Source organism: Actibacterium atlanticum (genome assembly GCF_000671395.1).
In the GTDB taxonomy this organism is placed as follows: domain Bacteria; phylum Pseudomonadota; class Alphaproteobacteria; order Rhodobacterales; family Rhodobacteraceae; genus Actibacterium_D; species Actibacterium_D atlanticum.
In genome coordinates, this window is record NZ_AQQY01000012.1 from 1 (window position 1) to 55,718 (window position 55,718).

Below are 55,718 nucleotides of genomic sequence, written 5' to 3' on the forward strand. Positions count from 1 at the left end.
AAATTGAATCAGTGACTTCGGCCTCGATCAAGGGTGAGTTTTTCAACAGAATAAGCCCAAAGTGATCTACGCTGCGCCGTGCACCAATGTCCGCTCTTGGTGTCGACACCAAAAAAATAACAAAAAGAAGCCGTATTCGCGCATAGACATCCATCAAGAGAGAGCACTGTTGAGTAAGGCAGGGAAAACAAGTCGGATTTCACTCGCGTCCGAAGGACGGTGCGTTATTGTGTGACCCGAGCGCGTTTCTATAGGAGGGTTCTATTTGCGCAGTGTCTACTTTATCGTTTTCTCAGCTGCGGTTTTGCTTGCGGTGCTCTTTGCATTCTTATCGATCACTTTCTTCGAAAGCACAGAAAGAGAAGAAAACCTTCACTTGGCGGTCACGGTCTTTTGTGAAGATGGAGAACAACCCCGGATACAATTTGAGCCTTCGGTTCGGGAAGGTGATTTGATGATTGAAATATCAAATGAAGTTTGGGGAGAGCCCATAAAGTGCTATGAGATTGATCTTTCCGGACCTGAAGATACAGCACTTCCCGACACAAGTGGATACGCCATAGTTCTAAGAGAAGACTCCAATATTTCTGGAGGGGGCTGCTCACAGGTTGGTGTACCAAACGACCGCATACCGCTTCAAGTTGTGAACGATCACGACGTTGAATTAGATATCTCATTGCACGACGAAGCTATGGTTGTTTTCTGCTTGAGATTACTGATCCAAGATACCAGTGTTCGCACCTCCTTATCGCAGAGACGCCTCTCTCTCGAAACTTCACTTTTTCAGCATCCGAGCAATTCACGCGCAACCCTTCCAGTTGAGGTAGGGTTAGCTAGAGGCTTCAGCCCAGATGAGCTATTGCCGCTCCCCGATAATGTATACCTTAGTGAATACCGAAGGATATATGTTTGGGGAGAACGTGAGCAGATAAATCGCCAATTTATCGATATCTATTTTTCTGATGATCGGTTGCGATATATCCAAGATTTTCTTTTCTTGCTCTCTGCAAGTATTTTAGGGGCAATTTTCTCCATGGTTCTTACCAAGCTATACGATAAATCCAAACGACCTTAACCGTAAAACATGTACCCCAATCGACCTTCTTAATTTCGCTCCTTAGAGCAATCTCTGTAGCATAACAGAAATTGTTGCGCGTCACTGCCGCATATTATCAGTTGGTGTCGGGTATGGCCGCGGATATACAGCCGAGCTGCACAGACCATTTTCGCCTTCCGCAATCGAAAGCCGGCATTGGCGCACTCACGGTGAAAGAACACGTTGTCCGCACAGCGGTCGTTGAAACTGGCCTTGGGCATAGATCATGGCCTAGGCGTTGTGGGTTACACCCTGTTCGGTCACGATCATATCAAGGCGCATATCATAGGCATTTGTCGGCACTTCAGGCACCTCTTGGCCCGCGAAGGCCAGCCCAATGGTCACCGGCGCAAGTGCCGCAATGGTGCGGTCATAATACCCGCCGCCATAACCCAGCCTGAAACCGCGCCCGTCATAGGCCAGCATCGGCACGATCAGCACCGCAGGGGTGGCGGGCTGTGTGTCGGCAGGGATCATCGCGCCATAGGCACCTTCTTCCAGTGCCCCCCCCGGCGTCCAGATGCGAAAGACAAGCGGCATGCCCTTCCCCTCGACCACCGGCATCGCCACCACACTATGCGCGGCAAACTCTGTCAGGGCGGGTAAAGGAGACAGCTCTGAACGCATCGGCATATAGCCTGCGACAGTCTTGCCTTTATGCGGCGCCAGGGCACGTTCAAGATAGGAATTAGCCGCCCGCACAGCTGCATCTGTGCAAAGCGCGGCCCGGTTTTTGGCGGCATCCTTGCGCATTTGCGCCTTTTGTTGGGCAACATCGTTCACAGAAGAACAGCCGCTGCCAGCGCCAAAAATACAAAGAAACCAACGACATCTGTAATCGTGGTGACAAAGGCCCCCGACGCCAGCGCCGGGTCAACATTCAGTTTCTCAAGGATCAGCGGCACCAAGGTGCCCGCCAGCCCGGCAACCACCAGATTGACCACCATCGCCACGCCAATCACCACGCCCAGCATCGGTGTGCCAAACCAAACCACACCCACGATGCCCATGACCACCGCAAAGATCATCCCATTGACCAAGCCCACCAAAGCCTCACGTCGAACCACCCGCCACATGTTCGACGCCGTAAGGTCTTTGGTCGCGATCGAGCGCACCGCGACCGTCAGGCTCTGCGTGCCCGCGTTGCCGCCCATTGACGCAACAATCGGCATCAACACCGCCAAGGCCACGAATTGCGCAATGGTGGCTTCAAACTGTGCAATCACCAGTGACGCCAAAATCGCCGTGATCAGGTTCACGAACAACCACGGGAAACGGCGCTTGGTGGTCTCGATCACACGATCCGACAGGCTGCCCTCGCCCACCCCGGCCAGACGCAGGATGTCTTCCTCGTGTTCTTCGTCCAACACGGCCATGGCGTCATCAATGGTGATCACCCCAACCAACCGGCCATCCTCGTCGACCACAGGGGCCGAGATCAGGTGATACTGGTTGAACGCATAGGCAACCTCGGATTCGTCCTGCGTCACCGGGATGGGGCGGAAACTGTCCTCCAGCACCTCCGCCATCGGCACCTTGCGGCTGGTCGCCAGCATCTTGCCCAGCGTCACATAGCCCACCGGCCGCATCTTCGGGTCGACCAGAATGATATGGTAAAACTGTTCGGGCAGCTCTTTCTTGTGATTGCGCAGATAGTCGATGGTCTCGCCGACACTCCAATGTTCCGGCGCCACCACCACTTCGCGCTGCATCAAACGCCCGGCCGAGGTTTCCGGATAGCTCAGCGCCTGTTCCACCGCGACCCGGTCCGCGTCGGCCAAAGCATCCAGAATGGCGGCCTGTTGCGGCTCTTCCAGATCCTCGACCAGATCGACCACATCGTCGGTTTCCAGATCGCGGACCGCTTCTGAGATGTGTTCGTCCGGCAGAAACTCGATCACATCCTCGCGGATCGACTCGTCCAGCTCTGACAGCACATCACCGTCAATATGCCCGACACCCAGCAGCAGAATTTCACGCCGCTGGCCGCTGTCGACCTGCTCCAGAAGGTCAGCCACATCAGCCGCGTGCAGCGGGTCAAGAAGCTCTGCAAGCCGCGTCCGATCCCCCGCTGCCACCGCCAGCCGCACCGCCGCAACCAAGGTATCGGCCAGCGCGTAAGGATCGACTTCGATCTCCTGCGGTTCTGCGATGTGCTCGCTCATTGGCCTGCCCCTTGGTGCTTTGCCCAAACCTTAGCGAAGCAGGTCGCAAAGCAACAGATGCAAAACTCGCTTATTGCAGCGCAGCATCGTGCGGCTTAGCGTGGGGCCATGACAGACCTGATCCTTGGCCAGACCCTCAGCTTTTCCGCCAACCCTTTCGATGCAGGGCCAGAGGCTGCCCGCTATGACAGTCATGGCGGCGTCGTGGTGGAAAACGGCATCATCACCGATCTGGGCAGCGCCGATACCCTGCGCGCGCGCCACCCACAGGCCGCTGTCACCGACATGGGCGGGCACCTGATCACCGCCGGGTTTGTCGATGCCCACGCGCATTACCCGCAGACCCCCATCATCGCCAGTTGGGGCAAACGGCTGATTGATTGGCTCAACAGCTATACGTTCCCGCAGGAAATGCGCTTTGCTGATCGCGTCTATGCCGATGCGGTGGCTGGGGAGTATTTCGACCTGCTGCTGGCCAACGGCACTACAAGCGTCTGCTCTTACTGCACCATCCACCCCGAGTCGGTCGATGCCTACTTCACCGCAGCACAGGCACGCGGCATGCGCGCCCTGGGGGGGAAAACCTGCATGGACCGCGACACGGCGCCCGACGGCCTGCGCGACACCGCGCAGTCTGCCTATGACGACAGCAAGATGTTGCTGGAAAAATGGCACGGGCAGGATCGCCTGTCCTATGTCATCACCCCACGCTTTTCGCCCACGTCCACGCCGGATCAGTTGACCGCGCTTGGTGCGCTCTGGGCCGAACACCCCGATTGCCTGATGCAAACCCATCTGTCGGAACAGTTGGACGAAATCGAATGGGTCAAATCGCTCTATCCGGACGCGCGCGACTATCTGGACACCTATGAACAGTTCGGCCTGCTGGGCAAAGGCGGGCTGTACGGCCACGCGATTCATCTGGAAGACCGCGAAAAGGCCCGGTTGCTTGAGGTCGGCGCCAGCCTGATCCACTGCCCCACCTCCAACACTTTCATCGGCTCGGGCCTGTTTGACATGGCCGGACTGATGGCCGCCGGCCAGCGCGTCGGACTGGCCACGGACACCGGCGGTGGGTCGTCCTTTTCCATGCTGCGCACCATGGCCGCCGCGTACGAGATCGGACAACTGCGCGGCACGCCGCTACACCCCGCGCAGCTCTACTGGTTGGCCACAGCCGGGTCTGCGCAGTCACTCTTGTTGGGCGATAAAATCGGCAACCTTGAGATCGGGATGGAGGCCGACCTGATCGCGCTCAACCTGACCTCTACCCCCGGCATCGCCCAACGCGCCGCGCAGGCAAATGATGTCTGGGAGTCCCTCTTTCCCACCATCATGATGGGCGACGACCGCGCCATTGCGCAGGTCTGGGTGGGCGGCAAACCGCAAAATTGAACCCAGATCGCGTATGCATCGGATGTGCATCAGATGTGCATGGGTTGTGTACGCTGGTTTCAGCCCAATTCGGCAAGCCCCGCTAGACGCAGTCGCTGGCCAAGGTCAAAACCCAAAAGCCCCCTGCCTCGGCAAACCCATAAAAGCGGTAATCGCTGTTCAGCATATTCTTTCGATGACCTGCAGAGCCCATCCAGCCCGCCATCACTTCGCGTTCTGACATTTGGCCCCGCGCAATGTTTTCGGCCGTCGCCGCACGGCAATAACCGGCCATCGTGATGCGGTCAGCGTGGGAGCGCCCCTCTGGGCTTTGATGCGAAAAGTAGCCCCTAGAGGCCATGTCACGCGCATGACGATCCGCCGCGATCATCAGTGCCGGTGCCTCTTGCAGGTTGGGCAGGCCCCGGGCGCGACGTTCGGCATTCAGAACCGCGTCAAAGTCATCAATCAAAGCCCGGTCCGCGTTCTGGTTTTCAAAGATCAAAGGGGCTGTTGATGTCGCTACGGGCGGCGATTCATCGCACGCGGAAATTGCCGCAATACTGCTTATAATCAACACCTTACGCAGCATTTTCCTGCCTCCTCAGGACATAAGATTTGTCGCCAGCCGTTGCTGGTGCTGAACCACCGTATGAAGATCAATCGAGGTCAAATGCCCGTCGCGCACAATCTGTCGCCCCTCGACAAACAGGTCGCGCACAGTGGTCGGCCCCGCCAGCAGCAGCGCCGCCTTGTCCCAGCTGCCCGCGCTTTCCACGCCGCGCACATCCCAAATGGCGATGTCGGCGCGCTTGCCCACGGCGATCTGGCCGCAATCATCGCGCCCCAACACCTGCGCCCCGCCGCGCGTTGCGATCTCCAGCGCCTCACGTGCGCTCATCGCATCAGCGCCATTGGCCACCCGTTGCAGCAACATTGCCTGACGCGCCTCTGCGATCAGGTTGCCCGCATCATTGCTGGCTGATCCGTCCACCCCCAATGCCACGTTCACCCCCGCATCGCGCATTTTTCGCACCGGGGCGATGCCGGACCCGAGTCTACAATTCGAACACGGACAATGGGCCACACCGGTACCTGTTTGGCTGAAAAGTTCAATTTCCGAACCATCCAGCTTAACGCAATGGGCATGCCATACGTCGCTCCCGACCCAGCCCAATTCCTGCGCATATTGGCCCGGACGGCAGCCGAAATTCTCTAGGCTATAGGCGATGTCTTCCTCATTCTCGGCTAGATGGGTATGCAGCATCACCCCTTTGTCGCGCGCCAAAAGGGCGGCATCGCGCATCAACTCGCGGCTGACCGAAAACGGCGAACAAGGTGCCAGCCCGACCCGCACCATCGAGCCCTCAGACGGGTCATGGAAGGCATCGACCACACGGATACAGTCTTCCAGAATATCGGCCTCGGCTTCCACAACGCTGTCGGGCGGCAAGCCGCCATCGCTTTCGCCGATGCTCATCGCACCGCGTGTGGGTTGGAACCGCATCCCGATCTCTGTCGCGGCGTGGATCGTATCCTCAAGCTTTGACCCGTTGGGATAAAGATACAGATGGTCCGAGGTCAGTGTGCAACCCGAAAGCGCCAGTTCCGCCAGACCAACCAAGGCCGAGACCCGCATTTCTTCCGGCCCAAACCGCGCCCAGATCGGATAAAGCGTCTGCAGCCAACCAAACAGCAACGCGTCCTGGCCACCGGGCACCGCACGGGTCAGGGTTTGGTACAGATGGTGATGCGTGTTAATCAGGCCCGGGGTGACAACGCAGCCTTCGGCCAAAACTTGTGTGGCGCCGTTTAACGGTAAATCTGGCCCAATCTCAACCACTTGCCCATCGCGCAACCGGATATCTACCCCGGTCAGTTCACGCCGGTTGTCGTCCATTGTCAGGAGCGTCTCAGCGCGGCGGATCAGGGTGTGGGCCATGGATCAGTACCTTTTCAGAATGTCCAACGCAGCGGCGTGAATGTCGGCGTTTGCAGCACCCAGAACCCGCCCGCCTTCGTGGGCGGGGCCGCCTTGCCAATTGGTGACCATGCCGCCGGCTGCCTCGATCACCGCGATCGGGGCCTGAATGTCATAGGCCTGCAGGCCAGCCTCGACCACCAGATCAATCTGGCCCGCAGCAACGAGGGCATAGGCATAGCAATCTATCCCATAGCGGGTCAGCTGGCAGCGCGCGGCGACGTCTTGAAAGGCGCGCCCTTCGGTTTCCGAGCCAACCTCGGGGAAGGTGGTAAAGATAATCGCCTGATCCAACGGGCGCGGGGCACAGGTGCCCAATTCGCGCGTGCCCATCGGCCCAGTCACGCTGGACTGTCCTAATCCGCCAACGAACCGTTCACCGATGAAGGGCTGGTCAATCACCCCCAGAACAGGGCCTGATGCATCCGCAACGGATATCAGCACGCCCCAGGTTGGCGTGCCAGACAGGTAAGCGCGGGTGCCGTCGATGGGGTCCAACACCCAGGTCAGGCCGCTGGAGCCAGCCTGTGCGCCGTATTCTTCACCAAGGATGGCGTCATCAGGGCGGCGTTCGGCCAACACGGCCCGCATTGCGCGTTCTGCTGCGCGATCCGCCACCGTGACCGGATCAAACCCGCCATCCAGTTTGTTTTCGACCCCCAGCGCGCCGCCGCGGAAATGCACAAGCGTTTCGCGCCGGGCCACATCAGCCAGCGCGTTCGCGGTTTCTATCAACTCCGCGCGCAAGTCAGGGGTCATGGATGTCTCCCGGCAATGGGCCGGGCCGTTCCCGCGCCGCCATACCAGCGGTATCACCCGCAGTTGGGCGGCGCGTCAAGCGGGCTTAGGCTGCGTCGCTGAGCACACGGGCGAGTTCGAACAGACGGCGACGCTGATTTTCCGGAATTGCGTAATAAGACCGCACAAGTTCCAGCGCCTCTTTGTCCGACAGAATATCCGCAGGCAGGCCCTCGGCGCCGCCTTCGGCCTCGACCTTGCCGCTGAGCCCTTCAAAGAAGAAGCTGACCGGTACATCCAGCGCATCCGCGATGTCCCACAAGCGCGAAGCGCTGATGCGGTTCATTCCGGTTTCGTATTTCTGGATCTGCTGGAATTTGATTCCAACCTGCTCTGCCAACTGCTGTTGTGTCATGCCCACCATCCAACGGCGATGGCGAACGCGTTTACCGACATGAACGTCAACGGGATGTTTCATAGAAGTACTCCTGCTTTCATCATGTTATAAGCAATTTCTATGCCAACTTTTCACTTCTAGTGATATTTTTCCGAAAACTTCCACTAAGTGTTTACTATTATTTAACATTATATTTCCCCCATCAGTCTGCACGCTCCAGGCACCCGACCAGCCAGCAGGGTGCATTCCCCCCGACAGATTCCCCTATGGCGTGTTTTTCATTTTGCATTGCATTTTGCAAATCACTACGCAGCAATTTGCGCCTTTTGCACGAACGCCCAGGTTGGCATCTCGGAAGCGAACAGACTACAAACGCACTCGACAACCTACACGAGGTCGAAATGCGCGCTTATAAAGTCACTGAAACCGGGCAACCTCCCCGACTGGCACAGTGTGACACGCCAATCCCTGCAACCGGAGAGGTTTTGGTAAAAATCCATGCCTGTGGGCTGAATTTTGCCGACCTTTTGATGATAAAGGGCAAATATCAGGACACGCCCGCTGTGCCCTTCACCCTTGGCCTGGAACTTTCTGGCACGATCGAGGCCGTGGGGCCCGGAGCCGATTCGTCTTTGACGGGAAAAAATGTGGCTGTGTTCGCCGGACAGGGTGGATTGGCAGAGTATGGCTGCTTCCCGGTGGATCGCTGCGTTGTCATGCCCGAAAATATGAGCTTCGCCGAAGCAGCCGCTTTTCAGGTGGCTTATGGCACCAGCCATGTCGCGCTGGACTATAAAGCGCGATTGCAGGCTGGTGAGACGCTTCTGGTTCTGGGCGCGGCAGGGGGTGTTGGCCTTACGGCAGTAGAAATCGGCAAACGCATGGGCGCGCGCGTCATCGCCGTGGCGCGCGGCGCGGCCAAACTGGACGTCGCGCGCAAGGCGGGGGCCGATATCTGTATTGATGCCGAGGTCGATGACTTGCGTGAACAGATCAAAGCCCTGGGCGGTGCCGATGTGGTCTATGACGCTGTTGGCGGCGATCTGTTTCGCGCCGCGTTCCGCGCGACCAACCCCGACGGGCGCATTTTAGCCATCGGCCACGCCAGCGGAGACGTGCCGCAGATCCCGGCCAACCACTTGCTGGTCAAAAATATTTCGGTTCTTGGCCTGTATTGGGGCGGCTACATGAAGTTTAAACCGTCAGTTTTGACCGACAGCATGGCGCAACTGTTCAGCTGGTTTGCCGAGGGCGGTCTGACGCCCCACATCAGCCATGAACTTCCGCTGGAACGTGCGGACGAGGCGCTGGAGCTTCTTAAATCCCGCCGCTCCACCGGCAAGGTCGTGGTTACGATGCACTCGCCAGCCTAGGCGCACCTTGCTGCTGGATATAGGCTTGGCGCAACAATTGGGTCAGGGTCTCGACGATCTCGCCCTTGCCCACATCTGACCGATACAGGTTGATCTTCAGGCGCGGCAAGTCGGGCAATGCACCGTGATGCTGGATCCTTTCCAGATGTGGGGGCTCGGCGCCCTCAATCACTGTGTGGACGGCAAGATCGGCGGTCACCGTGGCCTCGATCGTGCGGCTTGAGGAGCTTTCCACCGCCATCTCCCAAGGGAGTCCCGCCGCATCCAGCGCCCGCTGCACCGGCACCCGGAAGCGACATTTGTATTCATAGGCCAGCTGCAGGGGCCGCGATTTCCACGCGTGCCCATTGGGCGCACCCACCCAAACCAAGGGCGCTTCGATCAAGGTTTCACCACCCGCATCAGGATCATCCTCGGTGGTCAGAATCACATCGACCTCGCCCTTGGCGAACTGCTCTTTCAGCTCGCTGGTGAAAGAGGACAACAAGTGCACCTTTACCCGCGGATACTCAGCCGCGAACATCCGAAGCACCTGTGGGATCGCCGGATAGACGATGTCATGGGGCACGCCCAGCACCACGTCGCCCTCAAACTCCTGCGCGGTCAGGCGGGCGTAGATCTCGTCATTCAGCTGCAACATCCGCCGGGCATAGCCCAATAGTTGCTCTCCGGCGGTGGTCAGTGTGATCTGGCGCGAGCTGCGATCAAAAAGCTGCGTATCCAGCATTTCTTCCAATCTCTTGATCTGCATCGACACTGCAGATTGCGTCAGATTCAAAAAGCCCGCTGCACGGGTCACCCCCCCCGAGTCTGCCACCGCCACAAAAGACCTAAGGGCCGTCATATCCAGATTTCGCGCCATATCAAGTTTCCTGATGCATCACATAAAAATCATTCGTTTGAGGAATGATACAGGTTCCACATATAAGATCAACAGAACTGATGAAACAAACCCAACCCATCACCAAAACGTAAAGGCTGAAACGATGACCCACTTTACCCAATATCTCGGCACGGCCCGGGCGCACGGGCGCCAGGGCTCATTCTTCACCTCGCTGCGTGCTGCTTTCATGCTGGGCAAACAACGCCACGAACTGGCACAGCTGAGCGATGCCCAACTGGACGATCTGGGCCTGACCCGCGATCAGGTTCTGGCCGAAGCAAAGCGCCCTGTTTGGGATGTTCCCAGCAACTGGCGCGGTTAAAACGTGCAATTCCGCCGCATCTTAACCAGATGCGACGCAGCACCACTTGAAAACCGGGCCGTGTTTGCCGATATTTCAGGGCAAGTGCGGCCCGAATTCCATCTGGCCGCCAGTTCGGGAAACTCTGGAGGCATTTGATGTCCGAATTCAACACGATCCGCGCGGGTCAGGCAGGTGTAAACACCGCCCAGATTGACGCAGGCCTGCGCGCGCATATGAACAAAGTCTACGGCACCATGTCCGTGGGCCTGCTGCTGACCGCGCTGGTTGCCTGGGCCGTTGGCACCAATGACGCAATGGTCGCCGCTGTCTTTGGCACACCGCTGAAGTGGCTGGTGATGTTCGCGCCGCTAATCATGGTCTTCGCCTTTGGCGCAATGATCAACCGCCTGTCCGCTTCGGGCGCGCAGCTGTTCTTCTATGCCTTCTCGGCACTGATGGGCCTGTCGATCAGCTATATCTTCGCCGTCTACACCGGCTTCTCGATCGCGCAAACCTTCCTGATCACCTCGATCGCCTTTGCCGGGCTGTCGCTGTGGGGCTACACCACCAAGAAAGACATCTCGGGCTGGGGCAGCTTCCTGATTATGGGCGTGATCGGCATCCTGATCGCCTCGATCGTCAACATCTTCCTGGGTTCGCCCGCGATCCAATTCGCGATCTCAATCCTGGGTGTGCTGATCTTTGCTGGCCTGACCGCCTATGACACACAGAAGATCAAAACCGACTATCTGGCACATGCACATGCGATGGATCAGGAATGGCTGGGCAAGTCCGCCATCATGGGCGCTCTCAGCCTGTACCTGGACTTCATCAACCTGTTCATGTTCCTGCTGCAGTTCCTTGGCAACCGCGAATAAGCACAAGACACATATCCAAACCGAAAAGGGCCGGCACATCGCTGGCCCTTTTTCGTTGCCCTGCCCACAGGCACCAACCCGAGGGGCCATCGGCCCCGAGACATCTGACGCGCGCGCAGCGCGCGCCTTTTGACAGCGCCAACGAAAAAGGCCACGCAATCGCGTGGCCCCATTCACAGTCCTGAAAGGTGATCTTACTTGATCTTGCCTTCCTTGTACTCGACGTGCTTACGCACAACCGGGTCGTATTTGTTGACAACCATCTTCTCGGTCATGGTCTTGGCATTCTTCTTGGTCACATAGAAGTGGCCGGTGCCCGCGGTCGAGTTCAGGCGGATCTTAATTGTAGCTGGCTTCGCCATGTTTCTCTTCTCCGTCGCGCGGGCGGGTTACGCCCGTGAAATCTGTATGAAGCCCGCCTTTTACCCGCCCGCGCGCCCGAGTCAACCACAAGCAAGCAAAAACCCCAAGAAATCATGCACGGATGGCCTGTAAGCCGGATTCTGTCCCGGGGTTGCCCCCTTGGATGATCATTCCTCTGGGCCTGTCGTTGCCAACAGGCTCTAGCTGCCAACCCGAACCTTCAGGGCCAAAGCCGCCCTGCGGGGTCGCCCCCGCGTGAGGTTCCTATTTGGCATTGCTCCGGGTGGGGCTTGCCGTGCCGGTTCTGTTGCCAGACCCGCGGTGGGCTCTTACCCCACCTTTTCAGCCTTACCCCAGCGTATCGCAGCGCGATGCACGAGGGCGGTTTCTTCTCTGTGGCGCTTTCCCTCGGGTTGCCCCGGCCGGGCATTACCCGGCACCCTTGCCTTGTGGAGTCCGGACTTTCCTCGAGGTTGCCCCCGCGATCACCCAGCCATCCGTGCCCGCCTGACTTAGGTCAGCCCGGCGTTCCGGTCAACGGGGAAGCGCGTGGCCAGATCGCCCATCAAAGCGCGGTCTGTGTCGTCCAACGCGCCTTTTGCAAAGGGGCGAAAGCGCTGGCGAAAGGCCTGAAGAAGGGCTTCGGCAGGCGCATCTGGATAGCCAAAGCGACGGGCATCCGCGACAAAGTCCCCTGCCCGCCCCGGCTGGGGCCAAACCGACAGGCCCTGTCGCGCAAGGCGTTGCCAATCGAACCGTGTGCCCGGGTCAAACTTGCGCTCTGGTGCCATGTCAGAGTGTCCAATGACCCCTTGGGCGCCAATATCCCAGCGGGTCATGATCTGGAGCAACAACGCCTCCAGCGTCACCATCTGTGGCTCAGGGAACGGATGCGCGCCGGTATTGGCCAACTCAATCCCAATGGAGCGCGAGTTCACATCTTCGCGCCCTCCCCAGCCCCCTGCACCGGCATGCCAAGCGCGCTGATCCTCGGCGACGAGGCTGTAGAGCGTGCCATCTTCAGCGATCAGGTAATGCGCGGATACCTCGGCCACCGGGTCACACAAACGCTCAAGCGCCGCCTTGGCGCTTTGCATCGCGGTGTAATGGATCACGATAAGTTCGGGGCGCAGCCCATCGCGACGTGGGCCGAAGTTGGGCGACGGATGGGTCAGGTTCAACGGTTCAGGGCGTTGCGAAATGGCGTTGGGTCCCATTCACAGGCGAATCCATCGCCATCGGGGTCCAGGTTCAGCTTGTCCTTTTCAGGACCTCCGGCCTTCAAGAAGGCCTCTTGCGCCTTGTCACCCGATGTATAGCGCACGCAATTGCGGTTGTAATCCGACAGACGCAGGCGGTTACGGCTATAGATCGCTTGCCCCGGCAGGTTGGTGGTGGCCAGCGCGAATTCCACGATGTTCGGGCCGCCTGATCCCGAGCGGGTCGGAACGGCTGTGGGCTGAACAACCTGATATTGCTCGCGCTGTGCAGCCAGACGCGCGGCATCTGATTCGATACTTTCGCGCGACGCCACTGCGCCAAAATCCTGCTCGTCCGAAATACTTGGATTGCTGGTGTTCACCACGACCTGCGCAGGCTGGGTTGGCACGACGGGGGTGTTGTCCGCAGGTTGCGTTGCCGCGGTCTGTGTCGTAGCCACGGGGGGCTGCACGGTTACGGGCTGCGCCGCGGCGCCAGCCAGCTCGGCCTCGCGCTGGCGCTGATAGTCATCATAGTCGCCAAACCCAACCCCGGCGGCAGAGTTGGGAACGTCAGGGCTACAGGCTGCCAGCGTGGCAGCGGCAATGATCGGCAATACGAAACGCATGTGAAGAACCTGCTCTGGTCGCTTTTCCAAGCGCTTTTACCACCATTTCGCCGGCTTGGAAACAAACCCGGCTGCGTTTTCAAGCGCATAGGCGGTGTTCAGCAGATCATCCTCGGCCCACGGGCGGCCAATCAGCTGCAATCCAAGCGGCAAACCCTCGGCGCTCATCCCAGCCGGAACCGAAATGCCGGGCAGGCCCGCAAGGTTCACGGTGACGGTGAAAACGTCGTTCAGATACATTTCAACCGGGTCAGCATCGGTCATTTCACCCAAGCCAAACGCGGGCGACGGGGTGGCCGGGGTCAGGATGGCATCAATGCCGTCCGCGAACACGGTGTCAAAGTCGCGCTTGATCAACGCGCGCACCTTGCGGGCACGGTTGTAATAGGCGTCATAGAAACCCGCCGACAGCACATAGGTGCCGATCATCACGCGGCGCTGAACCTCGGGGCCAAAGCCTTCGGCGCGGGTCTTTTCATACATCTGGTCGATGCCGTCACCGGCGGCCAGCTTGGCGCGGTGGCCATAGCGCACACCGTCATAGCGGGCGAGGTTGCTGGATGCCTCAGCCGGGGCAATCACGTAATAGGCAGGCAGCGCGTATTTGGTGTGCGGCAGGGTGATATCGACAATCTCAGCCCCCGCATCGCGCAGCATGGCAGCGCCGTCCTGCCACAGCTTTTCGATCTCGGCGGGCATGCCGTCCATGCGGTATTCCTTTGGGATACCGATCTTCTTGCCTTTGATGTCACCAGTCAGCGCGGCCTCAAAATCGGGCAGCGGGAAATCGGCGCTGGTGCTGTCCTTGGGGTCATGTCCAGCCATGGCCTGCAGCATGATCGCGGCGTCGCGCACCGACTTGGTCATCGGGCCCGCCTGATCCAGCGAGCTGGCAAAGGCCACCACACCCCAGCGCGAGCAGCGGCCATAAGTCGGCTTCAGACCGGTGATGCCGGTAAAGGCGGCGGGCTGACGGATCGAGCCGCCAGTGTCGGTGCCGGTTGCCGCCAGACACAGATCGGCCGCTACGGCCGAGGCCGACCCGCCCGAGCTGCCGCCCGGGGTCAGTTGACGATCATCCACCTTCCACGGGTTCACGGCGTTGCCGTACACCGAAGTTTCATTCGAGCTGCCCATGGCGAACTCGTCCATGTTCAGCTTACCCAGCATCACCGCGCCATTATCGAACAGGTTCTGGCTGACGGTGGATTCGTATTCGGGCGTGAACCCTTCGAGGATGCCAGATGCGGCCTGCGAAGCGACACCCTTGGTGCAAAACAAATCCTTGATGCCCAGCGGGATGCCACACATGGCGGGCGCATCCCCTGCTTTGATGCGGGCGTCAGCGGCTTTAGCCTGCTCCAGCGCGATCTCGGGCGTTTTGTGCACAAACGCGCCCAGCGCATCGGCAGCGTCAATTTCCGAAAGGCAGGATTCGGTCAGCTCGACAGCGGTGGTGTCGCCCTTGCGCAGCGCATCCCGGGCGGCGGCGATGGTCAGTTTCGACAGATCAGACATTATTCCACCACCTTCGGCACAGCAAAGAACCCTTCGCGCGCATCCGGCGCATTTGACAGAACCTTTTCGGCCTGATCGCCATCGGTCACCACGTCTTCGCGACGTTTCAAACGCATCGGCGTCACACTGGTCATCGGCTCAACGCCTTCGACATCCACTTCATTGAGCTGCTCCATGAAAGTCAGGATGTTCGACAGCTCGCCTGCCAGCGCGGGCAGATCGTCTTCTTCAACGGCAATGCGGGCCAGATGGGCCACGCGGCGCGCGGTATCAATGTCGATGGACATGAGGCACTCCGAAACTCTGGGTTAGCCGAGGGTTTAGCCGCGCGCGGCGCGACCTGCAAGCATGTGACGGCGGTAAAGCTCGATCATCCAGCCCAGCATGAGCGCATTCAGGCAATGCCAGGCGAAGTGGGTGCCAATTGGCCACGCTCCGCACAGGGGTTCATCGACCGTACGAAAGGTCAGCGATACGACCAAAAGCGCCGCGCCGATCCCTAGGTTCCAGGCAGTGGTTGGTGCTCGGCGCGCCAACGCAACAGCATAGGCAGCGATCAGTACAGGGATGGGCGCATAGCCGGTGGAACTGCCCAACCATTCAAGCTTTTGTAAGATCGGCAGGGTCAGAACCGCATAGGGAAAGAACAGTGCCGTGACGCCCAGCGCGGGCCATAATGACAGGTTCCAGAAATGCAGATTGGCGCCAAGGATGAACAACAGCACGAATATCGCAATCGGCGCGACATCCAGTACCGCGGCCCAAGGCGTCGCGAAGGTGTGAAACAGCGCCGAACCGATCCCGATCGCCGCCAGCGTGATCACCAACGCCATGGCCAATGGTAAGTCCTGCCCCCGCACCCGGCGCCACATAACCCAAGCCGCGACCAAAAACGCCGCGTTGGTCAGGGCGTTGATTGGCTCGGCCCAAAGCCCGGGTTCTAAGCGTTCGCAATATCCGTCAATCTGCTGTGTCCAATTCACGTGACACGGCCTTTCGCAGTGCTAGGGTAGGTCTAAATATAGGAGGCTGACATGAAAATCACATGGCTGGGCCACTCCGGCTTTCGTATTGAAATTGGCGATCAGGTGCTACTGGTCGACCCATGGCTGACCGGCAACCCGATGTTCCCAACCGACAAGCGTGCCGAGGCCATCGCAGGGGCGACGCATATTCTTCTGAGCCACGCCCATGGCGATCATTGTGGTGACGCGCTGGTCCTAGCCAAAGAATTGGACATCCCCTTGGTGGGTATCTTTGATCTGATCGCATGGTGGGAAGACACCGAAGGCATTCAAGGCATAGGTTTCAACAAAGGCGGTTCAGTAATGCTGGGCGAGGTTCGTGTCACCATGGTGCAAGCAGTGCATTCATCCACCTTGCGCGGGCAAGACGGACCGGTGGCCGTCGGGTCCGAAGCCGGATTCATGATCAGCCACAACCAGCGCACGATCTACTTTTCTGGTGATACAGACGTCACCATGGATATGCAGATCATGCAGGACCTGCATCAGCCCGAAATCGGCATCCTGTGCGCAGGAGGACATTTCACCATGGATATGCGCCGCGCCTCCTATGCGGCGCAAACGTTCTTTAATTTTAAAACCGTGATCCCATGTCACTATCGCACATTCCCGCTGCTCGAACAGGATGCCTCGGTGATGAAGGACACCCTACCGGGCATCGACGTTATCGAACCTGAGGTGCTCGACCCGATTTTGCTTTAGGGGCGCTGCCCCCGGCCCTTTGGGCCTCCCCCGGGATATTTCGCCCAAAGCAAGCATGGAAAGTGACGCATCCAGAGTTTGCTTTGGTTCAAATATCCGCGCCGCAGGCATGAAATTCAGTCCCGCTTCGTGGCGAAGAAGTCCTTTAGCAATGTCGCGGCCTCATCAGCGGCGATGCCATCATACACCTCGGGTACATGATGAGATTGCGGATGGCTGAAAATGCGCGGCCCGTGCAAAACCCCGCCTGACTTAGGGTCAGACGCGCCGAAGTAGACCCGCGCGATGCGGGCTTGACTGATCACCGAGGCGCACATTGGGCAAGGTTCCAGCGTTACGTACAGGTCACAGCCCGGCAAGCGCTCGGTCCCAAGCTGGGCACAGGCGGCTCGGATCGCCAGCATTTCGGCATGGGCGCTGGGGTCGTGATCTTGCCGCGTGCGGTTGCCGGCCTTGGCCAGCACTTGACCTTCGGCCGACACCACCACGGCGCCCACCGGCACTTCGCCCCGCGCGGCGGCGGCGCGGGCCTCTTGCAGGGCAAGTTCCATATGGCTGGTGAAACCGGTCATGCCTTGGTGTGCCGCAGCACGTTCATTTGCGCAAGGCGCTTTCGCTTGGCGACGCAGGCGCGTAAAGGAAGAGGTATGAGCACAGACACCCCCAAGGGCGACCGGATCGCCAAAGTCATCGCCCGCGCCGGGCTGGCCAGTCGCCGCGAGGCCGAGAGAATGATCGAGGCCGGCCGCGTCACCGTGAACAGTGAGCGGATCTTTAGCCCTGCGCTAAACGTCACAGCCCAGGACAAGATCGTCGTGGATGGCCAGGCCCTGGCCGAAGCCGAACCGCCGCGGCTTTGGCTGTATCACAAGCCTGCCGGGCTGGTGACCACGGCGCGCGATGAAAAGGGGCGCGAAACGGTATTTGATGCGCTGCCCGAAGGCATGCCGCGGGTGATGTCGGTGGGACGGTTGGATTTGAATTCTGAGGGCCTCTTGCTGCTGACCAATGATGGCGAGATGAAGCGCAAACTGGAGCTGCCCTCAACCGGCTGGTTGCGCAAATACCGCGTGCGGGTGCGGGGTTATCCGTCGGAAGACACACTCGCGCCGCTGCGCAAGGGCGTGACAATCGACGGCGAGCGGTTTCAGGGCATGCAGATCAGTCTGGATCGTCAGCAAGGCGCGAATGCCTGGCTGACCGTTGGCCTTCGCGAAGGCCGCAACCGGGAAATCCGCCGCGCCATGGAGCACGTTGGGCTGGTGGTGAACCGCTTGTTGCGCGTGTCCTACGGCCCGTTCCAGCTGGGCGAGTTGAAAGCGGGTGAGATCGAAGAGGTCCGAGGCCGGGTGCTTCGCGATCAATTGGGGCTGGACAGCGATTTCAAGCCCGCGCTCAAGCCCAAACGCCGCGTCACGCGTCCGCCACGGGGAAAACGCTGAGTTTCAGCACCTTGCCGCACGGTCAAACCTGTGTATTGCTGCGCCCGACATATATTTTCGACCGGAGCGCACCATGGCCGACCTTTTGACATTTGAGAACCTTGGCAACCTTGTCATGCTTTGCTTTTTGCAGGCTGTTCTAGGGTTCGACAACTTGCTGTACATCAGTATCGAGAGTCAGCGCGCGCCTGTGGCGCAGCAAAAGGCGGTGCGGTTTTGGGGGATCATCGTGGCGGTGGCGCTGCGGGTGATCTTGCTGTTTGTGATGATCCGTTTGATTGAATCTCTGGCCGAACCGTTCTTTATCCTGAACTGGGCCGGTGTTCTTGAAGGCGGGGTGAATTTCTCGACCATTGTCTTCATTATCGGTGGGATATTCATCATCTACACGGCGGTCAAAGAAATCGCGCACCTGCTGTCCGTGGATCATCTGGATCATGATGTCGAAGGGCGCTCGGGCAAGTCGGCTGTGAAGGTGATTATGATGATCGTCGCGATGAACCTGATCTTCAGCTTCGATTCCATCCTGTCGGCCCTTGCGATCACCGATGTCTTCCCGATTCTGGCGGCGGCGATTCTGCTTTCGGGGGGGGCGATGTTGCTGTTGGCCGATGGGGTGACAGCGTTTATCGAAAAGAACCGTATGTACGAGGTTCTGGGCCTGTTCATCCTGCTGATTGTCGGGGTGGTTTTGTTGGGTGAGGCCGGGGTGGCCGCGTCGCACGCGATGCATGACGACGCCCTGCAACTGAAAATCTTTGGCCAGCCGCTGATCCCGATGTCGAAAACCACCTTCTACTTTGCCGTGGTGGTGCTGTTTGCGGTGGAAATCCTGCAAACAGGCTATTCGCGCAAACTGGATGCCGAACGCCACGCCGAACAAAGCCGTCACTGACGAAAACCTTAACGAAACCGCCCGTTTGCCTTTATAAAGGCTTTGCCAAGAGGGGGAGACCATGACCGCTACAGGTTTGCAGAAGCTGGCTTATGTACTGCTGCTGGCGTTGATCGTCTATGTCTCGGTCGTGGGGGGCGTGTAAATGGCGCAGCGCTATGGCGGGCAGTTCAGCCCGGATGGAAACAAAGGTGGCACAGAGGCGAAACCGCCTCGTAACCCGTTTCAGGGGCAAACTCCCAGCCGGGCTGGAGGGCGCGCGAACTTCTTGTTTCTGGCGCCTTTCCCGTTGCTGGTTTCCGCGTTTTTGTCTGATCCTGTTGGGCTTGCAACCAAGCTGGGCGCCTTTGGTATATTGATGCTGGCCGCTTGGCTGACCCGCGCGGGGTTGCAGGCCGAGGATGCCTATCATGCCCGCAAAGTTGCCCGTCGCCCCGCCATCCCGCGCAAGATGTTCGGCGCGGCCCTGACCGGGATCGGACTATGTGCTGCCGGGTTCAGTGGTGGCTTGGTGCCTGCGGTGATTTTTGGTGTGCTGGGCGCGGCTTTGCATGGGTTTGCCTTTGGGCTGGACCCGATGCGCGACAAGGGCATGGAAGGCATTGATACCTTCCAGCAAGACCGCGTCGCGCGCGCCGTGGACGAAGCCGAAAAGCACCTGGCCGCCATGGAAGACGCCATCAAACGTGCGGGCGATCGCCAGATGATGACCCGTGTTCAGCAGTTTCAGGGCACCGTGCGCGACATGTTGCGCACCATCGAAGAAGACCCGCGCGATCTGACTTCGGCCCGAAAATATCTGGTCGTCTATCTGCAGGGCGCACGCGATGCGACTATAAAATTTGCAGATATCTATGCCCGCACCCAGAACAGCGGCGCGCGCGACGATTATGACGCGTTGTTGAACGACCTTGAACAGAATTTTGCGGCCCGGACCAGCAAGATGTTGCTTGATGACAAAGCTGATCTGGATGTCGAGATTGAAGTGCTGCGCGAAAGATTGCAGCGTGACGGCGTGCGTGTGACGCCAGACAGTGGAGTATAAAATATGTCGAATGAAATCCGCCAAAAGGCCGAAGCCGTTCTGGCCGAAGTAGAGCAAGTCACCGCCGTGGTTCTTCCCGAACCCGGGGGCGAAGTTGTGCTGCTGGACAGCGCAGATGCCCCTGTCGCCGCCGAAATCCGTAAGCGGATGGACGAGCTGGACATGGATAACACCACTTCGATCATCGAGTTCGGCTCGAGCGCACAGGCCGAGCTGCAGACCATCAGCCAATCCATGCTGGCGGATGTGAAAAACAAAGATGTCGGCCCCGCAGGGGACAGTCTGCGCAATATCGTCACCACGATCCGGGGGTTTTCGATCTCGGAACTGGATGTGCGTCGCAAACGTAGCTGGTGGGAACGCCTGACCGGCAAGGCTGCGCCTTTGGCCAAATTCATGGCCCGCTATGAAGACGTGCAGGGACAGATCGACAAGATCACCGATACGCTGTTGGGGCACGAGCACAAGCTGCTTAAAGACATCAAATCGCTGGACATTCTGTATGAAAAGACGCTGGATTTCTATGACGAGCTGGCGCTTTATATCGCAGCGGGTGAAGAAAAGCTGAAAGAGCTGGACGGCACCATCATTCCCACCAAAGAAGCCGAGGTGAACTCTGCCGCGCCGGACCAGCAGGTGATCGTCGCCCAAGAACTGCGTGATCTACGCGCTGCCCGCGATGATCTGGAACGCCGGGTGCATGATCTGAAGCTGACCCGTCAGGTGACGATGCAATCCTTGCCTTCGATCCGCTTGGTGCAGGAAAACGACAAGTCGCTGGTCAACAAGATCAACTCGACCCTGGTGAACACCGTCCCACTGTGGGAAACCCAGCTGGCGCAGGCCGTGACCATCCAGCGCTCTAAAGAGGCCGCCGAGGCCGTGCGCGATGCGTCCGACCTGACCAACGAACTGCTGACCGCCAATGCCGAGAACCTGCAACAGGCCAACCGGGTTGTGCGCGAGGAAATGGAACGCGGTGTGTTTGACATCGAGGCCGTCAAACAGGCCAACGCCACCCTGATTGATACCATTCAGGAAAGTCTGGCCATTGCCGATGAAGGCAAAGCCAAACGTGCAGCCGCCGAAGAAGACCTCAAGAAAATGGAGGCCGATCTGCGCGATACGCTGGCCGCCGCCAAAGCACGCCGTGATGGGGTTGGTGACAACGCCGGCACCGCTGTGCCCAACTAAGACCGGAGGCCACGATCCCGCCTTTTGTTCGAAATATGCTTGCCGCAGGCAGTGCAATGCTTTGCCTGTCGGCCTGCGTGACACCAACTGTCGAAAGTTCGGTGGTGCCCCCACCGCGCCCCACAGTGGATCAGCCTCAGCCCTCGGAACAAAGCCGTGCGGTCGCACAATACTATGCCCGCGTTCAGAACGATCTGGTCGCGCGTGGGTTGCTGCGCACCGATAACGGCGAAGCCGACGTGCCGTTTTCCCAACGTCAGCTTGTGGAAGATTTCGAGCAAATCGCGCTCTATGACGAGTATCAGTTAAGCAACGGCACGCTGATTGCCCGCAAATCGCCCAGCCGTCTGCGTCGATGGGATGGGCCGGTGCGGGTTTCGGTGACCTATGGCGAAACGGTCCCGTCAGAACAACGCCGCACCGATCAGGCCTCGTTCAATCGCTACTTACGGCGCCTGTCGCGGGCGACAGGCAATCCGGTGACCTCGGCCTCGCCCAAGAACGCGAACTTCCACGTGTTCATGGTCAACGAAGATGAACGGCGCGCTTTGGGTCCGGCGCTGGAAAATCTGGTGCCCGGTATCAGCCCGACGTTGATACGCACCGTGACCACCATGCCGCGCTCGACCTTTTGCACCGTCTATGCGTTCTCGGTCGATAGCGCATCGAACTACTATACGGCGATCGCTGTGATCCGGGCCGAACAGCCCGACATCCTGCGGCTGGCCTGCATCCACGAGGAACTGGCACAAGGCATGGGGTTGGCCAATGACAGCCCCTCGGCGCGGCCCTCGATCTTTAATGATGACGAAGAATTCGCACTGCTGACGCGCCACGACGAATTGCTGCTTGAAATGCTCTATGATCCGCGCCTGCGCGCCGGGATGAAGGCCGATGAGGCCCGTCCCATCCTGCGACAGATCGCGGCCGAGATGCTGGGCGGCGGAGTATAACGACGGGCGCACCGCCCGATGAGTAAGGACAAGACCATGGGTATTTTCGATTTTCTTTCCGGTGAATTCATCGACGTCATACATTGGGTCGATGACACGCGCGACACGATGGTCTGGCGGTTTGAACGCGAAGGCCACGAAATCAAATACGGGGCCAAGCTGACGGTACGCGAAGGTCAGGCGGCGGTTTTCGTGCACGAAGGCCAGCTGGCCGATGTCTTTACCCCCGGCCTTTACATGTTAGAGACCAACAACATGCCGGTGCTGACCACGATCATGCACTGGGATCACGGGTTTAAGTCACCGTTCAAGTCGGAAATTTACTATGTCAACACCACCCGTTTTAACGACCTGAAGTGGGGCACCAAGAACCCGATCATGCTGCGCGATCCGGAGTTCGGCCCAACCCGCATTCGCGCCTATGGTACCTATTCGGTGCGCATCACCGACCCGGCCCGCTTCCTGACTGAAATCGTCGGCACTGACGGCGAATTCACCATGGATGAAATCAGCTATCAGATTCGCAATATCATCGTGCAGGAGTTCTCGCGCGTGATCGCCTCGTCTGGCATTCCGGTTCTGGATATGGCGGCCAACACCGCTGATCTGGGCAAGCTGATCGCGGCTGAGGTGTCTAAAACGCTGGCCGAGTACGGCCTGACGATGCCCGAGTTCTACATTGAAAACATCAGCCTGCCGCCCGCGGTCGAGGCGGCGCTGGACAAGCGCACCTCGATGGGGCTGGCTGGAGATCTGGGTAAGTTCACACAGTATTCCGCAGCCGAGGCGATGACCGCCGCCGCGCAGAACCCCGGCGCTGCAGGCGGTGGCATGGGCGCCGGGATCGGCGCGGGTATTGGTATGGCCATGGCGCAAAACATGGGACCATGGGGCGCGGCCCCTGCCCCGCAAGCGTCTTCCGCCGCCCCGCCCCCGCCGCCGCCCGTTGAACACGTCTGGCATATCGCTGAAAACGGCGCGACCAAGGGGCCGTTCTCTAAGGCTGATCTGGGGCGTATGGCGTCTGAGGGCAGCCTGAGCCGCGCCACGCATGTGTGGACGCCCGGTCAGGATGGCTGGAAGCAGGCCGAGGATGTGGCCGAACTGGCGCAACTCTTCACCATTCTGCCGCCCCCGCCGCCCCCGGGCATCTGAGCTTTTATCTTGGCGAAAATACTCCCGCCGGAGGCATGAAATTGGCCGCGACCACTGAACACCGCTTCCCCTGCGATCAATGCGGCGCAGATATGCGCTTTGCCCCACAACACGGAAGCATGAGCTGTGACCATTGCGGCCACAGCATGTCACTGGAAACGGTGCAGCCGGTCGCAGCGATCCGGGAGCTGGACTTCGACGCTGCCATCGGCGCCCGCCTGCCCGAGGCCGAGATCGAGGAGACCCGTGTCTCGGCCTGTCCCAATTGTGCCGCACTGATCGAGTTCAACCCCGACGCCCACGCCACCGAGTGCCCGTTTTGCGCCACTCCGGTGGTCACCGACACCGGTGCTCATCGCCATATCAAGCCGCGCGCCGTGCTGCCCTTTGCCTTTGAAGAACGCGACGCGCGTCAGGCCATGACCGACTGGCTGGGCCGACTTTGGTTCGCCCCGAACGGGCTGCAGGACTACGCCCGCAAAGGCCGCAAAATGCAGGGCATCTATGTGCCCTACTGGACCTTCGATGCCGACACAAAGTCGCGCTATACCGGCCAGCGCGGCACGGTGTATTACGTCACCCGCACTGAGATGCGCGATGGCAAACCGGTGATACGACAGGAACAGAAAATCCGCTGGACGCCGGTTTCAGGCCGGGTCAAACGCTTCTTTGACGATGTGCTGGTGCTGGCCTCGCGCAGCCTGCCCAAACGTTTCACCGAGGCGCTGGAGCCCTGGGACCTGTCTGCGCTGGAGCCCTATAGCCCGGAATATCTGGCCGGGTTTCAGGCCGAGGGCTACACCGTGGAGTTGCTCAAAGGCTATGAGCAGGCCTGCATGAAGATGAACCGAGTGATCACGCGCGACGTCAAGTTCGACATCGGCGGCGACCGGCAACGCATCTCCACGCTCGACACTGAAATCAACGACGTGACCTTCAAGCATATCCTGCTGCCGGTCTGGCTGGCCGCCTACAAGTACCGCGGCAAGACCTATCGCTTTGTGGTCAACGGGCGCAGCGGGCGGGTGCAGGGCGAACGGCCCTGGTCAGCCTGGAAAATCGCGCTGGCCGTGGTGGCTGGCGCGATCATAGCCGGGGTGATCGGGTATTTCGTGGCCCAAAACCAATAAGCCCCCCCCCGCACCCGCCGCGTCAACTTAGCCGCGCGAAATGTCGATCCGTTTGGACGCTTCAGGTTTTGCCGGGGCCTTTTTGGCCACACTGATGGTCAACACCCCGTCTTTGATCTCGGCGGAAACTGCGGCTTCATCTGCATCCGGGGGCAGCCGGAAACTGCGTGAAAACCCGCCATACTGGCGCTCACTGAAGAACCATGTTTCGCCCTTCTCTTCGCGTTCGGTTTTCTTTTCACCCCGCACGGTCACGACCCCGTCTTCTACCGACAGGTGGATGTCATCCTCGGCCACGCCGGGCAGTTCCATGGAGATGCGGTAATCGGCGTCCGTTACCGAGGCCTCTGCAGCCGGCGCGATCCATTCGGCAAGTCGCGACCGCATGCCTTGGAACGGCTCGTACAGGGACGGCCAGAACCCGGTGGTGTGGGATTTTTCAACCATGTCATACCTCCTTTCCAATCGCGCGCCTCGCACGTAAGTCTAGCAAACAGCCCCGTTCAGGTCGTTGAGCCGGGTCAAATGGGAGGCAAAGCCATGCGCGCAGTTGTACAACGGGTATCACAGGCTCAGGTCGACGTGGCCGGGCAAACCATTGGTCAGATCGGGCCCGGGTTGCTGGTGTTGGTTTGTGCGATGCAGGGCGACACGCCAGACAATGCGCGCGCCATGGCCGCCAAAATCGCCAAGCTGCGGGTGTTCAAAGATGATGACGGCAAGATGAACCTGTCCTTGCTGCAAACCGGTGGTTCGGCGCTGGTGGTCAGCCAGTTTACACTGGCTGGGGACACATCGCGCGGGAACCGTCCCGGCTTTTCAACGGCAGCGCCTCCTGCTCTTGGCAAAGCGCTATATGAACAGGTTGTGCAAAGCCTGCGCGATCAGGATATCGAGACTCATACCGGTCAATTCGGCGCGGATATGGCCGTTTCTTTGGTCAACGATGGGCCAGTCACCCTGTGGGTCGACCTGTAATTGCCTAATTATTCATCCGCTTGCGCGCTTTTGGGGCGCAAATCTGGGATATTCTCCTCTTTTTCTGGCAATTGGTTGCAGCCGCCGATGCTTGAATTAACGATTGAATCATGAGTGATCAGCCAACGTTCTTCGACGAGCTCCAATACCCATCAGGCGACCCTCGCCGCCCCTATGAAGACTTCCACGCCTGGTTCAGTGGCGAAGACCTAAAACGTCTGAAAAAGAAGTCATCCGAGGCGGAAACCTTCTTTAGGCGCACTGGGATTACCTTCAACGTTTATGGTGAGGCAGAGGCAGACGAACGTCTGATCCCCTTTGATATCGTGCCCCGGATCATATCCGAACGCGAATGGGCCCGCCTGACCAAAGGCATTGAGCAGCGCGTGCGCGCCATCAACGCTTTTCTCTATGACATTTATCATCGCCAAGAGATCCTGCGCGCCGGCCGTGTCCCCAAAGAGCTGATCGCCAGCAACAGCGCCTTCCTGCCGCAGATGGTCGGCGTCACCCCTCCGGGCAACATCTATACGCATATCGTGGGCGTCGATCTTGTGCGTACGGGCGAAGATGATTTCTTTGTGCTGGAAGACAATGCGCGCACCCCGTCCGGTGTTTCCTATATGTTGGAAAACCGGGAAACGATGCTGCAGATGTTCCCCGAACTTTTCACCAAGATCAAAGTTCAGGAAGTTTCCGACTACCCCACCCGCCTGCGCCGGTCACTGGCGGCCTGCGCGCCAGCGGCGACATCAGGCAAGCCTGTGGTGGCGGTGTTGACGCCGGGCATTCACAACTCGGCCTATTTCGAACATTCCTTCCTTGCGGATAACATGGGGGTCGAACTTGTCGAAGGGCACGACCTGCGCGTTGTGGACGGGCGCATCGCCATGCGGACCACCCGCGGATATAAGCCGATTGATGTGCTGTATCGCCGGGTCGATGACGATTTCCTTGACCCGCTGACGTTCAACCCCGAGTCGATGCTGGGCGTGCCCGGGATCATGGATGTGTATCGCTCTGGCGGTATTACCATCGCCAATGCGCCCGGAACCGGGATTTCGGACGACAAGGCGATCTACAGCTATATGCCTGATATCGTTGAGTTCTACACCGGCGAAAAGGCAATCCTGAAGAACGTGCCGACGTGGCGCTGTTCTGAGGCTGACAGTCTGGCCTATGTGCTGGACAACCTTGAAGAGCTGGTCGTGAAAGAGGTTCATGGCTCGGGCGGATATGGCATGCTGGTGGGTCCTGCGGCCTCGAAAAAAGAGATCGCTGCCTTCCGCGCCAAGCTGAAAGCCAAGCCCGACAATTACATCGCGCAGCCGACTTTGGCACTGTCGACCTGTCCGATCCTGACCAAGGCCGGGCTGAGCCCACGCCACGTGGACTTGCGCCCCTTTGTGCTTGTCAGCCCCAACAAAGTCGACATCACGCCCGGCGGCTTGACCCGTGTGGCACTTAAGAAAGGCTCTCTGGTGGTGAACTCAAGCCAGGGTGGTGGCACCAAAGACACTTGGGTGTTGGGGGAATAACGCATGCTGGGCAAGACCGCAGGGGGATTGTTTTGGATGTTCCGCTATCTGGAGCGTTCCGAAAACACCGCACGATTGATCGAAGCCGGGTTTCGCATCGCCTTGACCCGACCCGACGCCGCCGAGTCCGAGTGGGCCTCGGTGGTGGAAACCGCCGGAGTACGGGCCGGTTTCACCGATAAATACGACGCGTTCGAAGGGTCGGCAGTGGTGGATTACCTGCTGCGCGACACAACGAACGGATCGTCGGTGATGTCGTGTATTGAACATGCACGCTCGAACGCGCGGCTGGTGCGCACCGCCCTGACCCGCGAAGTCTGGGAAGCCGTCAACGAAAGCTGGATGGCCCTGAAAGAAGCGCTCAAACGCCCCATCCGCGAGGCCGACCTGCCCGGCGTTTTGGGCCTGATCCGGCGCCAAAGCGCCCTTGTGCGCGGGGCATTGCATGGCACCATGCTGCGCAACGATATTTTCGACTTTGCCCGCATCGGTACGTTTCTGGAACGCGCGGATAACACGGCCCGCATTCTGGACGTGAAATACTATGTGCTGCTGCCTGCCGTCAGCCAGATCGGCAGTTCTCTGGACAACGTTCAGTGGGAAACGATCCTGCGGTCGGTTGCGGGGCAGAACTCGTTCCGCTGGCTGAACGGTCCAGATATTTCGCCGCGCGAGATCGGCGATTTCCTGATCCGTGATGGCCGCATGCCCCGTTCGCTGAGCTTTTGCATCTCCAAGATCACGGGCAACCTGACCTACCTGGAAAAACAGTACGGGCAGGACTATGAATGCGTGAAACAGGCCCGCCTGCTGCACCACCGATTGGACAACACCCCGATTGACGCGATCTTCGATTTCGGGCTGCATGAGTTTCTGACCGACTGCCTGCGCGACAACGCAGCACTTGGAATGCAAATCGAAGAAGATTTCAGGTTTTCCGGCTAATGCTCTTAAAAATCCGCCATCATACGACCTACTCATACGAACGCCCGGTCACCTATGGGCTGCAACAGTTGCGCCTGACCCCCAAGAACCGCCCCAGCCAACAAGTGCTACAATGGCAGGTGCAGATAAACGGCGGCAAAAAAGAGCTGGAATTTGACGACGAGCATATGAACGAAGTCACTTTGATCAGCTTTGAGGGCGAGGGGCATGAAATCTCGATCACCTGCGAAGGCTTGGTCGAGACCCATGAAACCCACGGGGTCACCGGGCGGCATGCTGGGTTCGCTCCGCTGTGGATGTATGAACAATCCACCGATCTGACACGCGCGGGCAATGAAACCCGCAAGCTGACTAAAGGGTTGATGACAGATTTTGATGATCCGATCCCCCGGATGCATGAACTTTCAAAGCGTGTACTGTCGGCGGTGAAGTATGACACTGGCCACACCAATGCACGCACCAGCGCCGAGGACGCGCTGCAGGCAGGGCATGGCGTATGTCAGGACCATGCGCATATCTTCATCGCGGCGGCGCGCTCGATGGGCCTGCCAGCGCGCTATGTGTCGGGCTATCTGATGCTGGATGACCGGGTTGATCAGGATGCCAGCCACGGCTGGGCCGAGGTTCATCTGGATACGATCGGCTGGGTCGGATTTGACGTTTCTAACGGGATCAGCCCTGATCAACGTTACGTGCGTGTTGCGACTGGGCTTGACTATGCTCAGGCGGCTCCGATATCGGGCTTGCGCATGGGGGATCACGGCCAGGAAACCCTGGACGTTGAAATCGCCGTGCAACAGCAGTGACCCGCCGGGAAGGAAACTGAAAAAATGACCTATTGTGTAGGGCTTCGGCTGAACGCCGGTCTGATCTTCATGTCGGACACGCGTACCAATGCCGGGTTGGACAATATTTCAACCTTCCGCAAGCTGCACAGTTGGTCCAAACCCGGCGAAGCCATGATCACGGTGATGACGGCAGGCAATCTGGCCACGACACAGTCTGTGATCAGCCTGCTGGACGAACGCACCAAAGCCCCCAGTGATCGCAGCCCTTCTATTCTGGAACAGCCCTCTATGTTTCAGGTCGCCCGTCTTGTCGGCGAAACCCTGCGCGAGGTAATCGCCGGGCAGGCCGATGAAGGCCAGCGCGCCGACACCGCCTTTAACGCCTCGATGATCATTGGGGGGCAGATCGGAGACGGACAGCCACGCATGTTCCTGATCTATCCGGAAGGCAACTTTATCGAAGCTGCCGATGATACGCCGTTCTTTCAGATCGGCGAGACAAAATACGGGCGCCCCATTCTGGTGCGTGCCTTTGACCCGGACATGAGCTTTGCCGATGCGATCAAGTTGTTGATGGTGTCCTTTGACAGCACGATCAAAGCAAACCTGTCTGTCGGCTTGCCACTGGATTTTCAGGTGTACCGTTCCGACAGTCTTGAGGCCGGCGATATTCACCGCGTCGAAAAGACCGACACCTATTTCGAAACCATTTCAGATGGGTGGGGCGATGCGCTGAAACTGGCCTTTGACAGCCTGCCCGCTTTTGAGTTCGACGCCAGTTAAGCGGCGCTTAGCCCGGCGCTCAGCTCCATCGCAAACTTCCCAGCGGCGACTGACAAGCCGCGCTCTGGCGCCTTGCACAGGGCTATTTCGGATGCGGGCATGCGCGCCAATGGCAACAAAGTGGCGTCATGGGACCTCAGAAAACCCGTATCCACCATGGCTGCAAGACACAGCTGAGCCGAGGGCCGCTCGTCGCCCTGCGGCGGCATAGGGGCAGTTGTTTCCAACGCCGGGGTCAGCCGCGCGCGCTGCTGGTTGATACGGTGCTCAAGATGGCGCCGCAGGGCATGGCCGGGCGGGGGCAGGATCAGATCAAAGTTAGACAGGTCCCCAAGCCCCAGTTCAGTGCGCCCCTGCGCTGCCTCTCTGGCGACAAGCAGCTGCATCGGCTGCACCGCATGCCCGACGACTTCCAGCTCGGCTCTTTCGGGCGCGGCCATCAACGCCAGATCGGCTTGCAGCCCCAAAACGGCCGAAGCCAGCCGATCATCCGCCTTGGGCAAGACCGAGAATCGCACGCCGGGATGGGCCGCTCGGAACTTTTTGATCAGCGACATCAGCAATCCGTGCTCGAATCCACGACTCGTAGCGACCCGAATATGCCCAATTCGAACGCCTGAAAGGTCGGCAACCGTTCCGTGAGCGCGCTCTATTTCAGCAAGGTGCTCAATAAAGTGGCGATAGTATATTTCGCCAGCAGTTGAGAGTCGGACACCAGACGCCAGACGTTCGAAGAAAGGGACGCCAAGTTCTTCCTCAAGCGCAAGAATTTTTCTGTTCAGTGAAGACGGAGAAATCGTAAGCTTTTCAGCGGCTTTTCGGATTGATCCTTCGATCACGACCTCACGCAAAGCCGTATAAAGTTGCAGATGTCGCATGTGATCAAACCCCGCCTGATGCAGTTTTCGCAACACCTTAGATCATATTTTGCACAAGACAGCACCACAAATTCGCAAGATTTTTGTTCGCCGACAGGGGACGCCTCCTCTGTGGGAAAGTTACAGGGACAAAACTCTCATGATGAAAACTCTTCTTACCGCGACCGCGATGACCGCCGCGCTGACCGCTGCTGCCCAAGCTGAAATCAAAGTTGGTGTGCTGCACTCGTTGTCGGGCACCATGGCGATTTCGGAAACCACTCTTAAAGACACTGTTCTGATGATGATCGAAGAACAGAACGCCAAGGGTGGCATCAACGGCGAAATGCTGGTGCCGGTCGTTGTTGACCCCGCATCGGACTGGCCGCTGTTCGCTGAAAAAGCACGCGAGCTGATCTCGGATCAGGGTGTCGACGTGATCTTTGGCTGCTGGACCTCGGTTTCGCGTAAATCGGTTCTGCCCGTAATCGAAGAACTGAACGGCCTGATGTTCTACCCGGTTCAGTACGAAGGTGAAGAATCGTCCAAGAATGTATTCTACACCGGTGCTGCACCCAACCAGCAGGCCATCCCGGCCACTGACTACTATCTGGAAGAACTGGGTGTTGAGAAATTCGCACTGCTGGGCACCGACTATGTGTACCCGCGTACCACCAACAAAATCCTTGAGCAGTACCTGAAAGACAAAGGTATCGCCGAGGAAGACATCTTTGTGAACTACACCCCGTTCGGTCACTCGGACTGGTCCAAGATCGTTGCTGACGTTGTCGCCCTGGGCGCCGACGGTAAAAAAGTTGGTGTGATCTCGACCATCAACGGCGACGCAAACATCGGCTTCTACAAAGAACTGGCCGCGGCTGGCGTTTCGGCGGATGACATCCCCGTTGTTGCCTTCTCGGTTGGCGAAGAAGAACTGTCCGGCCTGGACACCACCAACCTGGTGGGTCACCTGGCTGCATGGAACTACTTCCAGTCGGCTGAATCGGAAACCAACGACGCCTTTATCGAAAGCTGGAAAGCCTTCGCTGGCGAAGAGCGCGTGACCAACGACCCGATGGAAGCCACCTACATCGGCTTCAAAATGTGGGCCGAGGCTGTTGAAAAAGCCGGCACCACCGATGTCGACGCTGTGCGCGAAGCCATGTACGGCCTGGAAGTTGAGAACCTGACCGGCGGCACCGCCGTGATGCTGCCCAACCACCACCTGGCCAAGCCGGTTCTGATCGGTGAAATCCTGGAAGACGGTCAGTTCGACATCATCAGCCAGACCGAAGAAGTGCCCGGCGACGCCTGGACCGACTTCCTGGCTGAATCGGCTGTTCTGAAGTCCGACTGGAAAGATCTGGGTTGCGGTATGTACAACACCGACACCGAAAGCTGCGTGCAGATCAAATCCAACTACTAAGCCGACCCTCGGCTAAGTACTTTTACGTCTAACGGAAGGGGGCATACGTGCCCCCTTCCCCCCTCGCATCGGGCAGACATGACACGCACTATTTTTTATGGGCTTGGGGCCGCCCTGCTTTGGCTGATGACCGCAACGGTTTCGCTGGCACAATCCCCCATCCAGGACCTTCTGCAGACCTACGAGGCCGATCTGGCCAAACCTTCGCGCAAGTCCATCGGGACCGTGATCGAGGGGCTGATTGCCTCGGGTCAGCCAGAAATCCCCGAACTGCTGACCAAGTGGCGCGAGAAAGATGTCTGGCAGCGCAAAGACGACAAGCTGTTCTTTTACGGTGAAAAAATCGACAGCAAGACTTACCGCCTGATCGACATCGCCACCGGTGAGGTCGTCGGCGAGCTTCCCAAGAAAGAGCTCAAACAGCTTAAGCCCAATTCGGGCGTGCGTGGCGTCATCGCCACGGCGCTGGTGCAGTTTCAGCTGACAGACCCGGACCGCGCCACGCGTGAGGCCGGTCTGACCGCGATTGAACGCGGCCCGGAGGCCAGCCATCTGGGCGCCCTGCGTGCCTCGATCTCGCCTGAAACCGATGCGGACCTAAAGGCCCGCAAAGTGCGGTTAGAGCGACTGCTGACCATTCCCTACGATGAAGACAGCGCCACGCGTGTGGCCGCCATCGAAAGCTTCTCGAAAGACTTGGGCGTGGATGCGCGCGCCGCGATCAACCCGCTTTTGACCACCACCCGCAAAGCCGCGGCCACCCTGCCTGAAAACGCTAATATCGCCGCCGTTCTGGAACCCGGCGACGACCTAACCCGGGCTGAGGCATATGGCCTGTTGGTCGACGCGGGCCTCGCCCCCGCACAGGTCCCCGCCAGCGCGCAAAAAGACGCGCTGATCGCCAATGTCGAAAACGGTCAGGTGGCGGGTGTGCCCGTTCATCAGTTAGACAATGACGCCGCCCGCGCCGACGCATATGCAAAGCTGGCCGCTGCAGGCACCGTGCCCCCCGCCGTGACCGAGACGCAAATCGACGAAGCGCTGGCCGCGAACGTCATCTTTGATGTCTACGCCGAACCCGACAACGCCGTCACCGATGCCGCACAAGAGGCGCTGAAATCCATTGAAACCCGCGTGTTCTTTAACCAGATGCTCGATCTGGGGCTCGATGGGCTTAGCTTAGCGTCGATCTACTTTCTGGCCGCCATCGGTCTGGCCATCACCTTTGGCGTGATGGGCGTGATCAACATGGCGCATGGCGAGTTCATCATGATGGGCGCCTACACGGGCTATGTCGTGCAACAGGTGATCCCCGACTACACCGTGTCGATCATCGTCGCCATTCCGCTGGCCTTTGCGGTAACTTTCGCCGCCGGTGTCGCAATGGAGCGTCTGGTGATCCGCTGGCTTTACAACCGCCCGCTGGAGACCCTGCTGGCGACCTTTGGTATCTCCATCGCGCTGCAACAGATCGCCAAGAACATCTTTGGCACGCAGGCGCGCCCGCTGACCTCTCCGGGTTGGCTGGACGGTGCGCTGGTGTTCAACGACGTGGTCTCGATCAGCTACATCCGCATCGCGATTTTCGTGCTGTCGCTGATATTCCTGTGCGTCTTGCTGTTCGTGCTGAACAAAACCCGGCTGGGCCTTGAAACCCGCGCCGTAACGCAAAACCCGCGGATGGCGGCCAGCATGGGGATCAACCCCGACCGCGTAAACATGCTGACCTTCGGGCTTGGCTCGGGCATTGCGGGCATCGCCGGTGTGGCGATTGGCCTTTATGCCAAGGTCACCTCGGAACTGGGCGCCGACTATATCGTGCAAAGCTTCATGACTGTGGTTGTGGGCGGTGTCGGCAACATCTGGGGCACCCTGTTGGGCGCCACGATGATTGGCTTCCTGCAAAAGGGTATCGAGTGGCTGAACCCCTCAAACACCCTGGCGGCACAGACCTATATGATCATCTTCATCATTATCTTCATTCAGTTCCGGCCAAAGGGCATCATCGCCCTCAAAGGTCGCGCGGCGGGGGATTGAGTCATGCAAAGATCGTTCTTCATGCGCAACCCTTCGGTGCTGATCTTCATCGGCCTGCTGGCACTGTTCACCCTGTTGGTGACCGTGTTCAGCGAGGCCTTCGGGGTCGGGGTCATCTCGACCTCTTTGGTCAAAACCTTGGGCAAAACCCTGTGCCTGTGCCTGATCGCCATCGCAATGGACCTTGTCTGGGGCTATTGCGGTATCCTGTCGTTGGGCCACTTCGCTTTCTTCGGGCTGGGTGGCTATATGATCGGCATGTGGCTGATGTATGAGCGCACCAAGGCGATTGTGGTGTCCTCGCTTGCCGAGGCCCCCCTGCCCCCAACAGCCGACGAAATCCGCGACGGTATCGGGACGCAGATCTTTGGCGTTGTGGGCGGGGCGGAAATTCCGCCGATCTGGTTTTTCGCCGACAGCCTGTTCGCGCAGCTTGTGCTGGTCGTCACCATCCCCGGCCTGCTGGCGCTGATCTTTGGCTGGTTGGCATTCCGGTCGCGCGTCACCGGCGTTTACCTGTCGATCCTGACACAGGCGATGACGCTGGCACTGGCGCTGTACCTGTTCCAGAACGACAGCGGCTTGCGCGGCAACAACGGGTTGTCGGGCCTACAAAACCTACCCGGTCTGGATGACGTGCCGCAGGCGACGATTTCGATCTGGTTCCTGTGGGCTTCGGCCTTTGCGCTGGGTTTGGGCTATCTGGTGGCGGCATGGGTCGTGGGCGGCAAGTTCGGCAGCGTGGTGCGCGGTATCCGCGACGACGAGGCCCGCGTGCGCTTCCTTGGCTATCACGTCGAAAGCTACAAATTGGTGGTGTTCACCCTGACGGCAATCATCGCGGCCATCGCGGGGGCGCTCTATTACCCGCAGGCGGGCATCATCAACCCCGCCGAGATTGCACCGATTGCGTCCATCTATCTGGCGGTTTGGGTCGCCATTGGCGGCCGTGGGCGCCTGTATGGCGCGGTGATCGGGGCGGCGTTTGTCTCCTTGGTCTCCACGTGGTTCACCGGCGGTCAGGCACCTGACATCCCGCTGGGCTTCTATACGATCCAATGGGTCGACTGGTGGCTGGTGCTGTTGGGCCTGTCCTTTGTATTGGTCACGCTGTTGGCGCCGCAAGGCATTGGTGGCTTGTTTGATCTGTTCACCAATCGCAAAACCCCTGAACGGGGCGGCGCGGATTTGGGGCCGGATGCCGGCAGCCTGCAAGAGAAGGAGGCCGAGCAATGAGCACCCTGTTAGAAGTCTCGGGCATATCGGTTACCTTTGACGGGTTCCGGGCGATCAACAACCTGTCCTTCCAGATCGGATCGGCCGAGATGCGGGCAATCATCGGCCCCAACGGCGCAGGCAAAACGACGTTCATGGATATCGTCACCGGCAAAACGCGGCCCGATGAAGGGCGCGTGATCTGGGGCGAAAAGTCTGTGAACCTGCTGAAGATGTCGGAAAGCCAGATCGCGCGCGCCGGTGTGGGCCGCAAGTTTCAGCGCCCCACCGTGTTCGAAGACCAGACCGTTCTGGAAAACCTGATCATGGCGCTGAAAAACCGGCGTCGTCCGTTCTCGGTTCTAGGCTATCGCCGCAGCGCCGAAGATGTGGGCCGGGTTGAAGTTCTGGCCGAAGAGATCGGGCTGAAAGCCGAACTGCCGCGCAAGGCCGGGGAACTGGCCCATGGGCAGAAGCAATGGCTTGAGATCGGCATGTTGCTGGCGCAGGAACCGCGCTTGTTGCTGGTCGATGAACCCGCCGCCGGCATGAGCCCGATGGAGCGCGAGCAAACCACCGCAATTCTTGTCGAGGCCGCCAAGACCCGCGCCGTTGTGGTGGTGGAACACGACATGGAATTCGTGCGCCGCCTGAACTGCAAGGTCACGGTACTGCACGAAGGTTCGGTTTTGGCGGAAGGGTCTTTGGACCATGTGACCGCCAACCAAGAAGTAATCGACGTTTATCTGGGGCGCTAGAACATGCTGGAAACCAAGAACCTGACCCTGCATTACGGCGGATCGCAGATCCTCTATGGCATTGATATGGAGGCCGCGCGTGGCCAGATCACCTGTGTCATGGGCACCAATGGCGTGGGCAAGACCAGCCTGATGAAGGCGCTGTCGGGCACGCATCACCGATCCGGCGGTGACTTGCTTCTGGACGGTGAAACACTGACCAAACCGCCCGCGCATACGCTGGCCCAAAAGGGCGTGGGTTACGTGCCGCAAGGGCGGATGATCTTTCCACTGCTGACGGTGAAAGAGAATATGGAAACGGCCTATGCCTGCCTGCCCCGCGGCGAGCACATGGTGCCCGATGAAATCTATGAGCTGTTCCCGGTGCTGAAAGAAATGCAGAACCGCCGTGGCGGTGATTTGTCAGGCGGGCAGCAGCAGCAGCTGGCCATCGCCCGCGCCATGATCACCAAGCCGAAGCTTTTGTTGCTGGATGAACCGACCGAGGGCATTCAGCCCAACATCATCCAACAGATCGGCCGCGTCATCGAATACCTGCGTGATCAGGACACCATGGCGATTGTGCTGGTCGAACAGTTCTTCGCTTTTGCCTATGGCTTGGCGGATCGGTTCTATGTACTCAATCAGGGCAAGGTCACGCTTAGCGGTGACAAGGCCGATGTTTCGGAAGAGACGTTGATGAAGGCGGTGTCTGTCTGACCCCGCCCCACATCAATAATTCTGCATCTTTCTGATCTGCGCCATCTTGTCTGCGGCTTCATTGGCCTGACCCAGCGTTTCGATCCCCGCGCTTTCCAGCAGTTGCAGCATCTGCAGGAACACCTCGGCCGTGGCCTGCGTGTCACCCATCGCCGTGTGGCGCAGATGTTCGGGGATGGTGATCCCGAAACGATCCGCCAACGCGTCCAGCGTGTGCTGGCCGGTGTGATCAAACAGGAAGGCTGACAGCAGCACGGTACACAGGACCGGCTGGTCGAACTTGGCGCCAATCACATCTTCCTTGAGCTTCAGGAAAGTCATGTCGAAGGGCGCGTTATGGGCAACCAAGACTGCGTCTTCGGTGAAGCGGTGGAAATCCGCCCCGGCCTGCGCGATCTTGGGCGCCCCTTCAACCATGCTCTGATCTATGTGATGCACCGCTGTCGAGGCCGCCGGGATAGCGCGTTGCGGGTCGACCAGCGTATCAAAGGCCTCGCCCTGCAGGATCCGGCTGTTGACGATGCGCAGACCGGCGATCTGCACGATCTCATCCCCCTGACGCGGGGTAAGGCCCGTTGTTTCGGTGTCGAACACCACATAAGTCAGATCGCGCAGCCTGCGATCTGCCATTTCGGGGGGCAGCGTGGTTTTGCCCAGCGTGAAATCATAAAACTCAGGCCGCGCACTGGTGGGGGCCAGTTCGGTCTTTTCGATGGCAGGCAAGGGCATGGCCACACAGTGACGTTCACCCCGGGTTTCGGGCCAGATTTCGGTCTTGTGGCCATCCAGGGCATCGCGCGCTGAATAATCGCCATACCCATCTGACAAGGGCCGCTTCAGCCATTCGTCAATCTGGCCATCCGGCGCTTCATCGCCCAGCCAGCACACCGTCAGCCATACCTCGCCCTCACGCGGTTCGGCCCGCAGGGTGTAATCGCTGCGCGCGCCCTGCTCCAGCATTCCTCGCACGACGGAATCCAGCAATTCCATCACCGCAAAGCCATCGCAGCTGACCAGATGTTCAGATCCCACGACCTTAAACAGGCCCGGATGGCGTGCGCTGAGCCCGTCAAAGATATCGGTCGAGGCCACCGCCGATGTCGGCCAGTGTTTGGTTGTCGCCGCCTCGTATCGCGCGCCCATGTCCGACAGGGTTTGCGTTAGATGTGTCACCTCGGACCGTGCGGCTGAACGGAACTCAGCACGCAGGTCCGAGGGCATGTCCGGCTCGGCATTCATCATGTCCAGCACGGCACGCAAGGCGGCGGTGGGGCGGCGCACGCGTTCCAGGGTTTCATTGAACAGGTGGTCGCGTTCGGCATGTAGCTTCAGATCATCCGTTGCATCGTGGAAGATCAGCACATAGCCAATCGGCACACCATCATCCAAAACCGAGCTGATCCGCGCCAGCAACATCTGATCCCCCGAGGCCGAGGCCGTCAGGAAGCTTTCGGCTTTTTCCTCGCCGCGCTCCAGACGGGCACGCATCCGATCCAGCGCGTGTTGCAGCGGCTCGGGCCGCAGATAGGACGCCACCCCGCGCCCAAGACCAATATCGCCCAACAGCGACATGGCTTCGCGGTTATACAGCATGACGCGCTGATCGGGTGTGATCACCACAACCCCTTCGGCCAGATCACGCAAAAGCACTTCGAACAGGGCCTTTTCGGCGTTCAGGCGGGCGGTTTCTTCGGCGATCATCGCTTCGGATTCTTCGCGCTTACGGGTAAGCGCCAGATGAACTTCGTTGGCGGCGGGGGCCAAAGCCCCCAGATAGCGCGCCTGCTTTTGATCAATCTCGGCGTTGACATCGGCCTTGGCACGGGTGTTCAGATCCGAGGCCAGCGCCAGAATGGGGCGCGCGACGTTTTCATCGAACAGCAGCGCGACCCAGGTTGTGATCCCGGCAAGGCCAGCAAAGCCAAGCATCCCACCGATCACATAGCCATCAACCGTGCCACCGCCTGAGCGGCGCCAGCCCAGATAGATTCCGGCGACCATAGCCACTGTGCCCGCCAGGATGATAACCGCGAAGAATAGCGCGAACCGCGTGCGCAGCCCCCAGCGATCACCCATCCGCCTTATCCCCCATCAGCAACACGATCTGATCGCTTAGATCAGCATTCGAGAAAGGTTTCGTCAGAAAGCCATCCGCGCCCATGGCAAAGCCCTTGCGCTTTTCGACAGCGCCACCGCGCGCCGTGATCATAAGGATTTTCATGCTTGCCAGCGCAGGGTCCCGACGCACGATCTGGCAGACTTCAAACCCCGACCGCCCGGGCAACATCACGTCCAAAACCACAAGGTCCGGGGCTCTTTCTTCGATGGCTGCCAAGGCGTCATTGCCATCAGCGACCCGCCGCAACTCGTACCCAAGCTTGCGGATCAGATAGCCAAGCGCCATCGCGATGTTGTCTTCGTCTTCGACCAGAAGAACGGATTTTTCAGCCATCTGGGTCCTCCTCCCATTTAGCTCGTACACAGGGCTCCATACAGGGAGTCATCCTGATCCAACGCGCGCCACACCCCGTCCTCCTCGGGGTTGGCAACAGCTTCCGGGGTTGCGAAAGCCCAGTTTGCCTTGGCACAATCGACCAGTTGAATGACTTCTGCGGGCTGGTTCCAACGCGCAAACAAATACAGGCTGACCAGTTTAATATCGGGCGTTTCCGGGTTCGTGCGAACTGTTGCCAGATCGGCTGTCATCAGCCGCACCACTTGCGGGCGGGCATAGGTCCAGGGCTTCCACCACCAGCTCTTTTCAACTTCAGAAACAACAACCAGCCCTTCGGGCATGGATTCCGTTGTGCGCTCGGCCCAGTTGTATTCTGACCAGATGGTGAAGCCTAGCATCGCCAGACCGGCCCCCGCCGGCATCAACCAACGCGGCAGACGCCGCCCGCTGACGACATTCAGCAAGTGCACCATCCCGGCCGCCCCAAGCCCAGCAACAAAAGTCGCGATCAGTTCAAAAAACATGTCTTCCTGCCCTTAAGCGCCGCGACTGGACCCCAGCGCGGATTGCATTGTTTTAATGACCGTGAACGCGTCGCGTAAATGACTTCGCTCAAGGTCTGAAAGTTGATCTGGTGCCATGAAGTTATCCGGCGCGCCGCCTCCGCGAATCTGGTCGGCTTGATGGCGCAGCCGGGTTTCAGCAATCAGATCATAGGCATCGATCAGGTCGTGCGCCCCGGTGGTCGAAATCACACCCGCATCGCGCGCGGCCTCAAGCCTCTCACGCGTGTTCACCGCCTCCAGCGCCCCCTGCAGCGCATAGACCCGACCAAGATCCACCACCGGCACCACGCCCGAGTGTTTCATATCAAACTGGTTCTTATGTTCGCCGGATCGGATCAGGGCAAAACCACGGAACATGCCCAAAGGCACCGTATGTTTCAACGAGTTCGAGATCATATGCGCCACGAAGATCGAGTTCGAACGCGCCTTTTCAAGCGTATCATGCTGCAGAGCCTCAAACAGGTCTACGCTGCCCCCGATCGGGCGCAGGTCGAACATGACCGAGGCCAGCATCTGCGCCTCTGTATCGGGCTTGGCGATCCATTTCTCGAAATACTGTTTCCAGACCCGCAGTGGCTGGCGCCAACGATCGGCCGTCGCCATCATATCGCCCGGGCAATAGATAAAGCCGCAGGTGTTCAACCCGTCCGAAACATATTGCGCCAGCTGTTTGAAATAGGCGTCATCTTCGGGCTTCATCGCGTCATCAATGATCAGGCAGTTGTCCTGATCTGATACGCCGGTTTGTTCACGGCGCCCCTGACTGCCGCAGGCCAAGAACAGATACGGCACCGGAGGCGGGCCATATTTTTCTTCGGCAAGGGCCAACAAACGGCGGGTGATGGCATCGGTGATATCGGTGATGCGCCGGGTGATTGCCTCGTGTCGGGTGCCGGCCAAGACCAGCTGAACCAGCAGTCCGGGCACCTCTTTCATCACTTCGGCCATCTCATCGGCGCTGCCTGCACGCACGATCTCGGCCACCATGTGCGACGCGGTCGATGCCTGCTGGCGGAACAGATCGGTGCTGCCGATCACTCCGACAAGATTTCCATGATCCAATACAGGCATGTGACTGATCCGGTTTTCGGCCAACCGCATCAACGCATCCAGCCCCAGCGCGTTGGGCGCGATGGTGACAGGATCCGAGGTCATGACATTGGAAACTGGCAAGGTGCCGGGCAGACCTTCGGCCAGAACCTTGTTGGTCAGGTCCCGCGTGGTCACGATTCCGGCCAGATCATCGTCTTGCATCAGCAGAACCGAGGAAATTTTATTGTCCCGCATTTTTCGGGCGATGTCGGTCACGGTGCAGCTGACATCACAGCTGATCGGATTTGGCACCATCAGATCGGCGACCTGCAACGCGGTCAGCCCAGCGCTGGCGGTTTCGGGTACCGGGGTCGAGCGCGCGGCGCGTTCAAACCAAGTGGCGAAATCCGGGTAGGAGCTCACCAGATTTGCGAACTCGGCCCGCGGGATGGTGATCAGCGTGCTGGCTTCAGCGGCACGCGCCGTCAGAACGGCGGGCATGTGGCGCAGCAATGCGCGCTCTCCGATGGCAGCCCCGACATCGCGGCGCGCAACGACTTCGGCGCCACGGCCTTCAAGCTCGATCGCGCCTGCGATGACCACATACAGACAGTCAATCGGATCGTCCGCCTGAAACAGCGTGTCACCGGGGGCAATATTCAATTCGTCCAGAGATGGCGCCAAACGCGATCCGGCCTCAGCGGGCATCAGATCGAAGGGCGCGTGTTGCATGAGACGGGCAAGGGGTTCCGACGGGGTCGCCTGCACTGTGTCCTCCTGCGATGAGATCGTTAAAATGGCCGGTCCCGGCATTCGTCGGGGGGCTTCCCCGGATCTCGGCGGGGAAAGATTCCCGGCGATCCAATTATAAATCAGACCGCCGGGAAGGTGGAGAGGCAGATTGCCTCTACCGGGAGGTTTAGTGGCCTTCTACAGCCGCGCCGGCACCTTTGGGTACGCGGACGCTTTCGACCAGATCAACGATCTCCTGCGGGGGTGCTTTGGTCGCGTTCGACACAATGAAGGCCGTCGCGAAGTTCAGCATTGCACCGACAGCGCCGAACGAGGTCGACTTGATGGTGCCCAGCAGCGGATCAGCATCGCTGAAGCTGTTGGTGCCCGGGATGAAGAACCAGCCTTTGTGCAGGAAGATGTAGACCAGGGTGACACCCAGACCGACCAGCATACCTGCAACAGCACCGGTGTTGTTGATGCGCTTGCTGAAGATACCCATCATCAGAGCCGGGAAGATCGACGCAGCAGCCAGACCGAAGGCCAGAGCCACGGTTTGCGCCGCAAAGCCCGGCGGGTTCAGACCCAGATAGGTTGCCACACAGATCGCAACAGCCATCGCGATACGTGCCGACATCAGTTCGCCCGATTCCGACATGTTCGGGGTCAGCTGACCCTTCAGAAGGTCGTGCGAAACAGCGGACGAGATCGCCAGCAGCAGACCCGCAGCGGTCGACAGAGCCGCAGCGAGGCCACCAGCAGCCACCAGAGCAATCACCCAACCCGGCAGGTTGGCGATTTCCGGGTTAGCCAGAACCAGGATGTCGCGGTTGAATTTGGTCAGCTCGTTTTCCGAACCCCAACCAGCGGCTTCCATTTCAGCAACTTTGTCAGCGTTCTTGTCGTTGAAGTACGCAATTTTGCCGTCGCCGTTCTTGTCTTCCCAGTTCAGCAGACCGGTTTTCTGCCAAGTGGCCATCCACTCGTAGCGGCCTTCAGCTTCCATTGTCTCAACCGAAACCGGCTCGGACGAAGTGCCGTTCGGCCACATCATGTCCGAGATGTTCAGACGCGCCATTGCACCAACAGCCGGAGCAGTCAGGTACAGCAGTGCGATGAACACCAGGGTCCAACCCGCCGACCAACGTGCCGCAGCAACGGTAGGTACGGTGAAGAAGCGCATGATGACGTGGGGCAGACCCGCGGTACCGATCATCAGCGACAAGGTGAACAATACCATGTTCAGCGTGTCGGAATGGTGTGCGGTATACTCGTTGAAGCCTAGCTCAGCGACGATCTGGTCCAGTTTAACCAACAGAGACTCACCCGAAGCAACATGTTCACCGAACAGGCCCAGGGCCGGGATCGGGTTGCCGGTCAGCTGCAGCGAGATGAAGATCGCCGGGATGGTGTAGGCGATGATCAGCACGCAGTACTGAGCAACCTGGGTGTAGGTCACACCCTTCATGCCGCCAAACACAGCGTAGGCAAACACAACACAGGCGCCGATCAGCAGACCGGTTGTATTGTCAACTTCCAGGAAGCGGCCAAACGCAACGCCAACACCCGTCATCTGGCCGATCACGTAAGTGGTCGATGCCACGATCAGACAGATCACAGCGACCATACGCGCGGTAGGCGAGTAGAAGCGGTCGCCGATGAATTCCGAAACGGTGAACTTGCCGAACTTACGCAGGTAAGGTGCCAGCATCAGAGCCAGCAGAACGTAGCCGCCGGTCCAACCCATCAGGAAGGTCGAGTTGTCGTAGCCGGTGAAGGCGATCAGGCCGGCCATCGAGATGAACGAGGCTGCCGACATCCAGTCAGCACCGGTTGCCATACCGTTGACAACGGGGTGTACCCCGCGGCCCGCCGCATAGAATTCAGACGTCGAGCCAGCGCGGGCCCAAATTGCAATACCGATGTACAGCGCAAAGCTGGCACCGATAAAGATCCAGTTAAGTGTAAACTGATCCATTGTTCCTCAGTCCCTCTTATTCTTCTACGCCGTGTTCGGCATCGAGCTTGTTCATACGCCAGGCGTAGAAAAAGATGATCGCCAGAAACACCAGGATCGAACCCTGCTGCGCGAACCAGAAACCCAGATCAGAACCGCCAACGGCGATCCCCGAAAGCATCGGGCGCAGCAGGATGCCGAACCCGAATGACACGATGGCCCAGATCACCAAACATACCGACACCAGTCGGATGTTTGCTGACCAATAGGCAGTGTCATCACTTGAATTGTTAGCCATGTAGTAAGTCTCCCCTACTTATCTAAGGTTCACCCGGCCCCCTCCGGCACCGGATGATTACGGGTCTCAGCCCTTGCCCAAAGCTCTGGACATGGATTGAGAAACGTCAGTGATGTCGGCCATGGCGTCGACCGAAGCCAACTTTCCAGTGCCGTTGTAATAGTCGATCAAAGGTGCGGTCTCGGCGTGGTACGCCTTAAGGCGCTCGGCCACGGTTTCCGCGTTGTCATCAGCGCGGCGCTTGAACTCGGTGCTGCCGCAGCTGTCACAGACGCCTGCTTTGGCGGGCTGTTTGTAGGTGTCGTGATAGCCTTCGCCGCAGTTGCCGCAGGTGTAGCGGCCGGAAATGCGTTCGACCATCGCGTTGTCATCGACTTCCATCGAAATCACGCTGTCCAGGCTCATGCCTTTGTCTGCCAGCAGCTTGTCCAGCGCTCCGGCCTGCGCGACCGTGCGCGGGAAGCCGTCAAAAATAACGCCAGCCTTGGTGTCGGGTTCATCCAGACGGTCGTTCACGATCGCAATCACGATGTCATCCGAAACCAAACCACCGGATTCCATGACCGCCTTGGCGGCTTTGCCCGCGTCAGTGCCAGCAGCCACAGCGCCGCGCAGCAGATCGCCGGTCGACAGCTGAACCAGACCATGGTTGTCCATCAGGATACGTGCCTGAGTGCCCTTGCCCGCACCCGGAGGCCCAAGCAGGATAACATTGACTGTCTTTGTGGCGGTTTCGCTGGAACCCATAGTGTTACTTCCTTCCGATCCACACGCACCTGCGTGCAAAGTACAAATGTCTTCGTGGGGTGGGACGGCATCGGCCTGAAACGCGCGTGCACGGCCCCTCCTCCGCAATCACCTGACCGAACGCCTAGACCCCGCCAAACGGCGGGCGACGTCGCGGGGAGGCCCCGCAGCAGGTGATGTTGACGATCTCTCTCCTCCTCGAGCGTTCGGTCCTCCAAATCGGCGTAAAATCGCCGATACCGTCTGTTGCGCTCGAATGCACGTTAGCAAATGTGAGCAAACCGGGGAATTAGCTACTGATATAGCTCAGCTATTTTGTAAATTTTGTTACTGTTTGAATTGTAAAAATAGTGAACTTATTTACCGTTCGTGAAATTTTCGTTGATTTTCAACGCTCAAAAAAGGCGCACCTTAGAAATATCTTGGGCCAGATTGCCGCACCCGACGGCTGGTTGCGGCTGATTTGCCCCAGCCCTCCGGCGTATCGGGCTTGAAAAGATCACCTCGCCCCCCAATGACGAGTCAGCATCCCGGTGCTGCTGGCCTCCTGACCAGATCAATCGCGCAAACAGCGCATTGGCGATTCACCACGGCACGCACCGTGCGACACAGGCGCAAGGTCTCACTTCTGCCACAGTGGACTGGCAGCTTTGCGCCGAAATAGCTGAACCACGTTCCGAATGCCGTAGCGTCATCTTGGGCAAGCTGAAAAAATGGGCTATCACCAGACCCGGAGTGGTCACCCAATTTAGGGAGTAAAATAATGTCATTTACGTTTGGGTCTTATAGCGCTGCCAAGGCAGTACCCGCAGATACCGAGACAGACACCCCTTGGGGGCACCTTCTGACCAACGGCGCCTGCCCCTGCTGCGGGCTGGTCGAGGTCACGGGTCAAACAGTAGAGACCGATGTCGCAGCGCTGCTGGAAACCGCAGCCTCCACCGATTACACCGACGCCATTGATTGGGGCGGTGCCATGGTCGACACCGGCGTCTTTAACGAAGACGGCGACATGGTCATCGAATATTACTTTGCCCCGGGCGAAGGTCGTTTCCAGTTCGTCTTCCCGCGTCAGGAATGGACGGAATACGAAAAGCAACAGGCCGAACTGGCCTTTGACACGTTCGAAGCGATCATGAACGTCGAGTTTGTCGAGGTGCAAAACGAGGCAGACGCCGAGTTTGTCCTGAACAAGATCAACTCGTTTGGCACTTTCCTGGGCGTGATGACGCCTCCGGGCGAATTTGGCGAAGGTCAGGGCGGTTTTGCGGGCGACGGCACCGGCTGGGACACCACCGGCGGTTTGGAACAAGGCGGCTTTGGTTTCATCACCCTGATCCACGAGCTGGGTCACGGACTGGGTCTTGCCCACCCGCATGACAATGGCGGCGGCTCTCCGGTTTTGCCGGGCGTTTCTAACAGCGGCGACACCGGCTTTCTGGACCTGAACCAGGGCGTCTACACGATGATGTCCTATATTGATGGCTGGGCTACCCACCCGGACGGGCAGCTGAGCCCGGCGCAGACCGTGAACTATGGCTATCAGGGCACGCCGATGGCCGTGGATGTCGCGGCGTTGCAGGAAAAGTACGGCGCCAACATGGACTATGCTACGGGCAATGATGTCTACATCCTGCCCGACAGCAATGAAGCCGGCACTTTCTGGGTCTGCATCTGGGATGCGGGCGGCATCGACGAAATTCGCCATGATGGCACAGACGCTGCCGTGATCGACCTGCGGGCGGCCACGCTTGAGCTGGAAGAAGGCGGCGGCGGCTGGATTTCGTGGGTCGACGAAGTCTATGGCGGCTTTACCATCGCAAATGGCGTGGTGATCGAAAACGCCACCGGTGGCTCGGGCAATGATGCCCTGATCGGCAACTCCGCGGACAACGTCCTGACGGGCAACGGCGGGGATGACACGTTCATCTTTACCGAGGATGGCGGCGGTTATGACACGCTGGCTGATTTCGAAGACGGCGATCTGGTCGATCTGTCCGATCTGGGCTTCCTGAACGTGATCCGCAACTTCGAGATCACCGACACGGTCGAAGGTCTGGAACTGGATCTGTTCGACGGCCAGCAAGTGATCCTGTTTGCCGGTTACGATCAGGGCGACCTTGGGTTCTCGGACTTCGTCTTCATCTAAACCCTACAGCTTTCTGGAAACGCCCGTGCCACCCGCGCGGGCGTTTTGCGTTCAGACACCCAGATGGCGTTTCAGCAGCGCCGGATCAGCGCGCAAGGCCTGCGCAGGCACGGTTTCACGTATCTGACCGTTCTCCAGAAACACCACATGATCAGCGACCGACAGTACCGCGTCGACACGTTGCTCGACCAACAAAACGGCCACGCCCTGCGCCCGCATCTTGACGATCACATCCCGGATCAACGCAATCATCGAGGGCTGCAGGCCCTCGGTCGGTTCATCCAGCAACATGACCCGCGGCTTCAGGCACAGGGCCCGCGCCGTCGCCAGCATCTGTTGTTCGCCACCAGACAGCGTTTCAGCCCGCTGGGTCAGACGTTCGCGCAGCCGAGGAAACAGCTGTAGAACCTCTTCGCGGGTTTGCGCCCCCTGCCCGCGGGCACGCAGGCCAATCTCTAGATTCTGCGCGACGGTCAGCTCACCAAACAGCCGCCGCCCTTGCGGCACATAACCGACGCCGTGGCGAGGCACTTGATGGGCGGGCAAGGCTGATAGGCCTGCGCCCTCCAGCAACACCTGCCCGGCCATCGGACGCACCAAGCCCATGATGGTTTTCATAGTTGTGGTCTTACCCGCGCCGTTTCGCCCCAGCAGACAAACGATCTCTCCGGCGCCGACCTGAAAGGATACGTCACGCAAAATCTGCGCCCGGCCGTATCCGGCATTTACCCCTCGCAGCTCAAGCATGGCCCGTCCCCAAATAGGCGGCCTGCACCTGCGCATCGGCGCGAATATCATCCGGCGAGCCTTCGGCCAGAACCTCGCCAAAATTCAACACGGTGATCTGATCGGCCACTTCCATCACGACATTCATGTTGTGCTCAATCAGCAAGATCGTGGTCTCAAGGCTTAAATCACGGATCAGGGATTTGAACGCATCAATCTCGGCATCTGACAATCCCTGCGTTGGTTCGTCCAAAATCAGCAATCGCGGGGCCTGTACGATCCCCATCGCCACTTCCAACAGACGCTGATGACCATAGCTGAGGTCACTGGCCAATTGCTTGCCCATCCCGGCCAACCCAACCCGCACCAAGGCCGCATCTACCTGCGCCTGCACAGCGTCCGGGTTGTGGCCCAGTCGTCGGCGCGCCGCCAAGGCAACGTTTTCTGCCACGGGCAGATCGCCAAAGACCGAAGTAATCTGAAACGTATAGGCCATGCCCAACGCCACGCGTTTATGGGCGGGTAGTTTGGTGATGTCCTGCCCGTCAAAGAACACTTGGCCTTCCGACGGGGCCAGCCGCCCGATCAACAAGGACACCAGCGTGGTTTTGCCTGCGCCATTGGGGCCGATCAACGCGCGGATCTGACCTGCGGGAAGATCGAAATCGACCTCATGCACCGCGCGCAACCCGGCAAAAGAGCGCCCCAGATTGCGCGTGGACAACAGCACCGTCATGGCAGCCACCCCCAGACGCGCTTGCGCAACTCGCCCACAAGCCCGGCGCGGGCGAACAGGGTCAACAGCACCAGCGCGACCCCTGCCACCAGCATATAGGCGTTGGTCAAACCGCTGCTCAGATCAATCAGGTAGAACATGAACAGCGTACCGATGAAGGGGCCAATCACCGTGCCCGCGCCCCCCAATAGCACCCAGAGCAGCGGAAAGATCGAATATTGCACATGGGCGAAACTGGCGCCCACATAGCCAAACAAAAGCCCATAGCCCGCCCCGGCCAGCGCCGACAAAGCGCCCGACAACACCACCGCGCCCAGCTTGTGGGCAAAGACGTTATAGCCCAGCAATTGCGCGCGTTCTTCGTTCTCGCGGATTGCGATCAGTACCTTGCCCGCGGGCCGTCGCATCAGCCAAAGCACACTCAGCATCGCAACCGAGAACATCGCCAAAGCCGCCATATAGCGCGCCTGATCGGTGCTTAGATCAACGCCCCATATCACCCGCTGCGCCTGTTGGATCACGAAACCTTCGTCGCCGCGCGTGTATTCCCCGAACAACAGGATCGTCAGGTACACGGCCTGAGAAAACATCAAGGTCACGATCATGAAGGCCACGCCGATGGTGCGCAGGGCCAAAAGCCCCACCACCACAGCCAGCGCCACCCCGGCCAAGACACCCATGGCCAGTGCGGGCGCTGGTGTCAGGCCCAGAAACTTGATCGACAGCCCCATGCCATACATGCCCGCAGCAAAGAACATCGCATGGCCAAGGCTCAGCAGGCCCGTATAGCCAAACAACACGTTATAACCGACCGCATAGACCGCCAGCACCATTACCCGCGCCAGATTGCCGTGGTGATAAGCCGGCAGGATGAACCCCAGTGCGAACAACAAGGCGATCAGGCCTAGATGTAAGGTGAGGCTCTTGGTGGTGATGCTCATTTGGCGCGCGTCCCAAACAGGCCCTGCGGGCGGAACACCAGCACCATGGCCACCACAAGAGTCGCGATGATCTTGGCCAACGTGGGCGAGAAGAAGACCGAAATGATCCCGTCACTCATCCCGATCAATAGCGCGGCGATCAGTGTGCCCGACAGGCTGCCAAGCCCGCCGATGATCACCACGATGAAAGACAGCAGCAAAGCGTCGCCCCCCATCAGGTAATGCGCTTGCTGGATCGGTACGATCAACACGCCCGACAGCGCCGCCAAAGCCGCGCCTAGGCCAAAGACCAGCGCATAGACCCGCTCTATCGGGATGCCAAAGGCCTGCGCCATCTCGCCATCCATCTGCGTGGCGCGCATGATCAGCCCCAGCCGGGTGCGGCGCAGCAAGACCCAGATGCCCAGCAGCACGGCCAGCGCCGCGCCAATGACGAACAGCTTGTAGCTGGTGATCGACAGCCCCCATGGCCAATAAAGCGCAAAGCCGTTTTCGCCCCATTCAAACCACGGCAGCGCCAGCCGGTGGTTGAAGGGCGGCTGCACCGGCCGCGCATCGGGGCCGTATCCCATGAGGGTCAACTGTTGCAGGATATAGAGGATGCCGATGGTGGCCACGATGGTGCGCTCGGGGTCGTAATCAATGCGCTTAAGCACCGTGACATCTGCCAAAGCAGCCATCAGCCCCACCAACAACGGCGCGCACAGAATGGCCGCCGCAAAGCTGACGACCGGCCCCGCGCCCAACATATCGGACACGACCCAGGCCAGCACCGCGCCCAACATGTAAAATTCGCCATGGGCGACGTTGACCACGCGCATGACGCCAAAGACAAGGCTCAGCCCAACCGCCGTCAACGCCAGCACCGCCGCCGTCACCGCGCCTTCCAGCGTGGCGAGCATCAGGTAAGGGCCAAAATCCATTGGCGTGGCAACCGCTTAGAATGCCATCTTGGTATAGTCGACTTCGTCCGGGTAGAACGTATCTTCCAGTGAAGCCGTATGAACAAGCTCTAGCTTACTGTTCACCACCTTGGAAATGTACTGCGGTCCGAACACCTGATGGGTCTTGCCGTTGAACACTTTGGCGCCCTGCGGCGTTTCCGGGCCAAACGGCAGGATCGACATGGCCTCGGTGGCCTCGACCAGCGCCTGACGGTCCTGCGGGCCACTGTAATCGCAAGCCTCCATCGCGTTCTTGATCACGAACATGGTTTCCCAGCAGCCAAACATATGGGCAAAGGTCGACACATCTTTGGGATCGCTGACCGACGCGCCATTTTCATCCACCCCGACCGCATCGCGATAGGCGGTGACAAAATCAGGCTGATCAGCGCGGGCGTAACGCGGCATGCCTTCCCAGAAATAGGTGCCTTCCAGAAACTCAAGACCCGGCGTGGCCAGATCGACGGCCTCAAGGCTGTCGATAAAACCAAAGATTTCAGGGCGCGAGGGGCCGAAAAACTCGCCCATTTCCTTGACGAAGGTCAGCACACCGGGGCCAACCATGACGTGATAGATCAGCTCGGTCTCACGCGGGATTTTGGGGAAGTATTTGGTAAAGCTGGTTTCGGTTGGCGGGATCGCAAGCTTGGCGACCACCTCGCCGCCTTGGGCTTCGATCGCGGCGGTAAAGAAATCGCGGTGATCATGGCCGAACGCATAGTCGGGGAAGATCATCGTGACCTTCTTGCCCAGATTGTCCCCCACAAACGGCGCCATTGCCAGCACCTGGCTTTTCACATCGGTGATGCCCGGCTGCAGCGTCCAGCGGTTCAACACGCCCGAGGCCACGTGATGCCCCTCAGACACAACAAAATAGGGCAGTTTCAGCTCGCCCGCGCGGGGGGCAGAGCCCATCACCACATGGCTGAACAAGGTGCCGAACCCGACATCGACCTTGTGCTGATTGGCAAATTTTTCAACCACCTCAGCGCCGCGTTTGGGGTCGGTGCCGTCATCCTCGATTACCAGTTCCACGGGGCGGCCGTTGATCCCCCCCATATCGTTGATCACCTTGGCCGCTGCAGCAGTGGTGCGGTCATACCAACGCCCATAGGACGCGCCAATCCCTGTGGCGTGTTTCTGAAAGCCAATGCGAATAGGGGCCGAGGTTTGCGCAGTTGCAAACCGGGTCAACAAGGGGCTGGCAGCCGCAGCACCGCCAAGCGCCATGGTTTTCAGTGCCGTTCGGCGCGACAGGTTAGGTTGGGCCATCTTATCAAGTTCTCCCTTTGGGGACGCGACCGGACAGACGCATCCATCTGCAATCAAACAAGAATAGTATCCGCACCCCGCCGGGCGCGCGCCTGAATCTAAGTTAACTCTAAACAGCCCGGGGCGAAGCAAGCAACCATAACCCGAACAGCGTGTAGCAGATCATGAACAGCGCCAAGGGCCATTGCGCCCGCACCGCAGCGGCCTGTCCGCCAAACACCCGCACCGCCTGCACATGGGAAATCACGATGGCCACAGCGTGGCCCAGAACCACCGCGCCAGCCTGCGTCAACCAAATTGCCTGCACCGTAGCATGCGTGTTCAAAAAGCCCGTGGTGACATAGAACTGCCCCAGCCCCAACAGGTCGGACCCGCGGCCCAACGGATCGCTGGCAGTTTTGATAGCGTACTGAATTTCCACAAGAAAACTGGGCAGGTAGTGGCTGAAATGATAGGCGAGCGCAATCGGCATCAACGCAAGCGCCTGCGTGCAAAACGCCTGTGAAAACCGTCGGGGCTGGCGCGCCAAAACGGCCCCAAACCAGACCATCACGGCAAAAACAGGCACCAAAAGCAGCGCCCCAATCATCCCCAATGCATTGGCCCCCACCATGGCCGATCGCCCCGGGTATTCCAGTGGGTTCACCCCCACAAGGCCCATCCACCAAAAGGTCTCGTTCAGCCCGTCAAAGCTGCCCAAGGCCAGAATAGCGACCACAAAGATCGCCAGTGAAGCCGGCGGTATGGCCTGTTGCAATATCCGCCACCCGGGCAGGCCGATGCTCCATGCGCCACGGTACCTCCCGGGCACCGCCATCAAAGCATAGGCACGCAACAAAACGCTCAGCCCCTCGACACGCCGCAGCCATCGCGGCCCAAAGATGATCATGCCCAGCATGTGAACGCCCCAGTAAAGCGCAACCAGCGGTGCGAGTATGTCTGGTTCAGAGGGGGCCGGATGCACTAGCAACACGGCAGCAAAGGCGCCAAAGCTGATCAATGCGCCCCCGTACCCAAGGCTGGACGGATAGGTGAAAAAACGCCGCCATCCCAGTTTTCGCAGCAGCGTGTATAGGCCAATCCAGGGGTTCAAAACCCGCCACAGATCGCCAATAAACCCTTGTATAACAACAAGTAAAACCCAAAATAGCGTCCAGACACCAAGCGACAAGGGGTTGCGCATAGGATCATGCGCGCCCAGCCAACCGGCCGTGATCAGGAACGCCAAAACAGCCAGGCTCCCAAGACTTATTCCCCAGCAACTGCGACGGGTCCGGGTAGGGAAAATCCGATACGGCTGAAACCGCTTGCGCCCCCATGTGTCGGGCATCAGCGAGACCAGAACCACGGTCAGAATTACACTGATCAACCCGCCCAGAATGTAATGCCCGGTTGGCAGCAACAGGACGATCCCGCCCTCTGTTGCGTGGGCCAAGGCAAGGTCGGCGCTGCTCAGCACAGCAAGTCCAGATATGATCAGCGAATTTCGCATCCGCTTCATAGTTTCCGATTTGCACCAGCAAGAAAACATGAAATCGGTCAGCCAAGCGCTTTTGCGTGTTGATAAATCTTGGCTCGGCGGGCATGCACATTGGCGCAGATAAGGATGATGAAATGACGAATTTTGCCCTGACCGTGAAATGCCCCGCCACCCGTGGGATCGTGGCCTCTATTGCCCAGTTTCTGGCAGGCCAAGGCTGCAACATCACCGACTCGGCGCAGTATGACGACCCCGAAACCGACAACTTTTTCATGCGCGTCACCTTTCGTTCCGAGGAAGGCGCGGATCAGGGAAGCCTGACGCAAGCCTTTGATGATACTGCTAAAAACTTCGGTATGGAGTTCCAGTTTCACGACGCTTCGCAAAAGATGAAAGTCGTCATCATGGTGTCGCGGTTTGGCCATTGCCTGAACGACCTTCTGTATCGCTCGCGTATTGGCGCGCTGCCGATTGAGGTGGTCGGGGTGATCTCGAACCATCTTGATTACCAAAAGCTGGTCGTGAACCGCGATATTCCATTTTACTATGTCAAAGTCACCAAGGCCAACAAAGCCGAGGCCGAGGCGCGGCAGATGGAGATCATCGAGGAAACCGGGGCCGAGCTGGTGGTGCTGGCGCGCTATATGCAGGTGCTGTCGGATGAGATGTGCAAGAAAATGTCGGGCAAAATCATCAACATACACCATTCCTTCCTGCCCAGTTTCAAAGGCGCGAACCCGTATAAACAGGCCTATGAGCGTGGCGTAAAACTGATCGGCGCAACCTCGCATTACGTCACCGCAGACCTGGATGAAGGGCCGATTATCGAACAGGATATCGTGCGCGTAACCCATGCCCAATCGGCGGCGGATTACGTGTCCTTGGGCCGTGATGTAGAGGCCCAGGTGCTGGCCCGCGCGGTGCATGCACATATCCATAACCGGGTGTTCATCAACGGCAACAAGACGGTGGTCTTCCCGGCCTCGCCCGGGTCGTTTGCATCCGAACGGATGGGCTGATCCGCGCGAAGGTTTAAGCTTTTCTTGCAAGTCTTTAACGATTTTGGACCCCAAGGTTTAAACCTTTAAAGGGGTCAAAATGATTGCGCGCATCCAAGTGACAGACGTCAGGCCGCGGCTGACCGAGCTGCTGGACCGGGTCGAGAACGGGTCCGAAAAACTGCTGCTGACGCGCTATGGCAAACCGGTGGCGGCGTTGGTGTCGATGGCGGATTTTGACCGGGTGTGGGAGGCCGAGGAGGAAGAGCTTTACGGCCCACGCGACCCGGAAACCGGCCGCCGCCCGGGGCCGCTGCTGCGGATCAGTTCGGCGCTTGAAGGGCGCGGGTGGAACTGGTGGCGGCGTTGACAGGGGGGCGTTGCGGGCGGAGGATAAACCATTCCTTCATCCATTGCGTGAGTCGCCCATGACCTATTCCCTCTTCCCCAGCATCTCTTTCAACGCGCCGCTGTCGGGCGACGTCAGCCAGAACATCGAACCGCGGGTGTTTTCGCCCGACATCGCGGGCGACCATGTGCTGGAACATCGCATTCACCGCAACGTTGCCAGCTATGGCAAACAGCTGGGCAAGATCATGGAGGCGCTGGAGGTGCTGGCGGACAAGGCCGGGGTCGAGCTGACCGAGATCAGCGAGATGATCGAGAAGGTCGAGGCCGAGAAAGAGAGCCGCCGCGAGACGCTGCGCCGCGAAGCCGAAGAGGCCCTGGCGCGGTTGAAAGAGAGCGATGCGGGGGCGTGGAAGACGGTGGTGACGCGGCAGACCAAGGATGAAGCTTGATTTAGATCGCTGAGGGCAGCGCCCAGCCCGGGGTGGGTGCGAAGCGCCCGCCCATGGGGGTGAGGCCCGCCTTGGAATTGATCCGGGGGATCAATTCAGGGCCGAATGGACGTAGCCCTATGGCGCTGCCCAGTCTATCGTTCAGCTAGAAGGCTTAGCTTTCAGGTTTCTTTGGCTTGGGCTTGGGCTTTGGTTTTGGCTTGGGTTTAGTCTTGCGTGATGAAAGACCATCTTCGTACTTCAGAAAGCTGCGTGTAGGGGGTGGCGCGGGTTTTTTTGCCATTTCGTCACCTGCAAAGGACAATTTAAATGAACGATAATCAAAAGAGGATTGTGGTGGAAGCTCTAAGACATAGTGAGGTTCACCTAACTGAACTATCGAGTATCGCGTCAGCTGCCGATCAGAGAGCAATCGGGTTCGCCGGATTTTCCGGGGTGGTCGCAACCGCGCTGCTTGGATTCGCAGAGTTAACACCGTTCCCCGCAATAAGCATCTTAGGATCCTTTGGCTTGATCTTGGGATCAATTATGGCCGCACAAAGCACGAGTCCTAGATCCTTTCACATACCCGGCCACCGCTGGGAATGTTGGAAGGAACATGTCGCAGACAATGACGACTACTACAGTGTTTTAATAAGCCAAGCAGAAGAGAATGACATTCGGATAACAGACAACTTCGCTTCTCTGGATGAGAGCGCTTCCCAGTTTCGAAATGCGATGTCTGTAGTGGTGTTCACTTTTTTGATGACCATTCTGATTCAGGCTATTGGTATGTTAGGCACAACAACTGATCAGGAAACCGAGCAATCAGGGGAAAGCGCACGGCCCGCATTGTCACACGTTTCCAATCTCTAGCTTTGAACGTGAGATCAATCATCCATCTTCAGAGCGTTAATAAACGCCTGCTGCGGGATCTCGACCTTCCCGAACTGACGCATCTTCTTCTTACCCGCTTTCTGCTTTTCCAGCAGTTTTTTCTTACGGGTCGCGTCGCCGCCATAGCATTTGGCCGTCACGTCTTTGCGCAGGGCCGAGAGCGTCTCGCGCGCGATGACTTTGCCGCCAATCGCCGCCTGGATCGGGATTTTGAACATGTGGCGCGGGATCAGGTCTTTTAACTTTTCGCACATTGCTCGGCCGCGCATCTCAGCCCGGTCGCGGTGGACCATGGTCGACAGCGCGTCGACAGGTTCGTCGTTTACCAGCACGGACATCTTGACCAAATTGTCCTCGCGATAGCCGGTCATCTGGTAGTCAAACGACGCGTAGCCCTTGGTGACTGACTTCAGGCGATCGTAAAAATCGAACACAACCTCGTTGAGGGGCAGGTCATAGACCGCCATGGCGCGGGTGCCGGCGTAGGTCAGGTCTTCCTGGATGCCGCGGCGGTCCTGGCACAGTTTCAGCACGTCGCCAAGGTAT

At 59.0% G+C, this 55,718-nt stretch carries 58 protein-coding genes and 1 other RNA gene (1 of these 59 running past the window's edge); 28 read left to right on the plus strand and 31 right to left on the minus strand.

Annotation, left to right across the window (positions count from 1 at the left end):
• Positions 1-265 precede the first annotated feature (265 nt).
• Entirely contained in the window at positions 266-1,075 is an 810-nt protein-coding gene (locus ATO10_RS14225; RefSeq protein ID WP_035252788.1) for a hypothetical protein, read from the plus strand.
• Positions 1,076-1,327: 252 nt separating this feature from the next.
• On the opposite strand, the gene ATO10_RS14230 is transcribed toward ATO10_RS14225, so the two are convergent.
• On the minus strand, positions 1,328-1,849 hold the full coding sequence (locus ATO10_RS14230) for a 5-formyltetrahydrofolate cyclo-ligase (protein WP_051598175.1): 522 nt from the start codon (positions 1,847-1,849) through the stop codon (positions 1,328-1,330).
• Between the two features lie 26 nt (positions 1,850-1,875).
• Complete coding sequence (gene mgtE, locus ATO10_RS14235) at positions 1,876-3,261, minus strand: magnesium transporter (protein WP_035252792.1); 1,386 nt, start codon at positions 3,259-3,261, stop codon at positions 1,876-1,878.
• 108 nt (positions 3,262-3,369) lie between these two features.
• On the opposite strand from mgtE, the gene guaD reads away from it, so the two are divergent.
• A complete protein-coding gene (gene guaD, locus ATO10_RS14240; RefSeq protein WP_035252795.1) occupies positions 3,370-4,656 on the plus strand; it encodes a guanine deaminase in 1,287 nt (428 codons plus the stop codon).
• An 82-nt stretch (positions 4,657-4,738) separates the two neighbouring features.
• Here guaD and ATO10_RS14245 read toward each other — a convergent pair whose 3' ends face one another.
• The 4 genes from ATO10_RS14245 to ATO10_RS14260 form a co-directional block, all read right to left on the minus strand.
• Positions 4,739-5,227: a CAP domain-containing protein gene (locus ATO10_RS14245; RefSeq protein ID WP_051598170.1), complete on the minus strand. Its 489-nt coding sequence runs from the start codon at positions 5,225-5,227 to the stop codon at positions 4,739-4,741.
• Positions 5,228-5,239: 12 nt separating this feature from the next.
• A complete protein-coding gene (locus tag ATO10_RS14250; protein ID WP_035252798.1) occupies positions 5,240-6,577 on the minus strand; it encodes an 8-oxoguanine deaminase in 1,338 nt (445 codons plus the stop codon).
• Between the two features lie 3 nt (positions 6,578-6,580).
• A complete protein-coding gene (locus ATO10_RS14255) occupies positions 6,581-7,375 on the minus strand; it encodes an inositol monophosphatase family protein (RefSeq protein WP_035252801.1) in 795 nt (264 codons plus the stop codon).
• A gap of 85 nt (positions 7,376-7,460) precedes the next feature.
• Positions 7,461-7,832 carry a helix-turn-helix domain-containing protein gene (locus ATO10_RS14260; RefSeq protein WP_035252804.1) on the minus strand — a complete coding sequence of 124 codons (372 nt, stop codon included), beginning with the start codon at positions 7,830-7,832 and terminating at the stop codon, positions 7,461-7,463.
• A 320-nt stretch (positions 7,833-8,152) separates the two neighbouring features.
• On the opposite strand from ATO10_RS14260, the gene ATO10_RS14265 reads away from it, so the two are divergent.
• Entirely contained in the window at positions 8,153-9,124 is a 972-nt protein-coding gene (locus ATO10_RS14265) for an NADPH:quinone oxidoreductase family protein (protein ID WP_035252807.1), read from the plus strand.
• Here ATO10_RS14265 and ATO10_RS14270 read toward each other — a convergent pair.
• Positions 9,102-9,986, minus strand: a complete 885-nt coding sequence (locus ATO10_RS14270; protein WP_035252810.1) for a LysR family transcriptional regulator — start codon at positions 9,984-9,986, stop codon at positions 9,102-9,104. The genes ATO10_RS14265 and ATO10_RS14270 overlap by 23 nt on opposite strands.
• Positions 9,987-10,110: 124 nt before the next feature.
• Here ATO10_RS14270 and ATO10_RS14275 point away from each other — a divergent pair, with 124 nt between their 5' ends.
• Both ATO10_RS14275 and ATO10_RS14280 read left to right on the plus strand, forming a co-directional pair.
• Positions 10,111-10,329 (plus strand): DUF1127 domain-containing protein, encoded by a 219-nt coding sequence (locus tag ATO10_RS14275; protein ID WP_035252813.1) that lies wholly within the window; start codon positions 10,111-10,113, stop codon positions 10,327-10,329.
• 137 nt (positions 10,330-10,466) lie between these two features.
• Positions 10,467-11,189 (plus strand): Bax inhibitor-1/YccA family protein, encoded by a 723-nt coding sequence (locus ATO10_RS14280; protein ID WP_035252816.1) that lies wholly within the window; start codon positions 10,467-10,469, stop codon positions 11,187-11,189.
• Positions 11,190-11,383: 194 nt separating this feature from the next.
• Here ATO10_RS14280 and rpmG read toward each other — a convergent pair whose 3' ends face one another.
• The 7 genes from rpmG to ATO10_RS14310 form a co-directional block, all read right to left on the minus strand.
• Complete coding sequence (rpmG, locus tag ATO10_RS14285) at positions 11,384-11,551, minus strand: 50S ribosomal protein L33 (RefSeq protein WP_035252819.1); 168 nt, start codon at positions 11,549-11,551, stop codon at positions 11,384-11,386.
• 114 nt (positions 11,552-11,665) lie between these two features.
• An RNA gene (gene rnpB, locus ATO10_RS16095) (RNase P RNA component class A) lies at positions 11,666-12,053 on the minus strand.
• An 11-nt stretch (positions 12,054-12,064) separates the two neighbouring features.
• A complete protein-coding gene (locus tag ATO10_RS14290) occupies positions 12,065-12,769 on the minus strand; it encodes an N-acetylmuramoyl-L-alanine amidase (RefSeq protein WP_051598171.1) in 705 nt (234 codons plus the stop codon).
• Complete coding sequence (locus tag ATO10_RS14295; RefSeq protein ID WP_035252822.1) at positions 12,730-13,380, minus strand: hypothetical protein; 651 nt, start codon at positions 13,378-13,380, stop codon at positions 12,730-12,732. Before ATO10_RS14295 ends, ATO10_RS14290 begins: the two co-directional genes overlap by 40 nt.
• A 36-nt stretch (positions 13,381-13,416) precedes the next feature.
• Positions 13,417-14,898 carry an Asp-tRNA(Asn)/Glu-tRNA(Gln) amidotransferase subunit GatA gene (gene gatA / locus ATO10_RS14300; protein WP_035252825.1) on the minus strand — a complete coding sequence of 494 codons (1,482 nt, stop codon included), beginning with the start codon at positions 14,896-14,898 and terminating at the stop codon, positions 13,417-13,419.
• Positions 14,898-15,185, minus strand: a complete 288-nt coding sequence (gene gatC, locus ATO10_RS14305; RefSeq protein WP_035252828.1) for an Asp-tRNA(Asn)/Glu-tRNA(Gln) amidotransferase subunit GatC — start codon at positions 15,183-15,185, stop codon at positions 14,898-14,900. Before gatC ends, gatA begins: the two co-directional genes overlap by 1 nt.
• Positions 15,186-15,218: 33 nt before the next feature.
• Entirely contained in the window at positions 15,219-15,881 is a 663-nt protein-coding gene (locus ATO10_RS14310) for a ceramidase domain-containing protein (protein WP_035252831.1), read from the minus strand.
• A gap of 51 nt (positions 15,882-15,932) precedes the next feature.
• On the opposite strand from ATO10_RS14310, the gene ATO10_RS14315 reads away from it, so the two are divergent.
• Positions 15,933-16,625: a metal-dependent hydrolase gene (locus tag ATO10_RS14315; protein ID WP_035252834.1), complete on the plus strand. Its 693-nt coding sequence runs from the start codon at positions 15,933-15,935 to the stop codon at positions 16,623-16,625.
• A gap of 116 nt (positions 16,626-16,741) precedes the next feature.
• Here ATO10_RS14315 and ATO10_RS14320 read toward each other — a convergent pair whose 3' ends face one another.
• Positions 16,742-17,197 carry a nucleoside deaminase gene (locus ATO10_RS14320; protein ID WP_035252837.1) on the minus strand — a complete coding sequence of 152 codons (456 nt, stop codon included), beginning with the start codon at positions 17,195-17,197 and terminating at the stop codon, positions 16,742-16,744.
• 75 nt (positions 17,198-17,272) lie between these two features.
• On the opposite strand from ATO10_RS14320, the gene ATO10_RS14325 reads away from it, so the two are divergent.
• From ATO10_RS14325 to ATO10_RS14355, 7 genes are all read left to right on the plus strand, one after another.
• Entirely contained in the window at positions 17,273-18,067 is a 795-nt protein-coding gene (locus tag ATO10_RS14325; protein ID WP_035252840.1) for a pseudouridine synthase, read from the plus strand.
• Between the two features lie 73 nt (positions 18,068-18,140).
• Positions 18,141-18,962 carry a TerC family protein gene (locus ATO10_RS14330; protein ID WP_035252844.1) on the plus strand — a complete coding sequence of 274 codons (822 nt, stop codon included), beginning with the start codon at positions 18,141-18,143 and terminating at the stop codon, positions 18,960-18,962.
• A gap of 145 nt (positions 18,963-19,107) precedes the next feature.
• Complete coding sequence (locus tag ATO10_RS14335) at positions 19,108-20,007, plus strand: 5-bromo-4-chloroindolyl phosphate hydrolysis family protein (RefSeq protein WP_035252847.1); 900 nt, start codon at positions 19,108-19,110, stop codon at positions 20,005-20,007.
• A gap of 3 nt (positions 20,008-20,010) precedes the next feature.
• Positions 20,011-21,201: a toxic anion resistance protein gene (locus ATO10_RS14340; RefSeq protein WP_035252849.1), complete on the plus strand. Its 1,191-nt coding sequence runs from the start codon at positions 20,011-20,013 to the stop codon at positions 21,199-21,201.
• A gap of 56 nt (positions 21,202-21,257) precedes the next feature.
• Positions 21,258-22,154, plus strand: a complete 897-nt coding sequence (locus ATO10_RS14345) for a DUF2927 domain-containing protein (protein ID WP_238323514.1) — start codon at positions 21,258-21,260, stop codon at positions 22,152-22,154.
• 36 nt (positions 22,155-22,190) lie between these two features.
• Positions 22,191-23,309, plus strand: coding sequence for an SPFH domain-containing protein (locus ATO10_RS14350; protein WP_035252853.1), 1,119 nt, complete (start codon positions 22,191-22,193; stop codon positions 23,307-23,309).
• A 35-nt stretch (positions 23,310-23,344) separates the two neighbouring features.
• Complete coding sequence (locus ATO10_RS14355; RefSeq protein ID WP_035252856.1) at positions 23,345-24,439, plus strand: TFIIB-type zinc ribbon-containing protein; 1,095 nt, start codon at positions 23,345-23,347, stop codon at positions 24,437-24,439.
• Positions 24,440-24,466: 27 nt separating this feature from the next.
• Here ATO10_RS14355 and ATO10_RS14360 read toward each other — a convergent pair whose 3' ends face one another.
• Entirely contained in the window at positions 24,467-24,886 is a 420-nt protein-coding gene (locus ATO10_RS14360) for an Hsp20/alpha crystallin family protein (RefSeq protein WP_035252861.1), read from the minus strand.
• 93 nt (positions 24,887-24,979) lie between these two features.
• On the opposite strand from ATO10_RS14360, the gene dtd reads away from it, so the two are divergent.
• From dtd to ATO10_RS14385, 5 genes are all read left to right on the plus strand, one after another.
• A complete protein-coding gene (dtd, locus tag ATO10_RS14365; RefSeq protein ID WP_035252863.1) occupies positions 24,980-25,417 on the plus strand; it encodes a D-aminoacyl-tRNA deacylase in 438 nt (145 codons plus the stop codon).
• 110 nt (positions 25,418-25,527) lie between these two features.
• Positions 25,528-26,955: a circularly permuted type 2 ATP-grasp protein gene (locus tag ATO10_RS14370; RefSeq protein WP_035252865.1), complete on the plus strand. Its 1,428-nt coding sequence runs from the start codon at positions 25,528-25,530 to the stop codon at positions 26,953-26,955.
• Positions 26,956-26,958: 3 nt separating this feature from the next.
• A complete protein-coding gene (locus ATO10_RS14375) occupies positions 26,959-27,900 on the plus strand; it encodes an alpha-E domain-containing protein (RefSeq protein WP_035252868.1) in 942 nt (313 codons plus the stop codon).
• Positions 27,900-28,706 carry a transglutaminase family protein gene (locus ATO10_RS14380; RefSeq protein WP_035252870.1) on the plus strand — a complete coding sequence of 269 codons (807 nt, stop codon included), beginning with the start codon at positions 27,900-27,902 and terminating at the stop codon, positions 28,704-28,706. The genes ATO10_RS14375 and ATO10_RS14380 overlap by 1 nt, the downstream gene beginning before the upstream one ends.
• A 24-nt stretch (positions 28,707-28,730) precedes the next feature.
• On the plus strand, positions 28,731-29,471 hold the full coding sequence (locus ATO10_RS14385) for a proteasome-type protease (RefSeq protein WP_035252873.1): 741 nt from the start codon (positions 28,731-28,733) through the stop codon (positions 29,469-29,471).
• On the opposite strand, the gene ATO10_RS16300 is transcribed toward ATO10_RS14385, so the two are convergent.
• Positions 29,468-30,349, minus strand: a complete 882-nt coding sequence (locus ATO10_RS16300; protein ID WP_155886779.1) for a LysR family transcriptional regulator — start codon at positions 30,347-30,349, stop codon at positions 29,468-29,470. The two genes, ATO10_RS14385 and ATO10_RS16300, sit on opposite strands and share 4 nt — an antisense overlap.
• A 139-nt stretch (positions 30,350-30,488) precedes the next feature.
• Here ATO10_RS16300 and urtA point away from each other — a divergent pair, with 139 nt between their 5' ends.
• The 5 genes from urtA (at position 30,489) to urtE (ending at position 36,463) form a co-directional block, all read left to right on the plus strand.
• Complete coding sequence (gene urtA, locus ATO10_RS14395; protein WP_035252879.1) at positions 30,489-31,754, plus strand: urea ABC transporter substrate-binding protein; 1,266 nt, start codon at positions 30,489-30,491, stop codon at positions 31,752-31,754.
• A gap of 78 nt (positions 31,755-31,832) precedes the next feature.
• Complete coding sequence (gene urtB / locus ATO10_RS14400) at positions 31,833-33,791, plus strand: urea ABC transporter permease subunit UrtB (protein ID WP_035252880.1); 1,959 nt, start codon at positions 31,833-31,835, stop codon at positions 33,789-33,791.
• Between the two features lie 3 nt (positions 33,792-33,794).
• A complete protein-coding gene (locus ATO10_RS14405) occupies positions 33,795-35,027 on the plus strand; it encodes an ABC transporter permease subunit (protein WP_035252882.1) in 1,233 nt (410 codons plus the stop codon).
• The gene (gene urtD, locus ATO10_RS14410) at positions 35,024-35,764 is read left to right on the plus strand and encodes an urea ABC transporter ATP-binding protein UrtD (RefSeq protein WP_035252889.1); all 741 of its coding nucleotides are present in this window, start codon (positions 35,024-35,026) and stop codon (positions 35,762-35,764) included. The genes ATO10_RS14405 and urtD overlap by 4 nt, the downstream gene beginning before the upstream one ends.
• Before the next feature lie 3 nt (positions 35,765-35,767).
• Positions 35,768-36,463: an urea ABC transporter ATP-binding subunit UrtE gene (gene urtE / locus ATO10_RS14415; protein ID WP_035252892.1), complete on the plus strand. Its 696-nt coding sequence runs from the start codon at positions 35,768-35,770 to the stop codon at positions 36,461-36,463.
• Between the two features lie 12 nt (positions 36,464-36,475).
• Here urtE and ATO10_RS14420 read toward each other — a convergent pair whose 3' ends face one another.
• The 7 genes from ATO10_RS14420 to ATO10_RS14450 all read right to left on the minus strand — a co-directional run bounded on the left by ATO10_RS14420 (position 36,476) and on the right by ATO10_RS14450 (position 44,250).
• A complete protein-coding gene (locus ATO10_RS14420; RefSeq protein ID WP_035252894.1) occupies positions 36,476-38,539 on the minus strand; it encodes a 3'-5' exonuclease in 2,064 nt (687 codons plus the stop codon).
• Positions 38,532-38,915: a response regulator transcription factor gene (locus tag ATO10_RS14425; RefSeq protein ID WP_035252895.1), complete on the minus strand. Its 384-nt coding sequence runs from the start codon at positions 38,913-38,915 to the stop codon at positions 38,532-38,534. The genes ATO10_RS14420 and ATO10_RS14425 overlap by 8 nt, the downstream gene beginning before the upstream one ends.
• A gap of 17 nt (positions 38,916-38,932) precedes the next feature.
• Entirely contained in the window at positions 38,933-39,442 is a 510-nt protein-coding gene (locus ATO10_RS14430) for a hypothetical protein (RefSeq protein WP_035252896.1), read from the minus strand.
• 12 nt (positions 39,443-39,454) lie between these two features.
• Positions 39,455-41,248 carry a putative nucleotidyltransferase substrate binding domain-containing protein gene (locus tag ATO10_RS14435; protein WP_051598176.1) on the minus strand — a complete coding sequence of 598 codons (1,794 nt, stop codon included), beginning with the start codon at positions 41,246-41,248 and terminating at the stop codon, positions 39,455-39,457.
• Between the two features lie 187 nt (positions 41,249-41,435).
• Positions 41,436-43,226, minus strand: a complete 1,791-nt coding sequence (locus ATO10_RS14440; RefSeq protein ID WP_035252900.1) for a sodium:solute symporter family protein — start codon at positions 43,224-43,226, stop codon at positions 41,436-41,438.
• A gap of 16 nt (positions 43,227-43,242) precedes the next feature.
• On the minus strand, positions 43,243-43,503 hold the full coding sequence (locus ATO10_RS14445; protein ID WP_035252902.1) for a DUF4212 domain-containing protein: 261 nt from the start codon (positions 43,501-43,503) through the stop codon (positions 43,243-43,245).
• Positions 43,504-43,569: 66 nt separating this feature from the next.
• Entirely contained in the window at positions 43,570-44,250 is a 681-nt protein-coding gene (locus ATO10_RS14450) for an adenylate kinase (RefSeq protein ID WP_035252905.1), read from the minus strand.
• A gap of 763 nt (positions 44,251-45,013) precedes the next feature.
• Here ATO10_RS14450 and ATO10_RS16085 point away from each other — a divergent pair.
• Positions 45,014-46,399 carry a M10 family metallopeptidase gene (locus tag ATO10_RS16085; RefSeq protein ID WP_051598172.1) on the plus strand — a complete coding sequence of 462 codons (1,386 nt, stop codon included), beginning with the start codon at positions 45,014-45,016 and terminating at the stop codon, positions 46,397-46,399.
• Positions 46,400-46,450: 51 nt separating this feature from the next.
• Here ATO10_RS16085 and ATO10_RS14460 read toward each other — a convergent pair whose 3' ends face one another.
• The 6 genes from ATO10_RS14460 to ATO10_RS14485 all read right to left on the minus strand — a co-directional run bounded on the left by ATO10_RS14460 (position 46,451) and on the right by ATO10_RS14485 (position 52,477).
• Entirely contained in the window at positions 46,451-47,146 is a 696-nt protein-coding gene (locus ATO10_RS14460; protein WP_035252907.1) for an ABC transporter ATP-binding protein, read from the minus strand.
• Positions 47,139-47,861 carry an ABC transporter ATP-binding protein gene (locus ATO10_RS14465; RefSeq protein WP_202898669.1) on the minus strand — a complete coding sequence of 241 codons (723 nt, stop codon included), beginning with the start codon at positions 47,859-47,861 and terminating at the stop codon, positions 47,139-47,141. Before ATO10_RS14465 ends, ATO10_RS14460 begins: the two co-directional genes overlap by 8 nt.
• Positions 47,858-48,802: a branched-chain amino acid ABC transporter permease gene (locus ATO10_RS14470; protein WP_035252909.1), complete on the minus strand. Its 945-nt coding sequence runs from the start codon at positions 48,800-48,802 to the stop codon at positions 47,858-47,860. Before ATO10_RS14470 ends, ATO10_RS14465 begins: the two co-directional genes overlap by 4 nt.
• Complete coding sequence (locus tag ATO10_RS14475) at positions 48,799-49,725, minus strand: branched-chain amino acid ABC transporter permease (RefSeq protein WP_035252911.1); 927 nt, start codon at positions 49,723-49,725, stop codon at positions 48,799-48,801. The genes ATO10_RS14470 and ATO10_RS14475 overlap by 4 nt, the downstream gene beginning before the upstream one ends.
• A gap of 15 nt (positions 49,726-49,740) precedes the next feature.
• On the minus strand, positions 49,741-51,018 hold the full coding sequence (locus tag ATO10_RS14480) for an ABC transporter substrate-binding protein (protein ID WP_035252913.1): 1,278 nt from the start codon (positions 51,016-51,018) through the stop codon (positions 49,741-49,743).
• A gap of 109 nt (positions 51,019-51,127) precedes the next feature.
• Positions 51,128-52,477 (minus strand): hypothetical protein, encoded by a 1,350-nt coding sequence (locus tag ATO10_RS14485; protein WP_238323515.1) that lies wholly within the window; start codon positions 52,475-52,477, stop codon positions 51,128-51,130.
• Positions 52,478-52,632: 155 nt separating this feature from the next.
• On the opposite strand from ATO10_RS14485, the gene purU reads away from it, so the two are divergent.
• From purU to ATO10_RS14505, 4 genes are all read left to right on the plus strand, one after another.
• Entirely contained in the window at positions 52,633-53,517 is an 885-nt protein-coding gene (purU, locus tag ATO10_RS14490; RefSeq protein ID WP_035252979.1) for a formyltetrahydrofolate deformylase, read from the plus strand.
• Between the two features lie 79 nt (positions 53,518-53,596).
• Positions 53,597-53,866, plus strand: a complete 270-nt coding sequence (locus ATO10_RS14495; protein ID WP_035252918.1) for a type II toxin-antitoxin system Phd/YefM family antitoxin — start codon at positions 53,597-53,599, stop codon at positions 53,864-53,866.
• A gap of 58 nt (positions 53,867-53,924) precedes the next feature.
• Positions 53,925-54,296 carry a hypothetical protein gene (locus ATO10_RS16090; protein WP_051598173.1) on the plus strand — a complete coding sequence of 124 codons (372 nt, stop codon included), beginning with the start codon at positions 53,925-53,927 and terminating at the stop codon, positions 54,294-54,296.
• 309 nt (positions 54,297-54,605) lie between these two features.
• Positions 54,606-55,151 (plus strand): hypothetical protein, encoded by a 546-nt coding sequence (locus ATO10_RS14505; protein WP_035252919.1) that lies wholly within the window; start codon positions 54,606-54,608, stop codon positions 55,149-55,151.
• Positions 55,152-55,165: 14 nt separating this feature from the next.
• Here the strand turns inward: ATO10_RS14505 and lepA are convergent, their stop codons facing one another.
• Positions 55,166-55,718 carry the 3' end of a translation elongation factor 4 gene (lepA, locus tag ATO10_RS14510; RefSeq protein WP_035252921.1) on the minus strand. It continues 1,247 nt past the right edge of the window, so the window shows 553 of its 1,800 coding nt (coding positions 1,248-1,800); its start codon lies off the right edge, out of view; it ends in the stop codon at positions 55,166-55,168.

What these genes read in the sequence shown, in the direction of transcription:
- ATO10_RS14230 (WP_051598175.1), bottom strand. Translation starts at nt 1,849, where the DNA reads ATGCGCAAGGATGCCGCCAAAAACCGGGCCGCGCTTTGCACAGATGCA.
- mgtE (WP_035252792.1), bottom strand. Translation starts at nt 3,261, where the DNA reads ATGAGCGAGCACATCGCAGAACCGCAGGAGATCGAAGTCGATCCTTAC.
- guaD (WP_035252795.1), top strand. Translation starts at nt 3,370, where the DNA reads ATGACAGACCTGATCCTTGGCCAGACCCTCAGCTTTTCCGCCAACCCT.
- ATO10_RS14245 (WP_051598170.1), bottom strand. Translation starts at nt 5,227, where the DNA reads ATGCTGCGTAAGGTGTTGATTATAAGCAGTATTGCGGCAATTTCCGCG.
- ATO10_RS14250 (WP_035252798.1), bottom strand. Translation starts at nt 6,577, where the DNA reads ATGGCCCACACCCTGATCCGCCGCGCTGAGACGCTCCTGACAATGGAC.
- ATO10_RS14255 (WP_035252801.1), bottom strand. Translation starts at nt 7,375, where the DNA reads ATGACCCCTGACTTGCGCGCGGAGTTGATAGAAACCGCGAACGCGCTG.
- ATO10_RS14260 (WP_035252804.1), bottom strand. Translation starts at nt 7,832, where the DNA reads ATGAAACATCCCGTTGACGTTCATGTCGGTAAACGCGTTCGCCATCGC.
- ATO10_RS14265 (WP_035252807.1), top strand. Translation starts at nt 8,153, where the DNA reads ATGCGCGCTTATAAAGTCACTGAAACCGGGCAACCTCCCCGACTGGCA.
- ATO10_RS14270 (WP_035252810.1), bottom strand. Translation starts at nt 9,986, where the DNA reads ATGGCGCGAAATCTGGATATGACGGCCCTTAGGTCTTTTGTGGCGGTG.
- ATO10_RS14275 (WP_035252813.1), top strand. Translation starts at nt 10,111, where the DNA reads ATGACCCACTTTACCCAATATCTCGGCACGGCCCGGGCGCACGGGCGC.
- ATO10_RS14280 (WP_035252816.1), top strand. Translation starts at nt 10,467, where the DNA reads ATGTCCGAATTCAACACGATCCGCGCGGGTCAGGCAGGTGTAAACACC.
- rpmG (WP_035252819.1), bottom strand. Translation starts at nt 11,551, where the DNA reads ATGGCGAAGCCAGCTACAATTAAGATCCGCCTGAACTCGACCGCGGGC.
- ATO10_RS14290 (WP_051598171.1), bottom strand. Translation starts at nt 12,769, where the DNA reads ATGGGACCCAACGCCATTTCGCAACGCCCTGAACCGTTGAACCTGACC.
- ATO10_RS14295 (WP_035252822.1), bottom strand. Translation starts at nt 13,380, where the DNA reads ATGCGTTTCGTATTGCCGATCATTGCCGCTGCCACGCTGGCAGCCTGT.
- gatA (WP_035252825.1), bottom strand. Translation starts at nt 14,898, where the DNA reads ATGTCTGATCTGTCGAAACTGACCATCGCCGCCGCCCGGGATGCGCTG.
- gatC (WP_035252828.1), bottom strand. Translation starts at nt 15,185, where the DNA reads ATGTCCATCGACATTGATACCGCGCGCCGCGTGGCCCATCTGGCCCGC.
- ATO10_RS14315 (WP_035252834.1), top strand. Translation starts at nt 15,933, where the DNA reads ATGAAAATCACATGGCTGGGCCACTCCGGCTTTCGTATTGAAATTGGC.
- ATO10_RS14320 (WP_035252837.1), bottom strand. Translation starts at nt 17,197, where the DNA reads ATGACCGGTTTCACCAGCCATATGGAACTTGCCCTGCAAGAGGCCCGC.
- ATO10_RS14325 (WP_035252840.1), top strand. Translation starts at nt 17,273, where the DNA reads ATGAGCACAGACACCCCCAAGGGCGACCGGATCGCCAAAGTCATCGCC.
- ATO10_RS14330 (WP_035252844.1), top strand. Translation starts at nt 18,141, where the DNA reads ATGGCCGACCTTTTGACATTTGAGAACCTTGGCAACCTTGTCATGCTT.
- ATO10_RS14335 (WP_035252847.1), top strand. Translation starts at nt 19,108, where the DNA reads ATGGCGCAGCGCTATGGCGGGCAGTTCAGCCCGGATGGAAACAAAGGT.
- ATO10_RS14340 (WP_035252849.1), top strand. Translation starts at nt 20,011, where the DNA reads ATGTCGAATGAAATCCGCCAAAAGGCCGAAGCCGTTCTGGCCGAAGTA.
- ATO10_RS14345 (WP_238323514.1), top strand. Translation starts at nt 21,258, where the DNA reads ATGCTTTGCCTGTCGGCCTGCGTGACACCAACTGTCGAAAGTTCGGTG.
- ATO10_RS14350 (WP_035252853.1), top strand. Translation starts at nt 22,191, where the DNA reads ATGGGTATTTTCGATTTTCTTTCCGGTGAATTCATCGACGTCATACAT.
- ATO10_RS14355 (WP_035252856.1), top strand. Translation starts at nt 23,345, where the DNA reads ATGAAATTGGCCGCGACCACTGAACACCGCTTCCCCTGCGATCAATGC.
- ATO10_RS14360 (WP_035252861.1), bottom strand. Translation starts at nt 24,886, where the DNA reads ATGGTTGAAAAATCCCACACCACCGGGTTCTGGCCGTCCCTGTACGAG.
- dtd (WP_035252863.1), top strand. Translation starts at nt 24,980, where the DNA reads ATGCGCGCAGTTGTACAACGGGTATCACAGGCTCAGGTCGACGTGGCC.
- ATO10_RS14370 (WP_035252865.1), top strand. Translation starts at nt 25,528, where the DNA reads ATGAGTGATCAGCCAACGTTCTTCGACGAGCTCCAATACCCATCAGGC.
- ATO10_RS14375 (WP_035252868.1), top strand. Translation starts at nt 26,959, where the DNA reads ATGCTGGGCAAGACCGCAGGGGGATTGTTTTGGATGTTCCGCTATCTG.
- ATO10_RS14380 (WP_035252870.1), top strand. Translation starts at nt 27,900, where the DNA reads ATGCTCTTAAAAATCCGCCATCATACGACCTACTCATACGAACGCCCG.
- ATO10_RS14385 (WP_035252873.1), top strand. Translation starts at nt 28,731, where the DNA reads ATGACCTATTGTGTAGGGCTTCGGCTGAACGCCGGTCTGATCTTCATG.
- ATO10_RS16300 (WP_155886779.1), bottom strand. Translation starts at nt 30,349, where the DNA reads ATGCGACATCTGCAACTTTATACGGCTTTGCGTGAGGTCGTGATCGAA.
- urtA (WP_035252879.1), top strand. Translation starts at nt 30,489, where the DNA reads ATGATGAAAACTCTTCTTACCGCGACCGCGATGACCGCCGCGCTGACC.
- urtB (WP_035252880.1), top strand. Translation starts at nt 31,833, where the DNA reads ATGACACGCACTATTTTTTATGGGCTTGGGGCCGCCCTGCTTTGGCTG.
- ATO10_RS14405 (WP_035252882.1), top strand. Translation starts at nt 33,795, where the DNA reads ATGCAAAGATCGTTCTTCATGCGCAACCCTTCGGTGCTGATCTTCATC.
- urtD (WP_035252889.1), top strand. Translation starts at nt 35,024, where the DNA reads ATGAGCACCCTGTTAGAAGTCTCGGGCATATCGGTTACCTTTGACGGG.
- urtE (WP_035252892.1), top strand. Translation starts at nt 35,768, where the DNA reads ATGCTGGAAACCAAGAACCTGACCCTGCATTACGGCGGATCGCAGATC.
- ATO10_RS14420 (WP_035252894.1), bottom strand. Translation starts at nt 38,539, where the DNA reads ATGGGTGATCGCTGGGGGCTGCGCACGCGGTTCGCGCTATTCTTCGCG.
- ATO10_RS14425 (WP_035252895.1), bottom strand. Translation starts at nt 38,915, where the DNA reads ATGGCTGAAAAATCCGTTCTTCTGGTCGAAGACGAAGACAACATCGCG.
- ATO10_RS14430 (WP_035252896.1), bottom strand. Translation starts at nt 39,442, where the DNA reads ATGTTTTTTGAACTGATCGCGACTTTTGTTGCTGGGCTTGGGGCGGCC.
- ATO10_RS14435 (WP_051598176.1), bottom strand. Translation starts at nt 41,248, where the DNA reads ATGCAACACGCGCCCTTCGATCTGATGCCCGCTGAGGCCGGATCGCGT.
- ATO10_RS14440 (WP_035252900.1), bottom strand. Translation starts at nt 43,226, where the DNA reads ATGGATCAGTTTACACTTAACTGGATCTTTATCGGTGCCAGCTTTGCG.
- ATO10_RS14445 (WP_035252902.1), bottom strand. Translation starts at nt 43,503, where the DNA reads ATGGCTAACAATTCAAGTGATGACACTGCCTATTGGTCAGCAAACATC.
- ATO10_RS14450 (WP_035252905.1), bottom strand. Translation starts at nt 44,250, where the DNA reads ATGGGTTCCAGCGAAACCGCCACAAAGACAGTCAATGTTATCCTGCTT.
- ATO10_RS16085 (WP_051598172.1), top strand. Translation starts at nt 45,014, where the DNA reads ATGTCATTTACGTTTGGGTCTTATAGCGCTGCCAAGGCAGTACCCGCA.
- ATO10_RS14460 (WP_035252907.1), bottom strand. Translation starts at nt 47,146, where the DNA reads ATGCTTGAGCTGCGAGGGGTAAATGCCGGATACGGCCGGGCGCAGATT.
- ATO10_RS14465 (WP_202898669.1), bottom strand. Translation starts at nt 47,861, where the DNA reads ATGACGGTGCTGTTGTCCACGCGCAATCTGGGGCGCTCTTTTGCCGGG.
- ATO10_RS14470 (WP_035252909.1), bottom strand. Translation starts at nt 48,802, where the DNA reads ATGAGCATCACCACCAAGAGCCTCACCTTACATCTAGGCCTGATCGCC.
- ATO10_RS14475 (WP_035252911.1), bottom strand. Translation starts at nt 49,725, where the DNA reads ATGGATTTTGGCCCTTACCTGATGCTCGCCACGCTGGAAGGCGCGGTG.
- ATO10_RS14480 (WP_035252913.1), bottom strand. Translation starts at nt 51,018, where the DNA reads ATGGCCCAACCTAACCTGTCGCGCCGAACGGCACTGAAAACCATGGCG.
- purU (WP_035252979.1), top strand. Translation starts at nt 52,633, where the DNA reads ATGACGAATTTTGCCCTGACCGTGAAATGCCCCGCCACCCGTGGGATC.
- ATO10_RS14495 (WP_035252918.1), top strand. Translation starts at nt 53,597, where the DNA reads ATGATTGCGCGCATCCAAGTGACAGACGTCAGGCCGCGGCTGACCGAG.
- ATO10_RS16090 (WP_051598173.1), top strand. Translation starts at nt 53,925, where the DNA reads ATGACCTATTCCCTCTTCCCCAGCATCTCTTTCAACGCGCCGCTGTCG.
- ATO10_RS14505 (WP_035252919.1), top strand. Translation starts at nt 54,606, where the DNA reads ATGAACGATAATCAAAAGAGGATTGTGGTGGAAGCTCTAAGACATAGT.